We start from the raw sequence: 54,945 nt of genomic DNA on the forward strand, positions 1-54,945 counted from the left end.
AAACTAACACCGCTAGTTTGGGTGCGGACGACGGACCACCGAGCCACGCCCGAAGGAGAAGCGGATGAAGGCCCACGACGGGATGTACATCGGCGGCACGTGGCAACCCGCCGCCGGCGCCGACACCATCGCGGTGGTGAACCCCGCGGACGAGCAGGTCATCGCCCACGTCCCGGCCGGCACCGCGCAGGACGTGGACACGGCCGTACGCGCCGCCCGCGCCGCGTTCCCCGGCTGGTCCGCCACCCCGCCCGCCGAGCGCGCCGCGAAGCTCGCCGCCCTCCGCGACGTGCTGGCCGCCCGCAAGGACGAGATCGCCGAGACCGTGACCGCCGAGCTCGGCGCGCCGCCGCAGCTGGCCCGGTCCGTCCACGCGGGGCTGCCGGTCCTCGTCGCCGGCTCGTACGCCGAGCTGGCGGCCACGTACGCCTTCGAGGAGAAGGTGGGGAACTCCACCGTGCTGCACGAGCCGGTGGGTGTCGTCGGCGCGATCACCCCGTGGAACTACCCGCTCCACCAGATCGTCGCCAAGGTCGGCCCCGCTCTCGCCGCCGGCTGCACGGTCGTGCTCAAGCCCGCCGAGGACACCCCGCTGACCGCGCAGCTCTTCGCCGAAGCCGTTCATGAAGCCGGTCTGCCCGCAGGCGTGTTCAACCTGGTCACCGGTCTCGGACCGGTCGCGGGACAGGCGCTCGCCGAGCACCCGGGCGTGGATCTGGTCTCCTTCACCGGCTCCACCGCCGTCGGCCGGAAGATCGGCGCGACCGCGGGCGGGGCCGTCAAGCGCGTCGCCCTGGAGCTCGGCGGCAAGTCCGCCAACGTGATCCTGCCCGGCGCCGACCTCGCCCGCGCCGTCAACGTCGGCATCGCCAACGTCATGTCCAACTCCGGCCAGACGTGCAGCGCCTGGACCCGGATGCTGGTGCACAAGGACCAGTACGACGAAGCCGTGGCGCTCGCCGCCGAAGCCGTCGCCAAGTACACGCCGGGCGACCGGGTCGGCCCGCTCGTCAACGCCAAGCAGCAGCAGCGCGTCCGCGGCTACATCGAGCGGGGCGTCGCCGAGGGCGCCCGTCTCGTGGCGGGCGGCCCCCAAGCCCCGCACGAGCCCGGCTACTACGTCTCGCCGACCGTCTTCGCCGACGTCACGCCCGACATGACCATCGCGCAGGAGGAGATCTTCGGCCCAGTCGTGTCGATCCTGAAGTACGAGGACGAGGACGACGCCCTGAGGATCGCCAACGGTACGGTCTACGGGCTCGCGGGCGCCGTGTGGGGAGAGCAGGAGGAGGCCGTCGCCTTCGCGCGCCGTATGGACACCGGACAGGTCGACATCAACGGCGGCCGCTTCAACCCGCTGGCGCCGTTCGGCGGCTACAAGCAGTCGGGCGTAGGCCGCGAACTCGGCACGCACGGTCTCGCCGAGTACCTCCACACCAAGTCCCTGCAGTTCTGAGAGCTCTGAGGAGAGTTGTGAGCGTGGTCCGCGCCGCAGTCCTGCCCGCCATCGGCTCGGCCCTGGAGGTCACCGGCATCCTGCTCCCCGAGCCGGGTCCCGGCCGGGTGAGGGTCCGCCTCGCCGCCGCCGGGGTCTGCCACTCCGACCTTTCCCTGTCGAACGGCACCATGCGGGTGCCCGTCCCCGCCGTGCTCGGCCACGAGGGCGCGGGCACGGTCGTCTCCGTCGGTGAGGGCGTCACCCATGTCGCCCCCGGCGACGGCGTCGTCCTCAACTGGGCTCCGTCCTGCGGGAAGTGCCATCACTGCTCGATCGGCGAGGTCTGGCTCTGCGCCGACGCCCTGACGGGCGCCGCCAGCGTCTACGCCGCCACCGAGGACGGCACCGATCTCCACCCCGGCCTCAACGTCGCCGCGTTCGCCGAGGAGACCGTCGTCGCCGCCAACTGTGTGCTGCCGGTCCCGGACGGTGTCCCGCTCACCGATGCCGCGCTCCTCGGCTGCGCGGTCCTCACCGGCTACGGCGCCGTCCACCACTCCGCCCGGGTCCGCGAGGGCGAGTCGGTCGTCGTCTTCGGCGTCGGCGGAGTCGGGCTCGCGACGCTCCAGTCCGCCCGGATCGCGGGCGCTTCCACGGTCATCGCCGTCGATGTGTCGCCGGAGAAGGAGGCCCTCGCCCGCCGGGCCGGAGCCACCGAGTACGTCGTCTCCTCCGAGACCACCGCGAAGGAGATCCGCAAACTGACCGGCGGTCAGGGCGCGGACGTGGCCGTCGAATGCGTGGGCCGCGCCGCCACGATCCGTACCGCCTGGGACTCGACCAGGCGCGGCGGCCGTACGACGGTCGTCGGTATCGGCGGCAAGGACCAGCAGGTCAGCTTCAGCGCTCTGGAGATCTTCCACTGGGGCCGTACGCTCTCGGGCTGCGTGTACGGCAACTCCGACCCGGCGCGGGACCTGCCGGTGCTCGCGGAGCACATCCGCGCGGGACGCCTGGACCTGAGCGCCCTGGTGACGGAGCGGATCACTCTTGACGGCATCCCGGCCGCCTTCGACAACATGCTCGCGGGCAAGGGCGGACGGGCGCTGATCGTCTTCGAGTGAGCGTCCCCCCGGCCGGGCGCCCCTGGGCAGCCGGCCGGGGGATCCACGTCAGCCGACGCGAACGGCGATCCCCGGATACTCCAGCGGCAGTCCGGACTCGTCGTAGACCATGCGGCACTCGAAACCGAAGGCGGGAGCCGCGTAGTCGTAGCGCTCGTGCCTGGTCTCCTCGGTGGTGCGCGTGTACGTCTGCTCCAGCCGCTCGACCGTGAGGTCGAGCGCGCGGACGTACGCCGCCGGCGCCGCCGCCGCGGCCCCCAGCGGCAACTCCAGCCGGCGCACGGGCAGGGCGTTGGTCAGGGCCGAGGACTCCAGGTCCACGTCGAAGCAGCCGTCGAGGTGCGGGGCGGGGCCGCCGTCGACCAGCCAGTGCCCCGACCCGTCCGTCGTCAGTGCGGTCGTCCGGGCCCCCGACGGTGCCCGGCCGCGGACCCGTGCGGCGCGGGTCCTTCCGGCCGCGTCCAGCTCGATGGTGTACTCGACTGCGAAGGCATCGCCGTCCTCCAACGCGGTTGTGCACCCCTCGACGCGCCAGCCGTCGTCCAGGAGCTGGAAGAACGCGACCTCGAAGCCCGCCCGGGCGTCCTCGTGCCGCCAGGCCGCGGTCGCGGGCGGGAATGTGTAGCGCACGGCGACCACCCTTCCACGACCGTCACGCTACTGATGGGTAATGATCGAGCAAAAACTCCTGTTGCATGAACCGTTGACCGCCATACCACCCGGTCGGTACGGTCCCCGCACTCCTCGTCCCCGCACCCAATCGGAGTGTGCACGCATGGACACGGCACCCCCTTCCCCGCTCGCCGGTACGGCGCATCCGACCGCTCCCACCGACCGGCACCGCCGCCGGGTGGCCACCGCCGCCGCCCTCGCATCCGCCGTCGAGTGGTACGACTACTTCGTCTTCGGTATCGCCGCCGCCCTCGTCCTCGGGGACCTCTACTTCCCCGCTGGCAGCTCCTCGGCCGGTGTCCTCGCCGCCTTCGCCGCCTTCGCGGTCGGCTTCCTCGCCCGGCCCGTCGGCGGCATCATCGCCGGCCACCTCGGCGACAAGCGCGGCCGCAAGCCGATGCTCGTCCTCGCGCTCACCCTGATGGGCGTCGCCACCGCCGGCATCGGGCTGCTGCCCACGTACGAGACGATCGGCATCGCCGCCCCGCTCCTGCTGGTGCTGCTCCGCGTCATGCAGGGCATCGCGGTCGGGGCCCAGTGGGGCGGCGCGATGCTGATGGCCACCGAGTACGCCCCCGAGGGCAAGCGCGGCCTGTACGGCAGCCTCGTCCAGCTCGGCGTGCCCATCGGCGTGGTCACCGCGAACACCGTCTTCCTGGCGGCGGGCGCGCTCACCGACGACGCCGCCTTCGCGTCCTGGGGCTGGCGGGTGCCGTTCTTCGTCGGCTTCCTCGTCCTCGGCCTCGCCTGGTACATCCACACCCGGGTCGAGGAGACCCCCGAATTCCGCGAGGCCGAAAAGGCCCTGGCCGAGCAGGAGAAGAGCGAGACCCGGACCCGGTCCCCGCTGCGAACGATCCTGCGCCGGCACCTCGGCACGGTCTTCCTCGCCGGCGGCTCCTTCGCGGTCAACACCGCGACCTTCTACATCATCATCACCGGAGTGCTGGACTACTCGACCCGTGAACTCGGCATGGAGCGCGAAGCGGTGCTGACCGTCTCGCTCTGCGTCAGCCTCACCCAGCTCGCGCTGATACCCGCCTCCGCCGCGCTCTCCGACCGCATCGGACGCCTGCGGATCTATGCGGCCGGCGCGGTCGGCCTGCTGGTCTGGGCAGTCCCGCTGTTCCTGCTCATCGACACCAAGTCGCTGCTGTGGCTGGCCGTCGGCACCTTCGTCACCAGCTGCTTCCTCAGCATCATGTACGGGCCGCAGGCCGCGCTCTTCGCCGAGCTGTTCACGGCGGAGATGCGGTACACCGGCGCCTCGCTCGGCTACCAGATCGCGGCGGTCTTCGGCGGCGGCCTGGCGCCGTTCGTCATGGTGCTGCTGCTGGAGGCGACCGGCACCTCGATGGCCGTCTCCGGCTACATCATCGGCCTGGCCGTCATCGCGCTCGTATCCATCAGGATTCTCGCGAAGCGGGCGGCCGCCCGGGCGTGACCTCGTTTTCTCCGGTTCCCCCGGCCGCCACGACGGCCTCCGTGACGCCGGTCCGGTCCTTCCGGGCCGGCGTACGGGACCTGGAGCGGGACACCGCGACACCCGCCAGGCACACCGCACCGCCCAGCAGCGTCAGCGGCCTTGGCACCTCGTCGAGGAAGAGCCACGACATCAGCACCACCAGCGCGGGCACCGCATACGTGGTCGCGCCCATCTTCCCGGCGGTCGTACGGGCCAGGGCGTACGCCCACGTCGTGAAGGCCAGCGCGGTCGGGAACACGCCCAGGTACACCATGTTCAGCGTCGCCGGCAAGGAGGCGTCGGCGGCCTCACGGAGCAGCACCCCCGCGAACGGCAGACACGCCACCGCGCCGATCACACAGCCCCAGGTCGTCACCTGCAGCGCGGACGCGTGCCGCAGCGCCGGCTTCTGGCCGACCACACCGGCGGCGTACGACACCGCTGCCAACAGACAGAGCAGCGCACCCAGCACGGACGCCGAGCCCTCACCGGACATCGAAAGACCGACCACCGCCGCGCCCGCGAACGACACACCCATCCCGGCGAGCAGCCGCGCCGGCAGCCCCTCCTTGAGCAGCCAACCGGCGAGCAGTGCCATCACCAGCGGGCCGACATTGACGACCAGCGCCGCCGTGCCCGCGTCCACCTTCTGCTCGCCCCAGTTCAGCGCCACCATGTACAGCCCGAACCAGAGCAGCCCGGAGATCGCGATCCCGGGCCACGCGGCCCGGGGCGGCAGTCCCTCACGGCGTACGGCGCATATGGCGCCGAGAACCAGCGCGCCGGCGAGCAGCCGGCCGAGCGCGAGCGCGCCGGGGGAGTACTCCGCGCCGGCGCTGCGGATCGAGACGAAGGCCGAGGCCCAGAGGACGACGGTGGTCGCGGCCGCGGCGAAGGCGCGCCACTGGGTCTTGGTCATGCGGCGACCGTACGCCGCGGACTCTTCGGCGCGCACCGCAATATCCCTCACCGCAGTGCCTGTGCCGGTATGCCCAGCAGGTCGCGGAGGGCCTGCTCCCCGTCCGGGGTGACCGTCACCGCCCGTTCCGAGCCGATGCGTACGCACCAGCCGGAGTCCAGGGCATGCCGGCACAGCTCCGCGCCCGCGACTCCGGCCAGGTGCGGGGTGCGCTCCGTCCAGTCGAGACAGGCGCGGGCAAGCGGTCTGCGCCCGCCGGGCTCCAGGGCGATCCCCAGCTCCCGGAACCAGCCGAGCCCGTCATCGGTCGGTGCGAAACCCGTGTCCTGACGCAGCAGCCCGCGGACCGTCATCGCCTCGGTGATCGCGATGCCGAGCCTGCCGGCGAGGTGGTCGTAGCAGGTGCGCCCCGTGCCATGGCGCTGCGGGCACTCGCCGCCCGCAGGGTCCGGGCAGGCTCCGCGCCGGGCGCCGCGTGCGACGCGAGCACCTCGACCAGATGCGCGGCGGACGCCCCGGCGAGCCGCACGTACCGGTGCCGTCCCTGCCGTTCCTCGGCGGGCAGTCCGCCCGCGACGAGCTTGCCCAGATGCTCACTGGCGGTGGACGGAGCCACCCGCGCATGCCGGGCGAGCTCACCGGCGGTCCAGGCCCGCCCGTCCAGCAGGGCGAGACAGAAGGCGGCGCGGGTCTCGTCGGCGAGCAGCGCCGCGAGGGCGGCGACATCTTCGGAAGCCATGCCTCCAGGGTGGCGCACTCACTGTTCGGCGGCCGCCGAACCTTCTCTGCCAGGACGGGCCACACTGATGCGGCGTCCCCCCGTCCGTACCGCTGCTACGAGTCGCCCGTTGATTCCTTCTTCGCCCATGTCCCCGGTGCGCCCGCCGCGTACCGCACCGCCAGTCCGTCCAGCAGCGCCCTGAGCCCTGTCTCGAACGCCCCCTCGTCGACCTGCTCCTGCCGGTCGGCGAGCAGATGGGCCTGGCCGAGGTGTGGGTAGTCGGCCGGGTCGTACGCGGTCTCGTCGTTCACGAAGCCCCGGGCGAAGGAGCCGAGTGCCGAGCCGGTGATGAAGTACCGCATCAGGGCGCCGATGTGGGTGGCCTGGGCGGGTGGCCAGCCGGCCCGGACCATGGCGCCGAAGACGGCGTCGGCGACCTTCAGGCCGGCCGGGCGGCGGCCGGGGCCCCGGGCGAGGACCGGGACGATGTTGGGGTGGTCCGCGAGGGCGGCGCGGTAGGAGACGGCCCAGTCGTGCAGTGCGGTGCGCCAGTCGCGGGCGTCGGTCTCGTCGAACATCGACAGGTCGACCTTGGCGCTGACCGCGTCGGCGACCGCGTCCAGGATCTCGTCCTTGTTGCGGAAGTGGTTGTAGAGGGACGGTCCGCTCACCCCCAGCTCCGCGGCGAGCCGGCGGGTCGAGACCGCGTCGAGGCCCTCCGCGTCCACGAGCGCGCTCGCCGTCCCGACGATGCGGTCTCTGCTGAGGAGGGGCTTGCGCGGTCGGGCCATGCGGCACATAGTAGGCCCTGCCAACCAGAAACTAGCAGTGGTAGTTAAAGGCGGGATGTTCCGTGGTGAACCTGGAGTTGAGCGAGGAGCAGAAGGCCGTCCGGCGGCTCGCCCGCGACTTCGTCGACCGTGAGATCACCCCGCATGCCGTCGACTGGGACCGGGCCGAGAATGTCGACAGGTCGATCGTGAAGAAGCTGGGCTCGGTCGGCTTCCTCGGGCTCACCGTGGACGAGGAGTACGGCGGCTCGGGCGGCGACCATCTCGCGTACTGCCTGGTCACGGAGGAGCTCGGGCGCGGTGACTCGTCGGTCCGCGGCATCGTCTCGGTCTCCCTCGGGCTGGTCACCAAGACCGTCGCCGCCTGGGGCAGCGAGGAGCAGAAGCGGCACTGGCTGCCGAGGCTCACCGCCGGCGAGGCTCTCGGCTGCTTCGGGCTGACCGAGCCCGGGACCGGCTCCGACGCGGGCAACCTCGCCACCCGCGCCGTACGGGACGGCGACACGTACGTCATCAACGGCTCGAAGATGTTCATCACCAACGGCACCTGGGCCGATGTGGTGCTGCTCTTCGCCCGCACCGGAGACACCCCGGGCCACCGCGGTGTCTCCGCCTTCCTCGTACCCGCCGACGCCCCCGGGCTGACCCGCCGCACGATCCACGGCAAGCTGGGGCTGCGTGGCCAGGCCACTGCCGAACTGGTCCTGGAAGACGTACGGGTGCCGGCCGACGCCATGCTCGGGCCCGAGGGCAAGGGCTTCTCGATCGCCATGTCCGCGCTCGCCAAAGGGCGTATGTCGGTGGCCGCGGGCTGCGTCGGCATCGCCCAGGCCGCACTCGACGCCGCCGTCGGATACGCGGGGGAGCGCGAGCAGTTCGGCAAGCCGATCGCCTCGTACCAGCTGGTGCAGGAGCTGATCAGCGACATCGCCGTGGACGTGGCCGCGGCGCGGCTGCTGACCTGGCGGGTCGCCGATCTCGTCGACCGGGGCCAGGACTTCGCCACCGCCGCGTCCAAGGCCAAGCTCTTCGCGTCCGAGGCGGCCGTCCGCGCCGCGAACAACGCCCTGCAGGTCTTCGGCGGCTACGGCTACATCGACGAGTACCCGGTGGGCAAACTGCTCCGCGACGCACGGGTGATGACCCTGTACGAGGGCACCAGCCAGATCCAGAAGCTCATCATCGGACGGGCGCTGACGGGGGTCTCCGCCTTCTGAACCCGCCTGCCCGAGCGCGGGGTTGAGTGCGTGCCTGCGTACCTGCCTGAGTACCTGACCGGGTGTGTGCCTGAGTACGGACGCGGATGATGCACGGCCCGCGTCGACGCATCCTTTCGGGCATGAGTGAGACAGGGGTCAAGCAGCAGAACACGACGGCGTACTACGGCCAGGCCGTCGCCTCCTTCGCCATCGCGCTCGGCGCGGTCGCCATCGGGATCCTGAATCTGGACGCCGACGTGTGGGTGCGTGCCTTCCTCGGCATCACGGTCCTCTATCTGACGACCTCGGCGTTCACTCTGGCCAAGGTGATCAGGGACAAGCAGGAGGCCGGACAGATCGTGAACCGTGTCGACCAGGCCCGGCTGGAGAAACTGCTGGCCGAGCACGACCCGTTCCAGAAGCTCTAAGCGCTTGCTCAGGTTCGGGGTATGGTGGGCGTCCTGCTGAGTGGAGAAGGGGCGAGCGATGACTGCGGCGGAGGACACGACGGGCGAGGAAGTGCCGTGGGGCGAGGTCGCTCCCGAAGCCGCGAGGAAGCTCCTGGTCGCCGCCGTCGAGGCCTTCGCCGAACGGGGCTATCACGCGACGACTACGCGGGACATCGCCGGCCGTGCGGGGATGAGCCCCGCCGCACTCTACATCCACTACAAGACCAAGGAGGAGCTGCTCCACCGGATCAGCCGGATCGGGCACGACAAGGCGCTGGAGGTTCTGTCGACGGCCTCCGAGGGCGGGGGCACGCCCAGCGAGCGGCTTGCCGCTGCCGTGAGTTCCTTCGTCCGCTGGCACGCCGGGCGGCACGACACCGCCCGCGTGGTGCAGTACGAGCTCGACGCGCTCTCCGACGAGCACCGGACCGAGATCGTGGAGCTGCGCCGCCGCAGCGACGCCGTCGTGCGCCAGATTCTGCGCGACGGCGTGGAGGCGGGGGAATTCGACGTCCCTGACGTGCCGGGGACCACGCTGGCGGTGCTGTCGCTCTGCATCGACGTCGCGCGGTGGTTCAGCACCCAGGGCCGCAGGACGCCGGAGGAGGTCGGCGCACTCTACGCCGACCTCGTCCTGCGCATGGTCTCCGCCCGGAAGTGAGCGGAGCGCCGGGCAGCGGCCGCGGCTCCGGTGCCGGTCGGACGAAGTGATCCCGGTCCCGGTCAGAAGAAGTAGCGGGACACCGACTCGGCGACGCACACCGGCTTGTCCGAACCCTCGCGCTCCACGGTCACGACGGCCGTCACCTGCACGCCGCCGCCCGCCTCCTCGACGCTCTTGAGGACGGCGGTCGCGCGCAGTCGTGAGCCGACCGGCACGGGTGCGGGGAAGCGGACCTTGTTGGTCCCGTAGTTGATGCCCATCTTCATGCCCTCGACCCGCATGATCTGCGGCACGAGCGTCGGCAGCAGCGACAGCGTCAGATAGCCGTGCGCGATGGTCTTCCCGAACGGCCCGGCGGCGGCGCGCTCGGGGTCCACGTGGATCCACTGGTGATCGCCGGTGGCATCGGCGAAGAGGTCGATGCGCTTCTGGTCGATCTCCAGCCAGTCGCTGTGGCCCAGCTGCTCGCCGACCCCGGCGGTCAGCTCCTCGGCGGATGTGAAGATCCTCGGCTCGGCCATGTCCCTGTTCCCTGCCTCTCATCCGGTCCACGCTGATGTCTAAGCGACTGCTTAGCATGGTCGGGGTGGAGGCTTCTGTCAACGGATGCCCGCACCGCAGGTCACGTAGGCTTCCGAGGTGCCGCAGATTCCGGAGAAGATCCACGAACTCACCGTCGGCCAGCTGTCCGCGCGCAGCGGAGCCGCCGTTTCCGCCCTGCACTTCTACGAGTCGAAAGGGCTCATCAGCAGTCGCAGGACCGCGGGCAACCAGCGTCGGTACGCACGTGACGCGCTGCGCCGGGTCGCCTTCGTCCGTGCGGCGCAGCGGGTCGGCATCCCGCTCGCCACCATCCGGGACGCGCTCGCCGAACTGCCGGAGGAGCGCACGCCCAACCGCGCGGACTGGGCACGGCTCTCCGAGGCCTGGCGCTCCGAGCTCGACGAGCGCATCAAGCAGCTCGGACGGCTGCGCGACCATCTCACCGACTGCATCGGCTGCGGCTGTCTGTCCTTGGAGACCTGTGTCCTGTCCAACCCGGACGACGTCTTCGGTGACCGTATGACCGGCTCGCGGCTGCTGCCGGAACGACGGTGCGCTCCGCAGGACGGGGCCTGAAGGCGGACGGAGTCCACCCCGGCGGGCCCGGTCAGCGGGGCTCCGGGAAGGCGGCCTCGCGCGGCACGAAGGAGAAGCCGACCGCGACGACCAGCACAAAGGCAGCGATAACCAGCAGGACCACCGGCGGAGCGAGCCGTTCGTCGTGGATCATCCACGCGCCCAGCAGACCGCCCGCGAACATGGCCGTCACCGAGGCCGCGCGTCGGATCTCGTTCAGCGCCCCCGGTTCGATCCGGGCGTCGAGCGCGAGGCGGGAACCGCCGATGAGGGCGGTGAACGCCCGGGTGGTGACGGTGGTGGGCATGCCCGGCACCTTCGCCCGCAGAGTGGTGACATTGCGGACCCCCATGGCCAGCGCCACCAGTGCGGACACCGTGTAGTGCCTGCCGGTGACCGGTTCGCCGCCCCGCTCGAGCCCCCACGCCACCAGGGCGGCGACGGCCAGCAGTCCGGCCTCGGCGAACAGGGCGTCCGTGAACCACCGGTGGCCGCGCACCTGCGCGTGCGATTCGAACCGGGCGGACAGCACAGCCCCCACGGTGAATCCCGCCAGCGAAGCCGCACACGCGGCAACGGACAGACCACCGACGCCGGCGAGCGCGAAGGACATCAGCAGCATGTTGCCCGTCTGGACAGCCGTGAAGACCGGGCCCAGCGCGAGAAAGCTGACCGCCTCGACCAACCCCGTCGCCATGGTGAGCGCCATCATGGCCCAGGTCAGGGCGGGTTCGCGTTTCGGCTGCACGCGCCGAGTCTCGGCGCATCCGGTCGCCCGCACCGCCGATTGCGCCGACCGTGGGCGCGCGGTCCAGGGCGCCCGGCGGCCCGCACCCCCGTGACGGGCCACCCGGCACCCGGTCCCTGCCCCGCGGTCGCGGTGCGTGGCGGCCCGCACCCCCGTGACGGGCCACCACACACCAGGACGGTCACTCGTACTCGGTGCCGCCCTTGCGGGTCAGATAGGCGGGGCTGACCGACTTGGCTATCGCCCGGCCGCCCACCACCGGGCTGTACCGCTCGGTGGCCGGGCGGATCACGACACCCTCGCGCAGATGCAGATCCCGCCCCGAGACCGTCTCGCGGCCGCTCGCGAACTCGAGCACCGTCTCCAGCGCGTAAGGGCCCTCGTACAGCCGTGGCACCAGAGGCAGTTCACCGTCGAGCAGCTCCGTGGCGTCCAGCCAGCGGACCTGGCCGTCGATCTCCGCCGAGACGTCGAAGACCGCGAGGCCGAGCTCCGTCGAGCGGGCGTTCGCCCCGTACGACAGGTCCTGCACGCCCGCGCCGAACACCTCACCGAAGATGCCGACCCGGCTCGCCCCCAGCTTCTCGGCGAGCCGCGCCGCGGCCTCGGCGACGCCGTGGCCGTGCACCGCGCGCCAGTACAGGTTCCTCGGGTCCTCCTTCAGTGCGAGGCCCTTCGAGCCGAAGCCCTTCGACGACACCAGCACCCTCCCCCGTGGCGCTCCGGGCACGGGAGCGCCCCCCACGCCGTCGGCGACGTACGTCACCAGGCAGGCCGTGCCGTGCAGCTTCTCCGTCAGCACGACGGGCTCGCCCGGCTCGAAGATGTCCGGATACCGCTGAAGGTTCTCGATGTCGACCCACGGCAGCAGGTCGGGCGCGGACTCGACATCGCCGCTCATCGTGGGCGGGATCGGCGGCGACCACTTGGTGATGCCCAGCACCTCGGCGAAGTCCGTGCCGTCCGCGGCCGCGCGCTCGAGATCGGTGTCCGCGAGCGCCTTCGGCCGGCACACGAGCCCCTGCGACAGCTCACCACGCAGCCGCACCGCCTTGACCCGGTCGGACGCCTTCCCGGCCAGCCGCCCGGTCAGCCCGAGCTCCTCGATCAGCCCGGCCGGGAGCACGGCCTGCTCCGGGATGTAGACGGCGATGTCACCACTGCGGTAGGCACCCTTGGCGACGACGGCGCGATAGAGGCCCACCTGGGCCAGCTCAAGGGCGTCGGCGTTGGGATGCTCATGGATCGTCAGCAGTTCGGCGGTGACGCGCAGCGTCGACATGTCAGTGCTCCTCGGATGTGGTCTGCATCGCCCCAACTGTCGCCGCACGGAATACCGGTGGGCCAGTGGATTTCCGCTCTGGTACCTTCGCCGCCGCCGCGACCAGCTCGGCGTTGGACGCCGCCGGCCGCCCGTCGGGCAGGAACAGCACGTCCTCCAGGCCGATCCGCGTGTCCAGACCCAGCCGGCGCGCCAGCCGCAGCACCGGCCACGCACCGCCGTCCTCGCCGTGCAGCAGCAGCGGAAGCCGAGGGGGCGCACCTGCGTCGACACCGTCGGCGCACACCGGAGCGCCCCGGCGGCGAACGGAACCCGGGGGCAGGCCGTGGCCCGCGCCCAGCTCGTCGAGCAGGGCGAGCGCCGACGCTTCCGCGGTCGCGGGGTCCGGATCCGTCACCTCGGCCAGCACCCGCAGCACCCGGGGCGCGAGCGGCGACCGCAGGAACCGCCGCGGCCCGTCCGTCCCGGACCAGAGGCCCGCCTCCACGCCCACCCCACGCTCCAACAGCGCGGCCGCGACCTCCTCCGCCCCGTCCTCGTGCCAGTTGACCGACGCGTGGTCGGGCAGCACCGTCCAGGCGCGGACGCGCTCCACCCGTCGCTCCGGATCCGGCTCGGCCCACGCACCCGTCGTCACCCCGACCGGTACGCCCGCCACCACGGCCCGTATCGCCGTGAGCACAGGGGCGATCACGCACGGTGAGAGCGAGTCGCTCCCGCACGGCGTCTTCGGATGCACATGCACGCCGGACGCGCCCGCGGCGAGCGCGGCCGCCGCCGACTCGGCCAGCGCGTCCGGAGACATCGGCACCGCGGCCGAATCCCCCGCGCCACGGGCCCCGTTGAGACAGACCTGGATCATGCCTCCGATGGTGCCAGGCGCCACTGACAACGCGGGGGCCACCGTTCTGCCGGCGGCCCCGCCCCCGCGCGCCGCTCCCCAGGGCCTGTCTCTTCAGGCCCTACGCCACCGACGCGAGTTCCCTGCCCCGGATCCGCTTGGCGGTCCTCAGGACCTCGTCCGTGAGCACGGGTTGCGGCACCACCACTCCGCACCCGGCGCACACCGGACCGTACGACGGTTCGTGGGCCAGATCCTGACGCCAGACGATCCGGTTCCCCGTGCACACCGGGCAGACCGCTCCGGGCGCCGCCTCCAGCGCCGCGATCAGCCGGCGCAGCACCTCACCGAGCGCGTCCGAGGGGTGCACCGCCGGATCGTCGCAGCGGGCGACCCCGTTGCCGCCCCAGGTGCGCCGGTGCCAGTCGTCGAAACTGCCGGGCCGCCGCAGACCCTCGTGCTTCTCGCGCCTGCGGCGCTCCGCGAACTCCTCCTCGTACGCGAGCCACACGGCCCGCGCCTCCTCCAGTTCATCGAGCGCGGCCACCAGCCGCGCCGGATCGGGTTCCCGGTCCTCGGGCTCGATCCTGTGCCTCGCGCACAGGTGGTCCCAGGTCGCCCTGTGCCCGTACGGGGCGAACCTCTCAAGGCACTTGCGCAGTGAATACCGCCGCAGCGCCAGATCACATCGCGGGTCGCGCACCTGTCTCGCAAGACTCCGGAAACCGGCCATTGCACCGCCACCTCCGTCGCTCGTACTTCGTCGCTCGTACTTCCGCGTCGAGGAATGGACGTACGACTACCCGATCCGGCTCCATCGAAAATCCGTTGGAATAGCGAATGTGATGGTCGTCCGGAATGCGCCCATGGGCGGGGAGCGCACACTGTCCCAGGAAGAGCGTCATGCTCGGCCTCGGCCTCCCGCGCGGTGAACACCTGGCGTTCGCCCGCTGATGCATGCTGCTCGTGCACAACGAGCAGGCAGGTGAGGCAGGTCAGGCCCGGTCCGGGCGATCTTGATGACAACTGCGGCGCCGGACTCGAAATGAGCTCGTCCGGCGAGGGAATCGTGTGTCAGCGCCCCACCCTGCCCGCCGCCAGCACGACCCGGGCCAGCTCCGGATGCAGGATGTCGCTGTGCGCCCCGGACGGCGGCCCGCCGTGGCGCACCACCGACGCCGCGTCGACGTTCACGCACCCGGCGGCCGGGAGCCCGTCGCGCAGCACCTCGTCCAGGGTGAGCCGGCGCGTGCCGGCGACGGCCTGGATGCCGTCGTGGCCGACCGCCCACCAGCGCTTGTCGAGACCGACGAGCGTCGAGGAGTCCCCGGCCATCCGGGACGCCAGCGGATAGATCACGCCGAGCGCCGTGTCATGCCGCGAAAAGCAGGCGACCACCGGCCCGTCGACCCGGTGCTGCATGTCCCGCAGCACCCCGCTGCTTCCCTCGGCATGCGGGAGCGACGGCGCGAACGCGTAGTGCGAGAACGCGCCTTGCAGCAGGGTCACCGACTTCACCGGGCGGGCGCCCGCGGGCAGCCCCCGCAGCGCGAACGCGACGAGCCGCGCGCCCTGGCTGTGCCCCACGAGATGGACGCGTGTGGTGGGGGAGGAGCGGGCGAGCTGTCCGAGCAGCGGTCCGAGTCCGCGTTCCCCTACCGTCCCGGCTCGTCTCTTCATCGTGTAGTACGTGGCCTGGCGGAGCACTTCCCGTGCGCCCTTCCACAGTTTCTTGAGCCCGCCGCCGATCGCGAGTGAGGGTTCCGCGCCGTCGAGCGCCTCGGTGAAGATCCGGCAGACCTCGACGGGGTCCTCCCGGAGGAACAGCGGCTCGCCGTCGCCGGCCACGTCGCCGACGAGTCCGGCGGCCGGAGCCGCGGTCAACTCCCTCACCAGCAGCCCGAATTCATCGAAGGCCGGGCGCGATGCCGGTTCCTCCGCGAGCAGCACCGCCAGCCGGTCCAACGCCGCTTCCCGGCCCGGAAAGACTCCGGCAAGCGCCTCGAAGTCCGGTACCGGCTCGTCGGTGAACATCATCGAGGGCCACACGACCCCCGCGTACCCGACGCGTGCGCCGGGCGGAAGAGGGAGGCTCGGGAACGGCTCGAAGAAGCGCGAGCAGAAACGCGTCGCCGTGGACCGGGAGTTGTTCCAGCCATGCGCGAGCATCACCAGATCCGTGACCCCGAGTCCCGCGAGAGCGTCCCGCTGAGCGGGGTCCGCATCGCCGTCCGCGTCGAACGTGATCTCCCGGTACGGCCGCACACTCATCTCGTTCACGGGCGCGTCCCTCCTCCCCCAGGGCTTCGTCCTGGGGACTCCGCCGAAGACCGCTGCTCACACAGCATCCCGCGGCGGCGGAGGGACGGCCAGACCTGTGGCGAGTGCCGGTCAGAGCCGGTTCGACGCGGTCACCCGGTGGAGATGGATCAGTACGTCGTACGAGGTGCCCAGCCGCACCGGCTCCGGCTCGGCCGGCCAGGAGTTGCCGATGTTGCGGGTCGGACGGACCTCGCCCAGCCACGTGCGGGCCGCGTCGGGCGCGGTCCGCAGGTCGAGGTAGTAGTCGCGGCCCGAAACCCGCTCCAGGGTGTGCTCATTGCTCCCCGTCGGCATCGGCCCCACCGAGAACCTGCGGATCGGCTCGGCCGGGTCGGTCATGTCGAGCGCGTTGAACGACCCCTGCCCGAAGGTGAATCCGACGCTCACATACGCCCGGCCCATCATGTCCCGCAGGAACGCGCCCTGCAGCTTCGGGTACTGGGCGGGGTTGCTCGTCTCGTACCCCACATGCCCGTTGTGCGCCGAGAGCAGCATTCGGTGCCCGGTCTGCCGCTGCCACCACACGGTGTTCTCGGCCATGACCCGGTCCCGGTGGAGCATCGCCCGACCGAGCTGCTCCGGGTCGGAGAAGTCGTACCCGTACATCGCGCCGGTCGCGGCGATGACCCGGGCGTGCTGGAGGACCCAGGCGTGCCGCTCGCGGTCCGCCCCCGGCCGCTGCCGCTCCAGCAGCTCCAGAGCCTGCCGCACCTCACCGGCCAGGGCCTTGCGCTCGTCGAGGGGCTTCACCAGATACGCCTTCATCGTCTCGTCGACGGACCCGGCCGGCCGCGAAGCCCGGTAGAGCCGGCTGATTCGCGGAAGCAGTGCGGGATACCGCTCGCCGACGTAGTCCGTCACCGTGTCGAAGAGCTGTGGCCCGGCGTACCCGACGTCATTGCCCATGAACTGCACCTGGTGGCCGGGGTGCCGGAGGTTGTGCTCCCGCATCCAGCGGATCAGGTCCAGATATTCACGGGTGTGCCATATGAGATAGGAGTTCTGGAACTCCTCACGCATGATGCGCCGGGGATCCCCCTTCCCGTGCAGCACATAGTCGTTGAGCCGGAGCCCAGCGCTCCAGTTCGCTTCCAGGGCGTATGTCGTGAAGCCCTTCTGCTCGACGAGATGCCGGAAGAGCCGGTGCTTCGTCGTGAAGAACTCACGGGAGTTGTGGGTGGCCTCGCCGACCCCGACGACCTTCGCCTCGCCGGTCATCCGGTCGAACGGCCGAAGATCCGACAGGGGCTCCGCCGCCCGCGCCAGCGCGGGTAACGGATCGCCGCCGCGAGCGGCGGGGGAGGCGTCGGCGCGTGCGGCGGGCGCGGTCACGGCGAGCGTCGTGAGGCAGAGGACGGCCAGCAGGAGCCGGTGCAGGTGATGACGTGTGGAAAGGCGCATGCGTCAAGGGTGTCGGCGGGCCGCCAGGGCCGCCATCCGGCCATCACCCCTGTGCGGGCGGGGGAAAGCCCCCGCTCAGCGGTACCGCAGATACTCCCGGCGTACGGCACGGAACGCGGCCAGGTCCTGCTGCCAGGCGCCCACCACCTCGTCCGTGTCCGCCCCCGCGTCGATCATCGTGCGCACGCGCGTGGACCCGGTGAGTTTGTCGATCCAGTTGTCCGGCCGCCAGGCGAAGCCGCTCCAGCTCCGCTTCGCCGTCACCAGCAGGCCGATGCCGGTGCGGACCGGGTCGTACACCTCCCGGTCGTGGACGTGCAGCTGGACTCCGCCGACCGTTTTGCCCTGGAACTTGGAGAACGTCGGGGCGAAGTACGCCTCGCGGAAGCGCACTCCGGGCAGCTCCAGTGCGTTGGCCGCCTCCGCCCAGGCGCGGTCGATGCCCTCGGCGCCGAGCAGCTCGAACGGGCGGGTCGTCCCCCGTCCCTCGGAGAGGTTCGTGCCCTCGAAGAGGCAGGTGCCCGAGTAGACGAGGGCGGTGTCCGGCGTCGGCATGTTGGGGCTCGGCGGCACCCAGGGCAGGTCCGTCGCGTCGTAGAAGTCCTCGCGCCGCCAGCCCGACATGCGCACGGTCTCCAGCTCGACCGGCGTCGTCAGGAACTCGCCGTTGAAGAGCAGGGCCAGCTCGGTGACGGTCATGCCGTGCGCCTGGGCGATGGGCTCGCGGCCCACGAAGGTCGCGAACGCCTTGTCCAGGACCGGGCCGAGTGCCGCCCGCCCGGTGACCGGGTTGGGCCGGTCCAGCACGACGAACCGCTTCCCGGCGAGCGCCGCCGCCACCATGCAGTCGTACAGCGTCCAGATGTACGTGTAGAAGCGGGCGCCGGCGTCCTGGATGTCGAACACGATCGTGTCGACGCCGGAGGCGGTGAAGATGTCCGCGAGCGGCCGGCCGCTCTTCAGATAGGTGTCGTAGACGGGCAGGCCGGTGGCCGGGTCGTCGTAGCGGCCCTCGGAGCCGCCCGCCTGGGCGGTGCCGCGGAAGCCGTGCTCCGGTCCGAAGACGGCGACGAGATCCACCCGGTCGTCGGCGTGCATGACGTCCACGATGTGGCGGGCGTCGCGGGTGATGCCGGTCGGATTGGTGACGACACCGATCCTTTCGCCGGACACCAGCCGGTAGCCGTCGGCGGCGAACCGCTCGAAGCCGGTGCGGACCCGGCTCCGCCCGCCGGGCGCGGCGGCGGCCGGTGCGGCCGCCGCCAGGGCGCCGACCGTGCCTCCCGCCGCCAGCAGACCCCGTCTGGACAGGCTCATCGCGCCACCTCCGTGATCGCTACATCTGTCATGGACACGCACGCTAGCGTGCGCTCGGGCCACGCGGAACGAGCCGGACACGGTCGTTCCCGCCCGCCTCTTCCGTGGCCACATACCGACTGGTTAGTCTGCTGTCTGGAGTGAGCCGCGACGGAGAGGCAGGACCGATGAGCACGCTGCAGGGTGCGAACGTGGTGGTCACAGGAGCGGGCGGCGGGATCGGTGCAGCCCTCGCCCGCCGGTTCGTGGCGGAAGGCGCACGCGTCGCCGTCAACGACCTCGACCCCGGCAGGACCAAGGCCATCGCCGACGAGATCGGCGCCCTCGCCGTCCCCGGCGACGCCTCCGCCATCGTCGAGGAGGCCCGCGACGCGCTCGGCGGCACCGTCGACATCTACTGCGCCAACGCCGGACTGGCCTCACCGGGCGACGCCTTCGCCGACGAGGACGTCTGGGCATCCGCCTGGGACGTCAACGTCATGGCGCACGTCCGCGCCGTCCGCACCCTGCTGCCGGACTGGCTGGAGCGCGGCAGCGGCCGGTTCGTCTCCACGGTCTCCGCGGCCGGGCTGCTCACGATGATCGGAGCCGCCCCGTACAGCGTCACCAAGCACGGCGCGGTCGCCTTCGCCGAATGGCTCTCGCTGACGTACCGTCACCGCGGGCTCAAGGTCCACGCCATCTGCCCGCAGGGCGTCCGTACGGACATGCTCACGGCGGCGGGATCGGCCGGCGAACTGGTCCTCGCCCCCAGCGCCATCGAGCCCGAGGATGTCGCCGACGCGCTCTTCGAAGGCATCGAGGCAGACCGCTTCCTGATTCTTCCGCACCCCGAGGTCGCCGAGTACTACCAGGCCCGCGCCGCCGAACCCGGCCGCTGGCTGGCCGGCATGAACCACATCCAGCGGAAGTGGGAAGGGGCGGCGAAGTGACCGCGGACGGCTACGCCGCCAGGCCTTGGCTCTCCCAGCTCACCGACGCCCAGCGGGCGCCGGTGGCCCCGCCCGCGACCGTCGTGCACTCCTTCCGCGCCGCCGTCGACCGGGCCCCCGGGCACACCGCCCTCGCCTACTTCGACGGACGGCTCAGCTACCGCGAGACCGACGCGCTCTCCGACTCCGTCGCCGGCCATCTCGCCGCCCGCGGCATCGCGCGCGGCGACCGGGTGGCGATCATGCTGCAGAACAGCCCGCACTTCGTCCTGGCGCTGCTCGGCGCCTGGAAGTCCGGGGCGACCGTCGTTCCGCTCAACCCGATGTACAAGTCAGCCGAGGTCGCCCATGTCCTCGAGGACGCGGACGTGGCGGCGCTGATCTGCTCGGACCGCGCCTGGGAGACCTGTCTGCGGCAGACCGCGCAGACCTCGCCCGTACGCTTCGCCGTCACCGCCTGTGAGCTGGACCTGCAGACCCGCGACGACGCACGCGTCCTCGGCTTCGAACGGCTGCCACGGCCCGGCGACACCGACGACCTGCTGACCGTCGCCACGGCCGGTCTGGCGGCGCCCGTGGACCGGGAACTCGACGCCGCCGATGTGGCACTGATCAGCTACACCTCGGGCACCAGCGGCACCCCCAAGGGAGCCATGAACCTGCACGGCGGCATCACGTACAACGCCGAACGGCAGCGTACCGGCCACCCCGTCCCGGAGGGCGCCTGCTACTTCGCGCTCGCGCCGCTCTTCCACATCACCGGGATGGTCTGCCAGCTGGCCGCATGCATCGCCAACGCCGGCACGCTCGCCCTCGCCCACCGCTTCGACGCGGGCGTCGTCCTCGACGCGTTCGCCGAGCACCGCCCCGCCTACACCGTCGGCCCCTCCACCGCCTTCATGGCGCTGGCCGCCCACCCCGGGGCCTCCCGCGACCACTTCGCGTCCTTCCTGGTGATCTCCTCCGGCGGCGCGCCCGTCCCGCCCGCGCTGGTCGAGAAGTTCCGGGCCGGCTTCGGCCCGTACATCCGCAACGGCTACGGCCTCACCGAGTGCACCGCACCCTGCGCCTCGGTGCCGCCCGAGAAGGAAGCCCCCGTCGACCCGGCGTCCGGCACCCTGTCCGTGGGCATACCCGGCCCCGACACGCTCGTACGGATCATCGACGACCGGGGTGACGAGGTGCCGTTCGGCGCCCACGGCGAGATCGCCGTACGCGGACCGCAGGTCGTGCCCGGCTACTGGCGGCTGCCCGACGCCACCGCCACCGCCTTCCCGGACGGCGAGCTGCGCACCGGAGACATCGGCTTCATGGACCCCGATGGCTGGCTCTACGTCGTCGACCGCAAGAAGGACATGATCAACGCCTCGGGCTTCAAGGTCTGGCCGCGCGAGGTCGAGGACGTCCTCCACACCCACCCCGCGGTCCGCGAGGCCGCCGTCGTCGGCATCCCGCACGCCTACCGCGGCGAGACCGTGAAGGCCTACGTCAGCCTGCGTCCGGGCGCGTCCGTGGAACCCGACGAGCTCGCCGGATACTGCGCCGACCGCCTGGCCGCGTACAAGTACCCACGGCAGGTCGAGATCCTGGAGGAGCTCCCGAAGACCACAAGTGGGAAGATCCTCAGACGGGAACTGCGTTCCCGTGCGTAGACACGGTGTGCTCCGAGAAGATGAGCCGAGCGAAAGGCGGGTGGCGGCAATGGCCAGGACGACGGACGGGAACGGCACTCCCGTCCCCCAGAGGCTGCTGGCCGCCGCCACCCGGCTCTTCGCGGAGCAGGGCTACGACCGTACGTCCGTCCAGGAGATCGTCGAGGCGGCCGGCGTCACCAAAGGCGCGCTCTACCACTACTTCGGCTCCAAGGAGGACCTCCTCCAGGAGGTCTACTCGCGGGTGCTGCGGCTCCAGCAGGAGCGCCTCGACGCCTTCGCGGAGGCAGACGCACCGGTCGAGCAGCGGCTGCGGTCCGCCGCCGCCGACGTCGTCGTGACCACTATCGACAACCTCGACGACGCGGCCATCTTCTTCCGCTCCATGCACCACCTCAGCCCGGAGAAGAACAAGCAGGTCCGCGCCGAGCGCAGGCGCTACCACGAGCGCTTCCGGGCGCTCATCGAGGAGGGCCAGCGCAGCGGGGTGTTCTCCGACGCGACCCCCGCGGACCTGGTGGTGGACTACCACTTCGGCTCGGTCCACCACCTGTCCACGTGGTACCGCCCGGACGGGCCGCTCACCCCGCAGCAGGTCGCCGATCACCTCGCCGACCTGCTGCTCAGGGCCCTGCGCCCGTAAGGGCTGTCCGGGGTGCGAGGCCCCCCGGACACCTGGGCCGCCCTAGACGTACTTCTTGAGTTCGCGCCGCGCCAGCGACCGCTGGTGCACCTCGTCCGGCCCGTCCGCCAGCTTCAGCGTCCGCGCCGCCGCCCACAGCTCGGCCAGCGGGAAGTCCTGGCTGACCCCGCCGGCGCCGTGCACCTGGACCGCCTTGTCGAGAATGTCGACGACCGCACGCGGAGTGGCGATCTTGATGGCCTGGATCTCCGTGTGCGCACCGCGGTTGCCGACCGTGTCCATCAGCCACGCGGTCTTCAGCACCAGCAGCCGCAGCTGCTCGACCGTCACCCGGGCGTCCGCGATCCAGTTCTGCACCACACCCTGCTGGGCGATCGGCTTGCCGAAGGCGGTACGGGACACGGCCCGGCGGCACATCAGCTCGATCGCCCGCTCGGCCATGCCGATCAGCCGCATGCAGTGGTGGATACGGCCGGGACCGAGCCGCGCCTGGGCGATCGCGAAGCCACCGCCCTCCTCGCCGATGAGATTCGACGCCGGCACGCGGACATCGTCGAAGACGACCTCGGCGTGGCCGCCGTGGGAGTGGTCCTCGTAGCCGTACACCTGCATGGCGCGCCGGACCTCGACGCCGGGTGTGTCGCGCGGGACGAGGATCATCGACTGCTGGCGGCGGATGTCATTGCCCTCGGGGTCGGTCTTGCCCATCACGATGAAGATCTTGCAATCCGGGTTCATCGCGCCGGAGATGTACCACTTGCGGCCGTTGATGACGTACTCGGCCGTCCCGTCGGAGGCTCGCTCGATCCGAGTCTCGATGTTCGTCGCGTCGGACGAGGCCACCTCGGGCTCGGTCATCGCGAAGGCCGAGCGGATCTCGGCGGCCAGCAGCGGCTCCAGCCACTGCTTCTTCTGCTCGTCGGACCCGAACATGGCCAGCACCTCCATGTTCCCGGTGTCCGGGGCCGCGCAGTTCAGCGCGATGGGTGCCAAGTGGGGGCTGCGGCCCGTGATTTCGGCGAGCGGCGCATACTGGAGATTCGTCAGCCCGGCCCCGTACTCCTCGTCCGGGAGGAAGAGGTTCCACAGACCCTGCTTACGGGCCTCGGCCTTGAGCTCATCCATGATCGCCGGGGTGTCCCACGGCGAGGCCAGCTTCGCGCGCTGCTCGTGCTCGACCGCCTCGGCCGGATAGACGTGCTCGTCCATGAAGGCGAGCAGCTTGGCCCGCAGTTCCTCGGTGCGCGCGTCGAATGCGAAGTCCATGGGGGTGATCAGCCTTCCTGGAGGGTGGTGAGGCCGTGCTCGATGAAGACGGGGACGAGATCGCCGATGCGGTCGAAGCCGGCGCCGACGGTCTGGCCGAGGGTGTAGCGGTAGTGGATGCCCTCCAGGATCACGGCGAGCTTGAACCAGGCGAACGCCGTGTACCAGGAGATGGCGGAGGTGTCGCGGCCGGAGCGGGCGGCGTAGCGCTCGATCAGCTCGGCGGGATCGGGATGGCCGGCAGCTCCGGCCGTGGTGCTGACGGGGGAGTCGGGGACCTCCAGCTTCTGGCTGTACATCACCAGCAGCCCGAGGTCGGTGAGCGGATCGCCGAGCGTGGACATCTCCCAGTCGAGGATCGCCTTGATCCGGTCGTCGTCGCCGATCAGGACGTTGTCGAGGCGGTAGTCGCCGTGGATGACGGCGGGCGCGGGAGAGGTGGGCAGGGCGCGGCCGAGGGCGGCGTGCAGCTCGTCGATGCCCGCGAGCTCGCGATTGCGGGAGGCGTCGAGCTGCTTGCCCCAGCGGCGCAGCTGCCGGTCCAGGAAGCCCTCCGGGCGGCCGAAGTCGCCCAGGCCCACCGACTCGGGGTCCACAGCATGCAGCTCGACGAGCGTGTCGACAAGGCCGAGGAGGGCGTTGCGGGTGCGCTCCGGGCCGAGCGGCGCGAGCTGCTCGGCCGTGCGGTACGGCGTGCCCTCGACGAACTCCATGACGTAGAAGGGCGCGCCGAGTACGGACTCGTCCTCGCACAGCAGCACCGGCTCGGGCACCGGCACGGCCGTCGGGTGCAGGGCGCTGATCACCCGGTGCTCACGCTTCATGTCGTGGGCGGTGGCCAGCACATGGCCGAGCGGGGGCCGGCGGACCACCCACCGGCCGGCGCCGTCGGTGACGGTGTACGTGAGGTTGGACCTGCCGCCCTGGATCAGCCGGGCGCTGAGCGGTCCGCTCACCAGGCCCGGTCGCTCGCGGTCGAGGAAGCCGCGCAGCTGCTCGGGGTCGAGGCCTGGCGGGTGGACTGAGCTCATCGGGGGCACCTCCGGTGGGGCGGCGATTCGGTTCCCACTCATGATGACCGACCAGTCGGTATGTCGTCCAGGGTCCGGCCGGAAAGACCGGATCGACCCCTGGCCTCCTGATCGTGTTTCTGAATAGGGTTCATGTATGGATACCGCGCTGCTCATCGACACGGTCCGCCTCACCCCGATCCTCATGGCCGATCCACCGCTGCTCAACACCCAGGGCGTCCACCAGCCGTACACCCCACGCCTCATCGTGGAGGTCGTCACGCGAGGTGGAGTGACGGGTGTGGGCGAGACGTACGGCGACGGCAAATACCTCGAACTCGCCAGGCCTCTCGCCGAGGCACTCCCCGGCCGTCCGGTCACGGATCTGAACGGCCTCTTCGACCTCGCCGACCAGGTGTGCGGCGATTCGCGGGCCGTCGACGAGCGAGTCGACGCCGGCGGACTGCGGGGCGTCCAGACCGCGGACAAGCTCCGGCTCTCGGTCGTCTCCGGCTTCGAGGTCGCCTGCCTGGACGCTCTGGGCAAGACGCTCGGACTGCCCGTGCACGCCCTGCTCGGCGGCAAGGTCCGCGACACCGTCGAATACAGCGCGTATCTCTTCTACCGCTGGGACGCCCACCCGGACGGAGGCGAGAAGGACGACTGGAGCGCCGCCCTCGACCCCGCCGGCATCGTCGCCCAGGCGCTGCGCCTCGAGCGCGACCACGGCTTCACCTCGTTCAAGCTCAAGGGCGGCGTCTTCGAGCCGGACCAGGAGATCGCCGCGATCCGGGCACTCGCCGAAGCGTTCCCCGGCCGGCCGCTGCGCCTCGACCCCAACGGCGCCTGGTCCGTGGAGACTGCGCTGTACGTCGCCGAACGGCTGAAGGACGTCCTCGAATACCTGGAGGACCCGGCGAGCGGCACCGACCGGATGGCCGAGATCGCCGCGGGTACCGACGTACCGCTGGCGACCAACATGTGCGTGACGACCTTCCCCGAGATCGCCGACGCCTTCGCACGTGACGCCGTACAGATCGTGCTCAGCGACCACCACTACTGGGGCGGCCTGCACAAGACCCGCGAACTGGCCGCCATCTGCCGGACGTTCGGCGTCGGACTCTCGATGCACTCCAACATGCATCTGGGGGTCAGTCTCGCGGCCATGACCCATGTCGCCGCGACCGTCCCGAACCTCGACCATGCCTGCGACAGCCACTACCTCTGGCAGACCGAGGACGTCATCACCACCCGCCACGTCTTCCGCGGCGGGCGGCTGACCGTCTCCGACGCGCCGGGCCTCGGCATCGAACTCGACCGCGAGAAGCTGGCGGTGCTGCAGCGGCGCTGGCTGGAGGACGACGGCACGATGCGCGAGCGTGACGACGCGGCGGCGATGCGCAAGGCGGACCCCCAGTGGCGCACCCCGGTGATGCCGCGCTGGTGACCGGGGGCCATGACCGCCGGTGCGGAGTCCCCGGAAGAGGTCAGGCGTGGCACGCCACCGGCGCGCCCCCGTTCATCACCACCATGTCCCCGAAGACGGCGACGGGGTCGAGCGGTGAGCCGGCGGGCTGCCCCTCCAGTTCGGCGTACGCCCGGTGCAGATTGGCCACCAGCCGCTCGCTCTCCCGCAGCCCGGCGAACTCCCCGAGGTCGGCGGTGCGTGCCGTCTCCAAGGGGGTGAGGCCCTTGGCGTGCCCGGTCTCGGCGAGTGCGGCGACATATCGCAGGTACCGTTCCGTGGCGTCGTACGCCGACGGGTCGGTGACCGGGCCGTGCCCCGGAACGACGGTCCCGGCGTCCAGCGAGCGCAGCAGCTCCAGCGCCTGCAGTGAGCCGCTGAGCGAGCCCATGGGGATGAACGGCGTACCGCCCTGGAAGACCAGGTCGCCCGTGAAGACGATGCCGTGCTCGGGGAGGTGGACGACCGTGTCGCCCACGGTGTGCGCCACCCCCGGGTGGATCAGCCGCACCTCGGTCCCGCCGGCCCGGAGCGTCAGCCGCTCGCTGTACGTCACGTCCGGCGCGGTGATCGTGATGTCGCCGAAGTCGGTCTGCGGCCAGATGAGGTGGAGCTGGTGCCCGGCGGCGAGGACCTCCGAGCGGCAGGACTCATGGCCCACGACGGTGGCGTCCGGCGTGAACACGCAGTTGCCGTACGTGTGGTCGCCGTGGTGGTGCGTGTTGACGACCGTGCGCGGGAGTGGGGCTCCGGTCGCCAGGAGCGCCTCGCGCAACTGCAGCGCGCGCCGCTCGGTGGCGGCGGTGTCGACGAGGAGCGTGGACTCACCGTCGCTGATGATTCCCGCGTTGTTCAGACACCAGCCGCCATCGGGCTGGACGTACGCCTGCACGGACGACGTGAGCTGGACGGTGTACGGATCGGTGGCAGGCACCGCGGCTCCCGGAGATCGTGGCCAACTGACAGGGGCAGCCTGCCAGTTGGCCGCGGCCGGGCGGAAACGGGGTGGGTCAGTGGTCGTCCCAGTGCCCGTCGTGGGCGGCATGGCGGTGGCCGTCGTGGATGTAGTCGACATGGTCGCCGTGGGCGACGGCGGTGTGCCCGCAGCCGTCTCCGTGCTGGTGAGCGTGGTCGCTGTGCGTGACATGGCCGCCCGGCTCGCATTCGTCCCAGTGGCCCTGGTGCGAGCGGTGCAGATGTCCGTCGTGCGCGTAGTCGATGTGGTCGCCGTGCACGATCTCGGTGTGCCCGCAGCCCGGCCCGTGGGCGTGCTCGTGGGTGGGGTGCTCCTGGTGGAGAACGGTCATGTGGTTCACCTTCGGGATGCATCGCGGAATCTCGTGGTTTCGCCCAGGTTAGTCCGTAATATCCGTTTATTCGGTGTTCCGGCGGTGTGCCGCGGCGCGATCCGGACGACAGGCCCCAGGCATCCCCCCGGGACGGCCTTCAGCTTGCGCAAGCCCCGGGCGGGTCGGAGGGTCGGAGCATGAAGGCGATCAGCTACCGCCGCTACGGCGGTCCCGAGGTCCTGGAGTACGGCGAGCTCCCGGAGCCGAAGGTCGGGCCCGACTCCGTCCTGGTCAAGGTGCGGGCGGCGGCCGTCAACCCGGTCGACTGGAAACTCCGCGAGGGCTACCTGGACGCGGTGGTCGACGCCGTCTTTCCGGTGATCCCGGGCTGGGACGTCTCCGGGGTCGTCGTCCAGCCGGGTGCCTCCGTGCCCGAGTTCGCCGTCGGTGACGAGGTGATGGGCTACGTCCGTGAGGACTTCCTGTCCCGGGGGACCTTTGCCGAGTACGTCGCCGCCCCCGTCCGCACCCTCGCCCGCAAACCCCGCAATCTGAGCTTCGAGGAAGCGGCGGGGATGCCGCTGGCCGGGCTCACCGCCTACCAGGTGCTCACGCAGGCCCTGGGGGTGCGACAGGGCGACACGCTCCTCGTGCACGCCGCGGCCGGCGGGGTCGGGTCGATGGCCGTGCAGCTCGCCCGCCACTTCGGCGCCCGGGTGATCGGCACCGCGAGCGAGCCGTCCCACGAGCATGTGCGCGATCTGGGCGCGGAGCCGGTGACGTACGGCGAAGGGCTCACCGAGCGGGTACGGGCCCTCGCGCCCGACGGGGTCGACGCGGTCTTCGACACCATCGGCGGCGAGACCCTGACCCTCTCCGCGGAGCTGCTCGCCAAGGGCGGCCGGCTCGCCTCCATCAGCGACCCGGCGGTGACCACGCTCGGCGGACGCTATGTCTTCGTACGGCCCAACACCGCGGACCTGTACCGGCTGAGCGAGCTCGCCGAGGAGGAGGTCATCTCGGTCCATGTGGCCCGCAGCTTCCCGCTGGAGAAGACCGCCGACGCCCACCGGCTCAGCCAGGAGGGCCACGCCCGCGGAAAGATCGTCGTAACCGTCGACTGGGAGGGCTGAGCGTCCTCGCCCGTCCGGTGACCTCGCCCGTCCCGTCACCTCGCTCGGCCGGTGACCTCGCCCGTCCGGGTCACCGTGCGATGCGGTCATCGCACGGTCACCACACAATCGTGACGGCGAACGCGGCGAGTGCCAGCGTGCACAGGGTGGCTGCGAGAGCCTGACCGAGGGGCATCGCGCCCGGCGGCTGCCCGGCGGCCATCGCCCCGATGCGCCGGTGCGCCACGGACAGGAACGCCAGCCACACCAGCGCGCTCAGCGCGAAGGCGACGACATCGCCTCCCGCGATCTCCTCGTGCCGGACGACCTGCCGCGCCGCGAGCACCGCGACGACCGTGAAGGACAGCGTCGTACGCCGCCACGCCAGCCGGGTCCGCTCCGGCTGCAGCCCCGGATCGCGGGCACCGCCGCTCATCCACGGCCCCAGGAGACGACCACCACCATCGCGACCGATACGGCGCCCACGACCAGCGCCAGCAGCGTCGGGAAGCGCGAAACCGGCAGATCCTCGCCGCGCCGCATCGCCCGCTCGCAGCGCACCCAGTGATTGACGGACCGCAGCGCACACAGCACGCCCGTACCGATCAGCGCGAGCGAAAGACCCACCCGGACACCCCAGCGCAGATCGGGCAGGAACTGGTCGACGGCGAAGCCCCCGGCGATCAGCGCGAGCGCGGTTCGCAGCCAGGCGAGGAAAGTGCGCTCGTTGGCGAGCGAGAAGCGGTAGTCGGGGGTCTCGCCCTCGTCCCGGATCCGCTGGGGCGCGAACCACAGCCGCAGACTCTGTACGAATTCGCTCACGCGTCGCACCCTACCTGCGGCAGTGTCGGTGCCCCGGACCGGCGCTTTCCGGCACGGGCCACCCGAGGCGCTCGCCGCGCCGTCAACCGGCCGGGCTCAGCCCGCCGAGGCCCGATGGTCACGCAGACGTTCGTACGCGGCGAGGCCGTCCGGGACCCACTCCCACTCGCCCAGTCGTCCCTCCAGCTCCGCCTCCGGCAGGAAGGCGTGCCAGGCGACCTCCTCGGCCTGCGGGTTCACCGGCAGCTCGCATCGGACCTCGTACACGGCCGACCACCAGGTCTGCCAGATCTGTCCCGGATCAGTCGCCGGGGCGTCGTAGAGGAACTTGAAGAGCGGTACGGGCCGGGGGAGCCCGGAGACGCCGAGCTCCTCCTCGGCCTCGCGCAGCGCCGCCTCGTCGTACGTCTCGCCCGCGCCGACGACACCACCGACGAACATGTCGTACAGGGAGGGGAAGACGAGCTTCGTCGGGGTGCGGCGATGGACGAAGATCCGGCCCTCCGCGTCCCGGGCCTGGATGAACACGCAGCGGTGGCGCAGGCCCCGCGCGTACGCCTCGCCGCGCGGGGCCTGCCCGATGACCTCGTCGTTCTCGTCGACGATGTCGAGGATCTCGTCGGAGGGACTGGAAGCGGCACTCATGCCCTCATCCAACCAGGCCGACCGATCGACCGATCGGACCGGACTCACTGACCCAGGACGTACTTCCCCGTCGGGCCCGTGGTCCAGCCGCCGTCCACCGCCAGCTCGGCGCCCGTCACGTACGAGGCCGCGTCGGAGAGCAGGAAGACCACCGCGCCCGCGATCTCGTGCGGCTCGCCGACCCGCCCCATCGGCCGCCGAACTCCGCCACCGTGTACTGCGCGACCCGCTGCCAGTCCTCCTCCGAGGTCACGTCGTGGCGCAGGAACCGGGCACGCCCGCCCAGCTCCGCGGCCATGTCCTCGCCGTCGCCTTCCAGGACGTCGGTGAGGACGACCGACGCGCCGGCCGCGACCGCCTGCCGGGCGGCCTCGGCACCCAGTCCGCGTGCGCCGCCCGTGATGACGATGGCCTTTCCGCCGAGATCGGTCATGTGATGTCCCCTCATGTGGTGGTGCACCGGGCGGCGGGCAAGGGCGCCCGCAGCAGTGCGGTGGTGGTCTCGACGAGGTCGGCGAGGAACAACTCCTCGCCGGTGAGCGGGGCGATGCCGTCGAGATGCTGGCGGGCCCGGTCGGCGAGCGCCGCGCCGATCAGGGTGAGCGCGAGGTCCAGGCGTTCCAGCAGGACCGGGTCGGGAAGCCCGGCCGGGGTCAGACAGGCCTCGACGCGTTCGATGAGCCGCCAGTAGGCGGTGCCGTCGAGCGTGGGGTGCGGAGTGCGGGTGCGTACGCCGCTCTCATGGCTCAGCTGGGCCGAGATCCGCAGGCAGCGCAGCCCCCGCTCGGAGTGCAGCTCGGTCGCCTCCGTCATGACCAGCACCGCCACCAGCTCGCGGAGATCGTCCGGGGCCCCGTCGAGCAGCGGCGCCAGCACCAGTTCCGTACGGGCCTGGCGGCCGGCCATCACCGCCTCCACGAGTCCGGTGCGCGAGCCGAAGTGGTACTGCACGGCCGACGGATTGCTCTGGCCCGCGAGCCGCACGATGTCGCGGATCTGCGCTCCGTCGACGCCCTGCGCCGCGAAGATCTCCTCGGCCGCGCGGATGAGCTTCTCCCGGGTCTCGGGTCCTGACGTCCTCGCCATGCCGCGACTCTAATGCTGGACATTATTAAAAGCGACGGCCGTCTCGCGCGGGTTGAACTGTTGACGAGTTACTGCCGCGTACAGAAGATCGGAGCCACTGAGACCCAGCCACGGAACCCAGTCGCTGAACCGAGCCACTGAACCCGGACGCTGAGCCCAGTCGCTGACCGATGAACCGATCCACTGGACCGATCCACTGAACCGAGCCACTAACCGGGCCGCGCCACCGGGCGCCCGCTCCGAGAGGGACACCACCCATGGCGTACGACGCTGATGTCATCGTGATCGGGGCAGGACTCGCGGGCCTCGTGGCCACCGCAGAGCTCGTCGACGCCGGACGGAAGGTCATCCTGCTCGACCAGGAGCCCGAGCAGTCGATCGGCGGACAGGCTCACTGGTCGTTCGGGGGACTCTTCTTCGTCGACTCGCCCGAACAGCGCCGGATGCGCATCAAGGACAGCCACGACCTGGCGCTCCAGGACTGGCTCGGTACGGCCGGCTTCGACCGCGAGGAGGACCACTGGCCGCGCCGCTGGGCCGAGGCGTACGTCGACTTCGCCGCCGGTGAGAAGCGGTCCTGGCTGCACGCGCAGGGAGTCAGGTTCTTCCCGGTCGTCGGCTGGGCCGAGCGCGGCGGCTACGACGCGAACGGCCACGGCAACTCCGTGCCGCGCTTCCACATCACCTGGGGGACCGGCCCCGGCATCGTCGAGCCGTTCGAGCGGCGGGTCAGGGAGGGCGTCGCCCGCGGGCTCGTCGAGCTGCGCTTCCGACACCGGGTGACCGGACTCGGCCGGACCGACGGGACCGTGGACACCGTGACGGGGGAGATCCTGGAGCCGTCCGGCGTCGAGCGCGGAAAGGCGAGCAGCCGCGAAGTCACCGGGTCCTTCGAACTGCGCGCCCAGGCCGTGATCGTCACCTCCGGCGGCATCGGCGGCAACCACGACCTCGTACGCGCCCAGTGGCCCGAACGCCTCGGCACCCCGCCCGAGAAGATGCTCTCCGGCGTCCCGGCCCATGTCGACGGGCTGATGCTCGGCATCGCGGAGGCGGCCGGCGCGCATCACATCAACCGCGACCGTATGTGGCACTACACCGAGGGCATCGAGAACTGGAACCCGATCTGGGCCCGGCACGGCATCCGGATCCTGCCCGGGCCCTCCTCGCTCTGGCTGGACGCCCGCGGACGACGGCTGCCCGTACCGCTCTTCCCCGGCTTCGACACGCTCGGGACGCTGGAGCACATCATGCGGTCCGGTTACGACTACACGTGGTTCGTTCTCGACCAGCGCATCATCGGCAAGGAATTCGCGCTCTCCGGTTCCGAACAGAACCCCGACCTGACGGGCAAGTCGGTCCGCGACGTCATCGCGCGGGCCCGCCTGGACGTGCCGGGCCCGGTGAAGGCGTTCATGGACAACGGTGTGGACTTCGTCGTCGAGAAGGACCTGGGCGCGCTGGTGCGCGGCATGAACTCCCTCACCAAGGAGCCGCTCATCGACGAGGACGGGCTGCGCCGCGAAATCACGGCGCGCGACCGGGAGATCGCCAACCCCTTCACCAAGGACCTCCAGGTGACGGCGATCCGGGGAGCCCGCAAGTACCTCGGCGACAAACTCATCCGCACGGTCTCCCCGCACCGCATCCTCGACCCCGGGGCGGGGCCGCTCATCGCCGTACGGCTCAACATCCTGACCCGGAAGTCGTTGGGCGGCCTGCAGACGGACCTCTCCTCGCGGGTGCTCACGGCGGGCGGCGAGCCGTTGCCCGGGATGTACGCAGCGGGCGAGGCGGCCGGTTTCGGCGGCGGCGGGGTCCACGGCTACCGCTCCCTCGAAGGCACCTTCCTCGGCGGCTGCATCTTCTCGGGCCGCGCGGCGGGGAGGGCGGCGGCGAAGGCGGTGTCCTGACGCAGGACACCGCCTGCGTGGCCGGGCGCGCACCGTGCCGCCGCGACGGGCGAACAGCCCTACGCGTCGTCCGGGCAGCGCCTACGCGTCGTCAGAGCGCCGCACCACCCGGAAGCGTTCTGCCACCAGCATCGTCGAGTCGTCCACCGTGAACCCGGGGTCGCCCAGTGCCTCGCGCATCTCCTCGCCGTGCCAGTAGCGTTCGTGCGCCGCGCGCCATTCGGCCACCGTCCGGTGGCCCTCGCCCTCGTCGAGCGCGTGACGGAGGTCCACCTCGCCCAGCGGCAGGACCCGGACCTCGGTCAGCTCGATCACCGCGACCTCGCGGCCCGCGGAGTCGATGAGGGCCGACCGCTCGCCGGGCTCCGGCAACTCCTCCTGCTCCGCCTCGTACTCGGCCAGCAGCCCGGTCGTCGAGACCTTCTCGCCGGAGAGGACCGCAGCGACCAGCTTGTCCCGTAGCGGCCCGGGGAAGGCCAGCAGATACGGCTTGAGGGGTTCGTCGTCGATCATGGCAACAGGATAGGAGCCAGCGCCGTAGCCGAGGCCGTAGCCGAGGCCGGAGCCGGAGCCGGAGCCGGAGCCGGAGCTGGAGCCGGAGCCAGCGCCGGAGCTGGAGCCGTAGCCGGAGCCAGCGCCGGAGCCGTAGCCGGAATCCCGGGCCGGCGCGGGGATGCCGTGCCGGGACCAACCGCACCGCCCGCTCCGGGAGTTGATTCAGCCACCGTCCACCCCTCGCACCTCAGCCACCCCACAGAACCGCCCTTGACGCGGAGCCTTCCCTACCGCTTTGCTGTGCGCGATCGTTCGCTCACATCCTGCTGTGAAGGAAGCCGCGGATGCCCCCACCTCCGCCGCTCGGTCGCTCCCGGCGTCGGGCAGCACGCACCGGGCACGCCTTCGACCCCGCACTCGACGACACCGAACTGGTCGCCGTGCGCGGCCAGTTGGCGCAGGGACGGTGGACCGCCGTGCGCTCCCTGCTCGCCGGGACCGGCGACGACTGGGACCGCAGGGGCCACCGCCTCGTCGTGCTCGGCACACCGCCGTCGAGCGCCGCCTGGGCGCGAGACTGGCTGCTCGCCGAGCCCGCCAGCGCCGACGCCACCGCACTCCTCGCCTGCGCCGCCGTCTTCGGTGCGCTGCGCGGCAAGGAGCCGGCGGAGCGGGCCCGTACCGCCTGCCGCGCCGCCGCCGAGCTCGCCCCGCACGACCCCACCCCCTGGCTCGCCCTGCTGCTCCTCGCCCGCACCCTCGGCACCGAGGAAGAGGTCGCCCGCCTCTTCGACGAAGTGCGAGCCCGGCACCCCGAGCACCACCACGCCCACCATCTGATGACCGCCACACTCGCCGAACGGCACCCCGGCGCCGGCCAGGACCCGCTGCACGAGGTCTACGACTTCGCGGCCTGGGCCGCGGAACAGGCCCCCGCCGACTCCCCGCTCGCCGTCCTGCCCGTCGTCGCGCACGCCGAGCGCTACCGGGTGCTGGCCTCGGCCGGCAGCGAACCGGCCGACCCCCTTCGCTCCGGCCACTGGACCGGCCGCCGCGCCCGCCAGGTGATGAAGGCCGCTTTCGACTGGTGGCTGGAATGGGAGCGCGAGGACCACCCCCGCAACCGCCTCGACCTCAACTTCCTCGCCCACGCCAAGGTCTGCGAGGGCCGCTCCGGCGAGGCCGCCGCGCTCTTCCACCGCATCGGCCCGCACGCCACCCCTGCCCCCTGGTCGTATCCGGACCAGGACCCGCACCGCGCCTTCCAGGCCGCGCGCAACGCCGCGCTCGGCACCGTATGAACGACCACCATCCCCGAAGGGACCACCCCGCCATGCCGCCGGCTGCCAGATCGAGCGACGCGACCAGCACCCGCACGAGCGCCACCAGCACCAGCGAGATCCACACCTACAAAGGACAGGAACGCGCCCTTCGGGCCGACCGCCTCGGCACCGCGGGCCTGCTGCTCTCCGTGCTCGCAGCCAGCGCCCCGCTGATGGTCGTCGCCGGGGTCATGCCCACCGTGTTCGGTGTGATGGGCATCGTCGGCCAGCCCCTCCTGTACGTCATCCTCGGAGTCGTCCTGATGCTGTTCAGCGTCGGCTACGCCGAGATGAGCCGGCACGTCCACAACGCCGGCGCCTTCTACGCGTACATAGCCCGCGGCCTCGGCCCCACCGCGGGCGCCGGCGCCTCGCTCGTCGCCCTCGTCGCCTACAGCGCCATGCAGGTCGGCATCTACGGCATCCTCGGCTTCGAGGTCTCCGGGCTCCTCGCCACCCATCTCGACGTGACCGTCGCCTGGTGGGTCCCCGCCCTCGTCGCCGCCGCGGTCGTCGCCGTACTGGGCTGGCTGAAGATCGACCTCAACGCCAAGGTGCTCGGCGTGCTCCTCGTCATCGAGTGCTCGCTCGTCGTCATCTTCGACATCGCAGCCGTCGCCGAACCGGGCAGCGAAGGCCTGTCGCTGAGCGCCTTCAACCCGGACACCCTCACCGGCGCCGGCCTCGGGACCGCCCTCTGCTTCTGCATCGCCGCGTTCGTCGGCTTCGAGCAGTCCCCCGTGTACGCGGAGGAGACCAGCCGCCCGCAGGTGGTCGTCTCCCGCGTGATGTTCCTCGCCGTCGGGTACGCCGCGCTGTTCCTCGCGCTCAGCGCCTGGGCCCTCACCGTGGCCACCGGGCCCGGAGCCATCACCGGCGAGGCCGGCAAGCAGGGCCCCGGGCTGCTCTTCTCGCTCACCGAGACCCGGCTCGGCGGCACCTTCACCGACGTCCTGCACGTCCTCTTCGTCACCGGCATGTTCGCGGCGCTGCTCAGCTTCCACAACGTCGTCGCGCGCTACGCCTTCGCCATGGGCCGTGAGGGGCTGCTCCCGGCCGCCTTCGGCCGTACGAACCAGGCCAGCGGTGCCCCCGCCACCGGTTCCGTGCTCCAGTCCGCCGTCTCCGTCCTGGTCATCGCGGCCTTCGCGGTCACCGACGACCTGCCCGCGGGCGACCCCACCACGCCCGTGCTGCGCCTGTTCACCTGGATGGGCAACGTCGGAGCGCTCGGCGTCATCCTGCTGATGGCCGCCGCCTCGTTCGCGGTGATCGCCTTCTTCGTACGGCGCGGCGCGGCCGGGCCGCAGGCCTGGCGGCTCATCGCCGCCGGGCTCGCCGGCCTCGCCCTCGTCGTGATCGCCGTCTACACGGTCAAGGACTTCGAGGCCCTGATCGGCGCCGGACCCGGTTCCTCCCTCAACTGGATCCTGCCGGGCGTCATCGGCGTCGCGCTGTTCGGCGGGCTGCTCTACGGCGCGGTCCTGCGGTCCGCGAAGCCCGATGTGCACGCCCGGATCGGCCTGGGCAACGAGGCCTTCCGGCTGGAGCAAGCGGCCGATCCGGCCGGCACGGCGGACGCCCGAGGGTGACGCCGGGTATGACGGAAGTCTGACGAACACCCGCGGTCTCTGGATTCGGGCGGCCGCGGGTGCTCGAATCGGAATGTGAAGGACCCAAACTCAGGCCCCGGCCCCGATGCCGAAGGCACGCCCGTCGGGCGGCGTCTGGTGCTCTCGGTCCTCGGCCTCGGCGCCGCAGGCGTCGCCACCGCCCCGTATCTGCAGCGCGGCCTCGAAGCCTTCCTCGGCTCGGTCGCCGACAAGGACCCCACCAAGCTCACCGGGCTGCTCCCTAACGGCGGCGGCTTCCGCTACTACTCGGTCGCGGCGTCCGTACCGCACAAGAACGAGAAGAACTACCGCCTCACCGTCGACGGACTGGTCGAGCGGCCCACGACGTACACACTGGACGCCCTGCGGGCGCTGCCGCAGACCCGCGTCGTGCGCGACGTGCAGTGCGTCACCGGCTGGCGGGTCCCCGACACCGCGTTCGAGGGCGTGAGACTGTCGGACCTGCTGGACGCGGCCGGGGTGCGGCCCGAGGCCCGGGCCATCCGGTTCACCTGCTTCGACGGCACGTACAGCGAGAGCCTCACGCTCGACCAGGCGCGCCGCTCCGACGTCCTGGTCTGCCTGCGTATGCAGGACAAGCCGCTCAGCCACTCGCACGGCGGCCCGGTGCGTCTCTACATCGCGCCCATGTACTTCTACAAGTCGGCGAAATGGCTCTCCGGAATCTCCCTGACCTCCGAAGTGGAGCCCGGATACTGGGAGGAGAGAGGCTATGACGTCGACGCCTGGGTCGGCCGGTCCAACGGCCGCGACGACGCCCCCACCGTCTGAACGCCCGGTTCCTGTACGGCGGTTCAGCCGTGCCGAGCGCTGGGTGCACCGCGCCACCGCGGCCCTGATGCTGCTGTGCGTCGCGACCGCGGCCGCACTGTACGTCCCCGGGATCGCCGAACTCGTCGGCCGCCGCCATCTCGTGGTGACCCTGCACGAGTGGTCGGGACTGCTGCTGCCCGCACCGTTCCTGCTGGGGCTGGCCTCGCGCGCGTTCCGGGCGGATCTGGGGCGGCTCAACCGCTTCGGTCCGCACGACCGGAAGTGGCTGCGGGCCGTACGGCGCCGGGACCACCGGCCGTCCTCGCGTCCGGCGGGCAAGTTCAACGCCGGACAGAAGATCTACGCGGCCTGGATCGCGGGCGCTGTGCTGGTGATGCTCGGCACGGGACTGCTCATGTGGTTCACACATCTCGCCCCGCTGGTGTGGCGTACGAGCGCGACCTTTGTGCACGACTGGCTGGCGCTCACCATCGGCCTCGTACTCATCGGCCACATCGGAATGGCGCTCGCCGACCCGGAGGCACGCCGTGGCATGCGCACCGGGTCGGTCGAGCGCCCGTGGGCCCGTCGGGAACACCCGCTGTGGGATCCGGACAAGGACTGACGGCTGACGGCCGGAGGGGCTGCAGCACCTGGGAGAGGAGGGGCTGCAGCGCCAGGGAGAAAGGGCTACAGCACCAAGGAGAGCAGCAGGACGAAGACGATGCCGACCACCGAGATGATGGTCTCCATCACCGACCAGGTCTTGATCGTCTGGCCGACGCTCATCCCGAAGTACTCCTTCACCAGCCAGAATCCGGCGTCGTTGACGTGGCTGAAGAAGAGCGAACCGGCACCGATCGCCAGCACCAGCAGCGCCGCCTCGGCGGTGCCCATGTCGGCGGCGAGCGGGGCGACCAGACCGGCGGCGGAGATCGTCGCCACGGTCGCCGAGCCGGTCGCCAGCCGGATCGCCACGGCGATCAGCCAGGCCAGCAGCAGCGTCGGGATCGCCCAGTTCTTGGAGAAGTCCAGGATCATCTGGCCGACACCGATGTCGATCAGCGTCGTCTTGAAGCCGCCGCCGGCGCCGACGATCAGCAGCACGCCCGCGATCGGGGCGAGGGACTTCTCGACGGTGGAGGCGATCCGGCCCTTGCTGAAGCCGGCGGCCCGGCCCAGCGTGAACATGCCCACGATCACGGCCGCGAGCAGGGCGATCAGCGGCGAGCCGATGACGTCGGTGACGCGCTGAACCGGGTTCTCGGCGTCGTCGACGACGATCTCGACGAGGGCGTTGGCCATCATGAGGACGACCGGCAGCAGCACTGTGGAGACGGTGGCGGCGAAGCTGGGCCGCTTCGCCAGGTCCTCGGAGGAGCCGGCGGGGGTCCGGGGGGCACTCCCGGAGGAGAACGTCATCCCGTCCGGAGCCTGGATGTCGACCCAACGTGCGGCGTACTTGGAGAACACGGGACCGGCGATGATCACCGTGGGTACGGCGACGACCAGGCCGAGCGCCAGGGTGACACCCAGGTTGGCGCCGATGGCGTCGATCGCGACCAGCGGTCCGGGGTGCGGCGGGATGAGGCCGTGCATCACCGACAGGCCGGCGAGGGCCGGGATGCCGATCCGCATCAGCGAGTAGTTGCCCCGCTTGGCGACCATCAGCACCACGGGGATCAGCAGGACGATGCCGACCTCGAAGAAGAGCGGCAGCCCGATGATCGACGCGATCAGCACCATCGCCCAGGGCATGGACCGGCCGCTCGCCTTCGCGAGGATCGTGTCGACGATCTGGTCCGCGCCGCCCGAGTCGGCGAGCAGCTTGCCGAGTATCGCGCCGAGCGCGATGAGCACGCCGACGCCCGCGACGGTGGTGCCGAGGCCCTTGGTGAAGGACTCGATGGTCTTTTCCAGCGGAGCCCCGGCGAGGGCGCCCAGCGCCAGCGAGCCGATCGTCAGTGCCAGAAAGGCATGCAGTTTGAACTTGGTGATGAGCACGACGATGACGGCGATGCCCGCGAGAACGGCGATGCCCAGCTGTGCGTTGGCCGCCGAGGTGATCGGTTCGGTGGCGTCCGCTGCCAGCATCTCGACACTGAGACTGGTCACGGTGATTCCTTAGCTTTCGAGCCGGCGCAGCGCGGCGACGGCTCGCTCGGTGATTTCTTCGGGGGAGCCGGTGACGTCGACACAGACGCCGGCCTCGTCCTCCTGCAGCGGCTGCAGGGTGGCGAACTGTGATGCGAGCAGCGCGGTGGGCATGAAGTGCCCCTTGCGCTCGGCCATCCGCCGCTCGATCAGCGCACGGTCGCCGGTCAGGTGGAGGAAGACGGCATCGGGCGCGGCGGCGCGCAGGCGGTCCCGGTAGATCCGCTTGAGCGCGGAGCTGGCGACCACGCCGCCCAGTCCCGCCCTGCCGTGCGCCCACTGCCCGATCGCGTCGAGCCAGGGCGCCCGGTCCGCGTCGTCCAGTGGGACGCCGGCCGACATCTTGGCGATGTTGGCCGCGGGATGGAAGTCGTCGCCTTCGGCGTACGGAACGCCCAGGCGTTCGGCGAGCAGGGGGCCGATCGTGGTCTTGCCGGTCCCTGCCACGCCCATCACTACGACGACGTGGGGGGTGCTCATGGGTGCCTCGCTGTCTTCTTCGACATCGGTCCGACTTCATCGACATGGGTCCGACATGGGTCCGGCATCGGTCCGACGTCGAGCCGTCGCGCTACTGAAACGCATTAGGTACGACTTATTCAAGAGGTTGAGATGTAAACGTCATACTTATTGTGGGGCGGGGCGCCCCGTAGGCTTGGGCCATGACCACAGAGGGCCACGGGCTGCACACACACGTCCTCGACAGCCTCGGCCTGGCGATCACCGCGGGCGAGTACCCGCCGGGCAATGTGCTCCGCACCGACGAGCTGGCCGAGCGCTTCAACGTCTCGCGCACCGTCGTCCGCGAAGTGGTCCGTGTCCTGGAGACGATGCACCTGGTGGAATCCCGGCGCCGCGTCGGCGTGACCGTACGCCCCGCGGCGGAGTGGAACGTCTACGACCCACGCGTCATCCGCTGGCGGCTGGCCGGTGCCGACCGCCCCCGCCAGCTGCGTTCACTGACCGTGCTGCGTTCCGCGATCGAGCCGGTCGCCGCCGGGCTCGCCGCCCGCAACGCCACCCCCGAGCAGTGCGCGGCGCTCACCGAGTGCGCGCTCGGCATGGTCGCCACCTCCCGCGGCCACCAGCTGGAGGGGTATCTCGAGCACGACATCGCCTTCCACCGGATCGTGCTCAATGCCTCCGGCAACGAGATGTTCGCCCGGCTCGGCGATGTCGTCGCCGAGGTCCTCGCCGGCCGCACCCACCACCAAGTGATGTTCGAGGACCCGGACCCGGCCGCCGTGACCCTCCACGTTCAGGTCGCCGAAGCCGTTCGCGAAGGCGACGCGGCCCGGGCCGAGACCCTTACGCGTGAGATCGCCGTCGGGGCGCTCCAGGAGCTGGACGTACTCGCCCCCTGAGGATCATGGCATCCTTGCTTCACCTTGTCGCAACCTCTGAAATACCTCAGATCTGTATCTGAGTGAGGTGCGCCACTGCCAAAATCCCAGGGTTGCCGTGACTATGAGCTTTCGGGCCTTCTGCGCCCCGAGGCCGAGCCGTGGTGACTGTCTTCCTCACCCCGGAAGGCCGCCGGCATCTGACCGGGTACCGCACACCCCCTCACGAAGGCGAACACCTACATGAGTGACCGCATCATGACTGCGGCCGAAACGCCCGTCGCCGGGCCTCCGGCAACCGGCACCCCCCACGTAGACGCCGGTGACGCCGGGTACCGCAAGGACCTCAAGTCGCGGCACATCAACATGATCGCCATCGGCGGCGCCATCGGTACGGGCCTCTTCCTCGGCGCCGGCGGACGCATGGCCAACGCCGGCCCCTCGCTCTTCATCGCCTACGCGCTCTGTGGCGTCTTCGCCTTCTTCGTCGTGCGCGCGCTCGGCGAGCTCGTGCTCTACCGGCCCTCCTCCGGTGCCTTCGTCTCGTACGCCCGTGAGTTCATGGGCGAGAAGGGCGCCTACACCGCCGGCTGGCTGTACTTCCTGAACTGGTCGACCACCGCCATCGCGGACATCACCGCGGCCGCGACCTACGCGCACTTCTGGGCGATGTTCAGCGACATCCCGCAGTGGGTGCTCGCCCTGATCGCCCTCGCCGTGGTCCTCACCGCCAACCTCATCTCGGTGAAGTACTTCGGCGAGATGGAGTTCTGGTTCGCGATCATCAAGGTCGCCGCGCTGGTGGTCTTCATGCTCATCGGCATCTTCCTCGTCGTCACCCAGCACGAGGTCGGCGGCCACACCCCGGGCCTGGCCACCATCACCGACAACGGCGGCGTCTTCCCGACCGGTGTCATGCCGATGCTGCTGCTGATCCAGGGTGTCGTCTTCGCCTACGCCTCCGTCGAGCTGTGCGGCGTCGCCGCCGGTGAGACCGAGAACCCCGAGAAGATCATGCCGAGGGCGATCAACTCGATCATGTGGCGCGTCGGCCTCTTCTATGTCGGCTCGGTCGTCCTGCTCGCCCTGCTGCTGCCGTACACCGCCTACACCGGCGACCAGAGCCCGTTCGTCACCGTCTTCGACAAGCTCGGCATCCCGGGCGCGGCCGGTGTGATGAACCTCGTCGTGCTCACCGCCGCCCTGTCCAGCCTGAACTCCGGCCTGTACTCGACCGGCCGCATCCTGCGCTCGATGTCGATGTCCGGCTCGGCGCCCAGGTTCACCGGTGTGATGAACAAGGGCGGCGTGCCCTACGGCGGCATCCTGCTGACCGCGGGCTTCGGTGTCCTCGGCGTTGTCCTGAACTACCTCATGCCGGGCGACGCCTTCGAGCTGGTGCTGAACTTCGCCTCCATCGGCATCATCGGCACCTGGGGCATGATCATGGTCTGCTCGCTGCTGTTCTGGAACCGCTCCAAGGACGGCCGGGTCACCCGCCCCGGCTACCAGCTGCCCTGGGCTCCGTTCACGCAGATCATCACCCTGGTCTTCCTCGCCTCCGTGCTGGTCCTGATGTGGATGGACGGCGGCATCAGCCGCACCACGGTGAACTGCCTCCCGCTGATCGCGCTCGCGCTCGTCGGCGGCTGGTTCGTCGTCCGCAAGAAGGTCAAGCGGATCGCCGCCGGACACCAGCAGCTCTGACGCCACCGCGTCCCGGTACGCGCTGCACGGAAGGCCCCCGCGGGACATCCCGCGGGGGCCTCGCCGTTTCGTGAGCGGCTTCGTGAGTCGAACTCCCGCTCCTCGACGTCTTCGGCCGCGGCGGCGCACTCAAGTCCTCCTGGTACGGCGACTGTCTGCCGTCCCGCGACTTCCCCATGGTCATCGATCTCCACCAGCAGGGCCGCATCGACCTCGCGGCCTTTGTCACCGAGACCATCGGCCTCGGCGACATCGAGAAGGCCTTCGCCCGGATGCACGAGGGGATGTCCTGCGCTCGGTGGTGGTGCTGTGACCGGCACGGTCACCACGCCGAAAGTCGCAGCCCGCTCTCGAACCGGCGCTCCCGCCCGTTGAGCGGGTCGGTGAACTCCAGGGCCCACGCGAGCAGTTGCAACGGCCGCCGGTAGTCCTCCGGCCCGTCCGCACGGACCACGGGATACACCGGATCATCGAGGATGGGCAGGCCCAGGGCGTTCATGTGCACCCGCAGCTGATGGGTACGGCCGGTGGCCGGCAGCAGCCGGTACCGGCCGAGGGCCTGTCCTGCGGATCTTGCCGGGCTCGCGTGCCCTGGCACGCCGCGGTGCTCCAGCAGCTCGATCCGGCTCTCGCTGTTCGGCTCGCCCGCCACCTCCCGGGCGGCCTGCACCCCGCGCTCCTTCTCGATCCGGCTGCGCACCGTGACGGGCAGCGCCACGCCGGGGTCGTACGGCGCCACCGCCTCGTACTCCTTGCGCACCCGCCGGTCCCTGAACAGCGTCTGGTACGCGCCGCGGTCCTCGGGCCGTACGACGAACAGCACGAGCCCCGCAGTCAGCCGGTCCAGCCGGTGCGCGGGCTGCAGCTCCGGCAGCTCGAGATCACGGCGCAGCCGGGCCAGCGCGGTCTCGGTGATGTGCCGGCCGCGCGGAGTCGTCGCGAGGAAGTGCGGCTTGTCGGCGATCACCACATGAGCGTCCCGGTACACGATCCCGATCTCGAACGGGACGCGCTGCTCGGCGGCGAAATCCCGGTGGAACCAGAGATACCGCCCGGCCCTGTACGGCTCTTCGGCGGCCACCGGACCGTCCGCCGAGACGAACCGCTCCTCCCGCAGCATGGCATCCACCCGCTCGGCCCCGACCGCCCCCGCGAACCGCCCGACCAGATGATCCCGTACGGTCCGCCAGGTCCCGTCCGGATCGGCGGGCAGCCGGATCCGCACCGGGTCGATCCCGTCGCGCTGCGCCAGCGGTGCCACCGGGGCAGCCCGTCTTCTGCGTCCCACGGCTCGAGCACCCGCCTCCGTACGGCCCCGTAAAAACAAAAAACCCCAGCTGAGCTGGGGTTCGATGCTGGTGTCCGAGGGGGGACTTGAACCCCCACGCCCGATAAAGGGCACTAGCACCTCAAGCTAGCGCGTCTGCCATTCCGCCACCCGGACCAGGTGTCTGTCTTCCGGCCCTGGGCCGTTCCGACGTGGAAAACCATAGCAAACATTCGGAGTGCCCGATCACGCCCCCTGTCCGGCCGCTGTCCGCCCCCTCGCCACCCACTCTCCACCCCCCGTCCGCCTTCTGCCCACTCCCGTGCCCCCGCCCCGCACCTCGTCCCGTTTCGGGCGTGTGTCATCACCCGGGCACCCTTTGGCGCGAGCCGGGGTCGCGGGAGGATGAGGACGGACCACCCGAGCGACAGTGGGAGGAAACAGCGTGAGCGAGTCGCATACCGCCCGGAGCATCTCCGGCGAGGACGAGGTCGTCGACCTCTGTCGCGATCTGATCCGGATCGACACCAGCAACTACGGCGACCACTCCGGCCCGGGGGAGCGGGCGGCCGCCGAGTACGTGGCGGAGAAGCTCGCCGAGGTCGGCCTGGAGCCGAAGATCATCGAGTCCCACCGGGGCCGGGCCTCCACCGTGGCGAGGATCGAGGGCGAGGACCCGAACCGGCCGGCGCTGCTCATCCACGGCCACACCGATGTCGTACCGGCCAACGCCGACGACTGGACCCACCACCCCTTCTCCGGGGAGATCGCCGACAGCTGCGTCTGGGGCCGTGGCGCGGTGGACATGAAGGACATGGACGCGATGACCCTCGCGGTCGTACGGGACCGGCTGCGCAGCGGCCGCAAGCCGCCGCGCGACGTGGTGCTGGCGTTCCTCGCGGACGAGGAGGCCGGCGGCACGTACGGGGCCAGGTATCTGGTCGACAAGCACCCGGGGCTCTTCGAGGGCGTGACCGAGGCGATCAGCGAGGTCGGCGGCTTCTCCTTCACCGTCAACGAGCAGCTGCGGCTCTACCTCGTCGAGACGGCCCAGAAGGGCATGCACTGGATGAAGCTGACCGTGGACGGCAGCGCCGGGCACGGCTCGATGATCCACAAGGACAACGCGATCACCGAGCTTTCCGAGGCCGTGGGACGGCTCGGGCGGCACAAGTTCCCGGTGCGGGTCACCAAGACCCTCCGGCACTTCCTCGACGAACTCGGCGACGCTCTCGGCACCGAGCTCGACCCGGAGAACATGGACGACACGCTCGCCAAGCTCGGTGGCATCGCCAAGCTGATCGGCGCCTCACTGCAGAACACCGCCAACCCGACCCAGCTGGGTGCGGGCTACAAGGTGAACGTCATCCCCGGGCAGGCGACCGCGCACGTCGACGGCCGGTTCCTGCCGGGATACGAGGAGGAGTTCCTCGCCGATCTCGACCGGATCCTGGGGTCCCGGGTCAAGCGCGAGGACGTCCACGCCGACAAGGCGCTGGAGACTTCCTTCGACGGGGCGCTGGTGGATGCGATGCAGACGGCGCTGGTCGCCGAGGACCCGATCGCGCGGGCCGTGCCGTACATGCTGTCCGCCGGCACCGACGCCAAGTCCTTCGACGACCTGGGTATCCGTTGCTTCGGCTTCGCGCCGCTCAAGCTGCCCCCGGAGCTGGACTTCGCGGGCATGTTCCACGGCGTGGACGAGCGGGTTCCGGTGGACGGTCTGAAGTTCGGGGTGCGGGTACTGGACCGTTTCCTCGACGCGAGCTGACGGAGCGGCGGCTGAACCGCTCGATCTGCTGAAACGAAACGCCAGCATTCGTCCACGCGTGCGTATTTGACTGAAAAGAGTGAATGGGACCATAAGCTAGTAGCTCCATTAACCCCTCCTCGTTACAGGTGTGCGGCCCGCGGCAGGGACCGCATTGCCAACAAGGAGGAATAATGATCAAGAAGGTCGTCGCTGCTGCGGCTGCCACTGGTGGTCTGGTTCTCGCGGGTGCGGGCATGGCCGTCGCCGACTCGGGCGCGCAGGGTGCCGCCGTGCACTCCCCGGGTGTGCTGTCGGGCAATGTCGTCCAGGCGCCCATCCACATCCCGGTGAACGTCTGCGGCAACACGGTCTCCGTGATCGGGCTGCTGAACCCCGCCTTCGGCAACGTCTGTGTCAACGACTGACGTTGAGTCTTGCCCCGTGAGGGAGTGACCCCGGCGGCCTCGGAGTGCGCGCCATGCACTCCGGGGCCGCCCGTGTTCCACCCCCGGGCGCGGCGCCCGGGGTATTCCGGAAGTCAGAAGGCAGGAAACCAGCTATGCGACAGGTCGCGCGAAAAGGCCTGATCACCGCGGCGGCCGCGGGCAGCGTGCTCGCCGCCCTCAGTGGTGGCTACGCGCACGCGGACTCGGGCGCCGAGGGGGGCGCGTCGAATTCCCCGGGAGTGCTTTCCGGGAATTCGGTCCAGGCTCCGGTGCATGTGCCGGTCAACATCTGCGGCAACACCGTGAATGTCATCGGTGTACTCAACCCCGCGTTCGGGAACAGCTGCGGCAATACGTCGGACCACGGCGGAGGCGCCCGTGCCGAGGGCGGCACGGCGAACTCTCCCGGAGTCGCCTCCGGCAACAGCGTCCAGGTGCCCGTCGACGTGCCCGTGAACGCGTGCGGGAACAGCGTGACGATCGGCGGTCTCGGCAACGGCGCATTCGGCAACGACTGCGCCAACGGTTCGGACGGGAACCACCCCGGTGAGCCGGGAGAGCCGGGAGAGCCGGGAGAGCCGGGGGAACCTGGTGAGCCCGGTGAGCCGGGGGAACCTGGTGAGCCCGGTGAGCCGGGAGAGCCGGGGGAACCTGGTGAGCCCGGTGAGCCGGGAGAGCCCGGAGAGCCCGGTCAGCCCGGTCAGCCCGGCGAACCTGGCCGGCCCGGCGAACCCGGAGAGCCGACAACGCCGATCGAGCCCTCGGGCCCGAACACGCCGGGTACCAACACCGTCACGCCGCCCAAGGGCAGCGACGAGCTCGCGCAGACCGGTGCCGGTTCGCTCGGACTCGTGATCCCGGCGGGCGCCGGCCTGCTGCTCGGCGGTGTGGTCCTCTACCGAAGGGCCCGCGCCTCCGCGTGATTGAGCCGTGACACAACGGAGCGGGCCCGCAACCGCGGGCCCGCTCCGTCTCTTCGTCACCTCTCGTCCTGCAGGAACTCACCACGTGGCGCGTACCTGACGGATGATGCGACGGCGCAGCCGCACTCTGCGGCTGCCGTCCCGTCGCAGAGTCAGTCGGTCCAACTCCCAGTGTCCGTATTCGGCATGGTCGGTCAGCAGACGGGTGGCCTCCTTGCGGGAGACCCCGCGAGGCACGTACACGTCGACAAATTCGTATTCCGGCATCGCATCTATTGTGCGGGCAGAGGCCCAGTACGGATAGCGTCTGCACTATGTCTGATGCTTCCGCTCCTGCGCAGCCCACGGCTGCCGAGGTTCGCGCCGCCGCCGAGGCGGTCAAAGCCGCGCTGGACCGTCACCTCGAAGCGGTCGAAAGCCGCACGGGAGAGGACGACCCGGCAGTGTTCGCGGCGTTCAATGCGCTTGCCGCCGCGGCCGAGGCGTACGACGAGCGGCTCTACGACCGCTACGACGAAGTAACCCCGTTCGAGATTCCCGGAGCGGACGACTCCCTGCCCCCCTACGCGGGCCCCGACGAGCCGAACGCGCTGAGTGTCCTCATCCGCCGCGACTACGCGGTGGTGGAGCCGCAGCGACTGCTCGCCCAGGCGCAGCGCATCGCCGATCTCGACCGCGACGAGACCGCGGACGAGGCGCATGCGGCGGTGGTCGGCACGAGCGTGCACGCCGCGCTCGGTGTGCTCTTCGGTGAGTTCGAACCGGACGAAATCGCCTCCCGGCACAAGGAGTTCGGTCTGGAGGAGGGCGACTCGACGCTGTGGGTGTCCGCGGCGGAGGAGCTTCCCGAGCCGGGCGAGTGGCTGAGCACCCCGTTCGACCAGGCCGATCCGGAGCACGTCGTCTGCCGCTTCGACGTCAGCTCGGTCTTCGACGAGGAGGATGTGGACGAGGACCGGGACGACCTGGACACCGCGGACAGGTGAAACTTCGGGGCTTACGCCCCGGCCCCCGTGGGCCGGGGGCTGCCCCTCACCGCCCGCAGCCCGTCCCGGCTCGACGGTGGGCGGCGCGCGTACCGAGCCTGAGCCCGTCCGGCGATTGCGGACGGACCCCCGGGCGCCTGCCCGGGCCGGGGAACGGCACGCTTTCGCGGCCGAGAACCCCGGCCAAGGGCTCACCCGTTCCGGGGCGTGAGGAGCCCTTCGAGCAGGACCCGCAGCCGGGTCGTACGTGCCGGGGCCGGGACCTCCGCGACCGCGCGCGCAAGTGCCTGGTCCACGCCGTGGACCACGGACAGATGGCGCTCGCCGCGGCTGAACGCGGTGTACACCCAGGGGCGGCTCAGGCCCTGCGCAGCGTCACCGGGCAGGACCACGACCGCGGCGGCCCAGCGCATCCCCGCCGCCTGGTGCGCCGTGAGCGCCCAGCCGTGCCGTACCGCCGACTCGACCCGCTCCTTCGGTACGACGACGGGCGTGCCCTCGCAGTCGAGCCGCAGGCCCTCCGCGTCGGCCGAGACCACCGTGCCGTGCAGAGTGCGGCCCGGCGCCGGGACGTAGGCGACCCGGTCGCCCGGATCGAAGCCGCCGAAGCGGCCGGGACCGGGGTTGAGCCGCTGCTTCAGCGCGGCGTTGAGCGCGCGGGTGCCCGCGCCGCCGCCATGGCCGACCGTGATCACCTGGGTCTCCGAGGTCGGCACCCCGATCGCCCGGGGCACCGAGTCCGCGACCAGCTGGACCGTCCGGTGCACCGCCTCGCCCGCGTCCCGCACGGGAACGATGACGACCTCCTTGCCCGGCGCGTCCACCTGCGTCAGCTCACCGATGCCGATGCCGGAGACCAGCTCGCCCAGCGGGCCCAGGTCCGGTGTGCGGGACGCGATCTGCGGGCACACACGGGCGGCCACCACATCGGCGAACACCCGGCCCGCACCCGCCGACCACAGCACACCGGGGTCACCGCTCAGCACCAGGCGACAGCCGTCCGGGAGCGACTCCACGAGCATCGCCGCGGTCTCGACGTCCAGCTGCGGTGCGTCGAGGACGGCGAGCAGATCGAGGGCGAGCGTGCCGTCCTCGTCCCGGCCCGGGCCCTGCACACCCGAGAGGAGCCCCTGCACGGTGACCGCGTCGGTGCCCAGCCTGCGCCGGCCGTTCTCGCTGTGGGCCGCGGCCACCGCGCGCAGCCCGAGGGCGCGGGCCGCCTCGACCAGGGCCGTTGGTTCGGCGCGCGCCGCGTCCCCGCCCGTGTGCAGCACGAGCCCGTGCGCGGCCGCGGCACGGATCAGCTCCGCTGCCGACGGGGAGCCGGCCTTGTCCGCCGCGTCCTCGAAAGACGTCTCCTGGACCGTCTTGACCAGCCGGGCCAGTCCGTCCGCGAGGCTCTCCTCGGCGAGTGCATACCGGTCGAGGCCCAGCAGCACGGGCACGGACCGCTGCTCCTCGGCGGCCTCCTCGCCCTCCTCTGCCTCCTCACCCTGCTCGCGGTCCTCCACACCGTCCTGGAAGACCAGCACGGCCCCCTCACCGATGGCGTGCTCCAGCGCCTCGTCCGGGTCGGGCACGGAACGCTCGGCGAGCGCAGCGCGCACGGAAGAGGACTCCAGCGCCGTGTGCCCCTGGAGCGCGGCGCGCTCCAGCAGCCAGGTCACCAGCGCCGCCGCCCGCCGCGCGTCACCCGGCCCGCACTCCGCGCCGAGCAGTGCCCGGGCGAATCCGTCGGCCTGCTCCGGCCGCACCCCGGGCACGGCCAGCAGGCGCCACGGATCCTCGCGCAGCGCCTCCGCGGCCTGCTCACCGAGCACCCCGGCGACCCGTGTCGCGAGCCCCTCGGGCGCCCCGCCCGTCACCAGCACCTCCAGCACGGCCGCCACGGCCTGCGGGTCGGTCTGCTGCGGGCCGCGCTCCGCCTCCGGCACCCTCGGCCGGGGCGGCGCGGGCACGGAGGACGGCGCCGGCCGCCGAGGCGCGGTCGGCGCGTCGAAGAACGCGGCGCCCGGCTTCTCCCCGCTCTCCACGGCCCGTACCGCGGCCAGCAGATCGGCCGCCGTCCCGCTCAGCTTCCCGCCGGCCGCGATCGGCCCGCCCTTCTCGGCCTTCCGCTGCTCGATGCGCGCCCTCAGCTCCCGCTGCGCGGCAAGCTCGGCCTCCGCCTCGGACACCTCGGCGTCCGCCTGGGATGCCTCGGCTTCCGCCCGGGGCACCTCGGCGCCCTCGCCCGCCTGGCCTGCCGCGTCCGTCGTACCGTCCTCGCCGGTCCCCCCGGCCCCCCGGTCCGACTCCGCCGGCTCGCCCGATGCGCCGTCCGCGCCGCCGGTCTCCCCGTCCGTACGCGTCTCCCGCGCACCGTCGGCCGGACCGGGACCGCCCGTCGCGGTGCCCGGGTCCGCCTGGGCGGGTGCGTCGGAGGCGACGCCCTCGGGGGCCTCGGCGGCGGAGTCGTCGGCCGGGGATCCGGGGGTCGCCCCGGGAAGCGCAGTCACAGCGTGCTCCAGTCCTGATCGGGATAGCGGTGCACGGGCGCCGACACATCGTCGAGCGCCTGGCAGATCTCGTCAGGAAGACTAAGGCTCTCCACTGACAATGCTGCCGTGAGCTGCTGCGCGTTGCGCGCGCCGACGATCGGGGCCACCACTCCGGGACGGTCCCGGACCCATGCGAGCGCCACCTCCAGCGGCGTGGTCGCGAGCCCGTCCGCGGCCGTCGCCACCGCGTCCACGATCCGGCTCGCCGCCTCGTCCAGATACGGCTCCACGAAGGGCGCCAGCTGCTCCGAAGCCCCGCGCGAGTCCGCCGGCGTCCCGTGCCGGTACTTGCCGGTGAGCACGCCACGGCCCAGCGGAGACGAAGGCAGCAGGCCCACGCCGAGGTCCAGCGCCGCGGGCAGCACCTCGCGCTCGACACCGCGCTGCAGCAGTGAGTACTCCATCTGCGTGCTGGCCAGGCGGGTCCGTATGCCCGGGGCCGCGAGCTGCCAGGTCGCCGCCTTCGCGAGCTGCCAGCCGCAGAAGTCCGCCACACCGGCATAGCGCGCCCGGCCACTGCTCACCGCGACGTCCAGCGCCTGGAGGGTTTCCTCCAGCGGGGTGTGCGGATCGAAGCCGTGGACCTGCCACAGGTCCACATGGTCCGTGCCGAGCCGCTCGAGCGACGCGTCCAGCGCCGCCAGCAGATGGCCTCGCGAGCCGTCGAACCGGCGGTCCGGGTCGAGCACGCTGCCCGACTTCGTGGCGATGACCAGATCGCGCCGCGGCACCAGTCGCTCCACCAGCTGCCCCAGCAGATACTCGGCATCCCCGCCGCCGTACACATCCGCCGTGTCGACCAGCGTGCCGCCCGCCTCCCAGAAGGCCTTCAACTGGTCGGCGGCGTCGTGCTCGTCGGTGTCGCGCCCCCACGTCAGGGTGCCGAGCCCGATCCGGGACACACGCAGGCCGGTACGGCCGAGATGCCTCTGCTCCATGGCCGCGAGATTACTGGCCACAGCCCCACCCGGAGCGACCCTGTGGACAACTCGCCCCCGAACCGGCACTGACGGATCCCGGCCGCCCGCGCTAGAGTCCCCGCGAAGGGACGTTACTCATCGGTAAGGGGAGCGGTATGCGGCTCGGCATCAACCTCGGCTACTGGGGCGCGGGGATGGACGGCGACAACCTCGCCGTCGCGCAGGAGGCGGACCGCCTCGGCTACGACGTCTGCTGGGCCGCCGAGGCGTACGGCTCCGACGCCCCGACCGTGCTCGCCTGGGTCGCCGCGCAGACCGAGAGCATCGACGTCGGCTCGGCCATCCTCCAGATCCCCGCCCGCCAGCCCGCGATGACGGCGATGACCGCCGCCACCCTCGACTCGCTCTCCGGCGGCCGCTTCCGCCTCGGCCTCGGCGTCTCGGGCCCGCAGGTCTCCGAGGGCTGGTACGGCGTCAAGTTCGACAAGCCCCTCTCCCGCACCCGCGAGTACGTCGAGATCGTCCGCAAGGCGATGACCCGCGAGCGCCTCTCGTACGAGGGTGAGCACTGGACCCTTCCGCTGCCCGGCGGCCCGGGCAAGCCGATCAAGCTCACCGTCCACCCGCAGCGCGAGCACATCCCGCTGTACATCGCCGCCATCGGTCCCAAGAACCTGGAGCAGACCGGCGAGATCGCCGACGGCGCCCTGCTGATCTTCCCCTCCGCCGACCACCTGGAGGACACCGCGATCCGCCACATCCGCGCGGGCCGCGAGAAGGCCGGGAAGACCATGGACGGATTCGACGTCTGCCCCACCGTGCCGCTCGCCGTCGGCGACGACGTCAAGGCCCTGGCCGACATGTTCCGGCCGTACACCGCGCTGTACGTCGGCGGCATGGGCAGCCGCAAGCAGAACTTCTACAACCAGCTCGCCCAGCGCATGGGCTACGAGAAGGAAGCCGCGGAGATCCAGGACAAGTACCTCTCCGGCGACAAGGACGGCGCCGCCGCCGCCGTACCGCACGAGCTGATCGACTCGACCACCCTGCTCGGCTCCGTCGACCGGATCGCCGAGCGGATGCAGGCGTACGCCGCGGCCGGTGTGACCACCCTGACCCTGGCCCCCGCAGGCTTCACCCTCGACGAGCGGCTCGCCGCCCTGCGGGCCGGCACGGACGCCCTGGAGCGCTCCGGCCTCGCCTGAGAGACATCTGCGGCCGTGGTGGGGGCTCGGGGTCATCCCCGCCACGGCCGTCACGCTGATAACGCGCCACCGCCCCCTCGGTAACGCTCCCCGCGCGCCCTGCCGCACCCTCCCGCCGCCCGCCCCCGGCGCTCTCATTCGGCCGAGTCGTCCGGCGCTGCTGTTGCCGGTCCGTCCGGTCCGCATTTGACTCGTTCTTTGCGGACACCTGACGGAGGTGGCAGTGATGCTCTCGGCCCGGAGCCTTTTCCAGGAAATCCTCGACAACGACGATTCCTACCAGCTCTTCTGTTCGATCGCGGCCAGCGGCGAGACCCAGGGCGGCTGGGAGAACGGCCGGATCGCCGCGCTCGTCCCCGGCACCATGCGGGCCCTCGCCCCGAAGATCACCCGGCACGGTGCCGACGAGGACAAGCACGGCCGCATCTTCAACGGGCTGCTGAAGAAGCGGGGCCTCGACCCGGTCGAGGTCCCGCCCGAGACCGACTACACGATGCTGCTGGAGCGCCGGGGCATCGGCCTCGCCCACGACAAGCTGCGCCGCGACGAGCCGCTCACCGAGCACGACATCCTCGTCTACCTCTCGCACAGCCGGGTCACCGAGCAGCGCGCCGCCGACCAGATGGACATGCTGGTGAAGCACTTCGGCGAGCACCCCGAGGTCGGCAAGGCCATCACACAGATCTGTCACGACGAGGGCAACCACCTGGCGTACTGCCACGAGGAGTTGCTCCGCCTCGCCTACGCCGGCAACGGCCGCGCCGTCCAGAGCACCCTGCGCGAGTGCGCCCTCACCGAGATCGCGATCTACCGGGACGTCAGCCTCGCCGTCATGTCCCACATGGCCAGGCTGCTCAACTGGCCCAGGCCCAAGTCCGCCGTGCTGGCCGCCGGTATCCACGCCATGTACGCGTACGAGCGCGCAGGCGGCTGGCGGCGCATGGTCACTCTGACGATGCCCGAGCGGCGCGACGCTCTGGGAGCCCCTCCGCCGGAGGCAGGGGGAGGTCCGGCGACCACGGCCACCGCCGTCTGAGGCACCGCAGCATCGTTTCAGACACCGGCCCGGATCACAGCCAGCCGCGGCGCTTGAACTGCCGGTGCAGCCCGAGCACCACCGCGGCCATCGCCAGGATCAGCGCCGGGTACGTCCACGCCCAGTGCAGCTCGGGCATGTGGTCGAAGTTCATGCCGTAGATCCCGGCGACCATGGTGGGGACGGCGATCATGGCCGCCCATGCGGAGATCTTCCGCACGTCGTCGTTCTGCTGCACGCCCATCTGCGCGAGATGCGCGGACAGGATGTCCGAGAGCAGCCTGTCGAGGCCCTCCACCTGTTCGTTGACGCGTGTCAGATGGTCGTTGACATCCCGGAAGAACGGCTGCGAGTGCTCATGCACGAAGGGCACGGCCGCCCCCGCGAGCCGGGCCATCGGCGACGCCAGAGGCACGGTGGCCCGGCGGAACTCCAGCACCTGCCGCTTGAAGTTGTAGATCTTGGCGGCAGTGTTCCGGGTGTCCCCTCTCATGGGCGCGAAGACCTCCGCCTCCATCCCCTCCAGATCCAGCTGGAGCTCGCCGGCGACCTCGATGTAGTGGTCGACGATGGCGTCGCTGACGGCGTACAGGACCGCCGTCGGGCCGTGCTTGAGCACGTTCGGATCGGCCTCCAGCCGCACCCGTACCGCATGCAGTGGCGCGCTCTCCCCGTGCCGGACCGTCACCACGAACGAGTCACCGATGAAGACCATCACCTCGTCGGCGGAGACCGTGTCGCTCTCCGCGTCGTACGCCACCGGCTTGAGGACCATGAACAGGGAGTCGTCGTACACCTCGAGCTTGGGCCGCTGATGGGCCGTGAGCGCGTCCTCGACCGCCAGCGGGTGCAGCCCGAACTCGCTGCTGACGCGGTCGAACTCGTCCTGGGTCGGTTCGTACAGCCCGATCCACAGAAAGGCGTCCCCGGTCGCGCGGGCCTCGTCGAGCGCGTCGGAGAAGTCGTCGGGACCCTTTGTACGGCGGCCCTCCCGGTAGATGGCGTAGTCGACGATCACGGGCGCATTCTTCCGCGCCCGTGGTCCGGCCGCATCCCCACGGCGGGGAGCTGCCTCGGCGTATGCGGCCGGCAGGACACCGCCTAGGCTGGCCGCCATGGCCACGTTGATCCTCGTACGCCACGGACGGTCCACCGCCAACACCGCGGGGGTGCTCGCGGGCTGGACGCCCGGCGTCGTCCTCGACGACCGCGGCGCGGCGCAGGCCGCCGCGCTGCCCGGACGGCTGGCGGACGTGCAGCTCGCCGCCGCCGTCACCAGCCCCCTGGAGCGCTGCCGGGAGACCCTGCGGCCGCTGCTCGACGCACGGCCGGAACTGCCGCTGCACACCGACGAACGGATCGGCGAGTGCCACTACGGCGACTGGTCCGGCCGCAAGCTCGCCGAACTTGCCGACGAACCGCTGATGAAGATCGTGCAGCAGCACCCCTCCGCCGCGGCGTTCCCCGGCGGCGAGTCGATGCGCGCCATGCAGACGCGGGCCGTCGAGGCCGTACGGGACTGGAACGCGCGCATCGAGGAGGAGCACGGCGAGGACGCCGTGTATCTGATGTGCTCGCACGGCGACATCATCAAGTCGGTGGTGGCCGACGCCCTGGGCATGCACCTCGACCTCTTCCAGCGGCTCCACGTCGAGCCGTGTTCCGTGACGGCGATCCGCTACACCCCGCTCCGCCCCTTCCTGCTGCGGCTGGGGGACACCGGCGACCTCGGCGCGTTCAAGTCGCGGGAGAACGGCAAGGACGGGTCCGCGGTGGTCGGCGGCGGCGCGGGCGCACCGTGATCGATCCGCGCAGTAGGGTGGACGGGCCGAAACGACCCCACCACTGATCCAAGGGAGACAGGACGTGTCCCGTCAGGTGTACCTCTACGACCCACCGGAGCGGTTCGTCGCCGGTACGGTCGGGCTGCCTGGACGCCGTACGTTCTTCCTGCAGGCTTCCGCAGGGGGGCGGGTGACCAGTGTGGCCCTGGAGAAGACCCAGGTGGCCGCGCTCGCCGAGCGGATCGACGAACTGCTCGACGAGGTCGTGCGGCGCACCGGGGGCAACGCCCCGGTGCCTGCCATGGCGCCCGCGGACATCGCCGACACCGCGCCGCTCGACGTGCCGGTGGAGGAGGAGTTCCGGGTCGGC

Annotated in this window: 54 protein-coding genes, 1 tRNA gene and 3 pseudogenes (1 of these 58 cut by a window edge); 28 read left to right on the forward strand and 30 right to left on the reverse strand. The window is 71.2% G+C overall.

Annotated features, from left to right (window positions below; all coding sequences use genetic code 11):
* The first annotated feature begins 64 nt into the window (after positions 1-64).
* Positions 65-1,456: an aldehyde dehydrogenase family protein gene (locus ACZ6ZQ_RS08050; RefSeq protein ID WP_469767727.1), complete on the forward strand. Its 1,392-nt coding sequence runs from the start codon at positions 65-67 to the stop codon at positions 1,454-1,456.
* Positions 1,457-1,479: 23 nt separating this feature from the next.
* Positions 1,480-2,562, forward strand: a complete 1,083-nt coding sequence (locus ACZ6ZQ_RS08055; protein WP_469767728.1) for a Zn-dependent alcohol dehydrogenase — start codon at positions 1,480-1,482, stop codon at positions 2,560-2,562.
* Between the two features lie 48 nt (positions 2,563-2,610).
* Here ACZ6ZQ_RS08055 and ACZ6ZQ_RS08060 read toward each other — a convergent pair whose 3' ends face one another.
* Positions 2,611-3,192 carry a putative glycolipid-binding domain-containing protein gene (locus ACZ6ZQ_RS08060; protein ID WP_469767729.1) on the reverse strand — a complete coding sequence of 194 codons (582 nt, stop codon included), beginning with the start codon at positions 3,190-3,192 and terminating at the stop codon, positions 2,611-2,613.
* 145 nt (positions 3,193-3,337) lie between these two features.
* Here ACZ6ZQ_RS08060 and ACZ6ZQ_RS08065 point away from each other — a divergent pair, with 145 nt between their 5' ends.
* Entirely contained in the window at positions 3,338-4,678 is a 1,341-nt protein-coding gene (locus tag ACZ6ZQ_RS08065; protein WP_469767730.1) for an MFS transporter, read from the forward strand.
* Here ACZ6ZQ_RS08065 and ACZ6ZQ_RS08070 read toward each other — a convergent pair.
* The 3 genes and pseudogenes from ACZ6ZQ_RS08070 to ACZ6ZQ_RS08080 form a co-directional block, all read right to left on the reverse strand.
* Positions 4,641-5,618: a DMT family transporter gene (locus ACZ6ZQ_RS08070; RefSeq protein ID WP_469767731.1), complete on the reverse strand. Its 978-nt coding sequence runs from the start codon at positions 5,616-5,618 to the stop codon at positions 4,641-4,643. The two genes, ACZ6ZQ_RS08065 and ACZ6ZQ_RS08070, sit on opposite strands and share 38 nt — an antisense overlap.
* 47 nt (positions 5,619-5,665) lie before the next feature.
* A pseudogene (locus tag ACZ6ZQ_RS08075) lies at positions 5,666-6,357 on the reverse strand (ArsR/SmtB family transcription factor).
* A gap of 95 nt (positions 6,358-6,452) precedes the next feature.
* On the reverse strand, positions 6,453-7,130 hold the full coding sequence (locus ACZ6ZQ_RS08080; protein ID WP_469767732.1) for a TetR/AcrR family transcriptional regulator: 678 nt from the start codon (positions 7,128-7,130) through the stop codon (positions 6,453-6,455).
* Between the two features lie 62 nt (positions 7,131-7,192).
* Here ACZ6ZQ_RS08080 and ACZ6ZQ_RS08085 point away from each other — a divergent pair, with 62 nt between their 5' ends.
* The 3 genes from ACZ6ZQ_RS08085 (at position 7,193) to ACZ6ZQ_RS08095 (ending at position 9,439) form a co-directional block, all read left to right on the forward strand.
* Entirely contained in the window at positions 7,193-8,347 is a 1,155-nt protein-coding gene (locus ACZ6ZQ_RS08085; RefSeq protein ID WP_469767733.1) for an acyl-CoA dehydrogenase family protein, read from the forward strand.
* Positions 8,348-8,469: 122 nt separating this feature from the next.
* Entirely contained in the window at positions 8,470-8,757 is a 288-nt protein-coding gene (locus ACZ6ZQ_RS08090; RefSeq protein WP_469767734.1) for a YiaA/YiaB family inner membrane protein, read from the forward strand.
* 58 nt (positions 8,758-8,815) lie between these two features.
* Positions 8,816-9,439, forward strand: a complete 624-nt coding sequence (locus ACZ6ZQ_RS08095; RefSeq protein ID WP_469767735.1) for a TetR/AcrR family transcriptional regulator — start codon at positions 8,816-8,818, stop codon at positions 9,437-9,439.
* A gap of 62 nt (positions 9,440-9,501) precedes the next feature.
* Here the strand turns inward: ACZ6ZQ_RS08095 and ACZ6ZQ_RS08100 are convergent, their stop codons facing one another.
* Positions 9,502-9,963, reverse strand: a complete 462-nt coding sequence (locus ACZ6ZQ_RS08100) for a MaoC family dehydratase (protein WP_469767736.1) — start codon at positions 9,961-9,963, stop codon at positions 9,502-9,504.
* Positions 9,964-10,081: 118 nt separating this feature from the next.
* Between ACZ6ZQ_RS08100 and soxR the strand changes: the two genes are divergently transcribed.
* On the forward strand, positions 10,082-10,561 hold the full coding sequence (gene soxR / locus ACZ6ZQ_RS08105; protein ID WP_469767737.1) for a redox-sensitive transcriptional activator SoxR: 480 nt from the start codon (positions 10,082-10,084) through the stop codon (positions 10,559-10,561).
* Positions 10,562-10,592: 31 nt separating this feature from the next.
* Here the strand turns inward: soxR and ACZ6ZQ_RS08110 are convergent, their stop codons facing one another.
* The 7 genes from ACZ6ZQ_RS08110 to ACZ6ZQ_RS08140 form a co-directional block, all read right to left on the reverse strand.
* The gene (locus ACZ6ZQ_RS08110) at positions 10,593-11,309 is read right to left on the reverse strand and encodes a YoaK family protein (protein WP_469767738.1); all 717 of its coding nucleotides are present in this window, start codon (positions 11,307-11,309) and stop codon (positions 10,593-10,595) included.
* Positions 11,310-11,490: 181 nt separating this feature from the next.
* On the reverse strand, positions 11,491-12,591 hold the full coding sequence (locus ACZ6ZQ_RS08115; RefSeq protein WP_469767739.1) for an RNA ligase (ATP): 1,101 nt from the start codon (positions 12,589-12,591) through the stop codon (positions 11,491-11,493).
* A gap of 1 nt (position 12,592) precedes the next feature.
* Complete coding sequence (locus tag ACZ6ZQ_RS08120; protein WP_469767740.1) at positions 12,593-13,453, reverse strand: 3-keto-5-aminohexanoate cleavage protein; 861 nt, start codon at positions 13,451-13,453, stop codon at positions 12,593-12,595.
* Between the two features lie 100 nt (positions 13,454-13,553).
* Positions 13,554-14,165, reverse strand: a complete 612-nt coding sequence (locus ACZ6ZQ_RS08125; protein WP_469767741.1) for a hypothetical protein — start codon at positions 14,163-14,165, stop codon at positions 13,554-13,556.
* Between the two features lie 341 nt (positions 14,166-14,506).
* On the reverse strand, positions 14,507-15,703 hold the full coding sequence (locus ACZ6ZQ_RS08130; protein WP_469767962.1) for a serine-threonine protein kinase: 1,197 nt from the start codon (positions 15,701-15,703) through the stop codon (positions 14,507-14,509).
* A 120-nt stretch (positions 15,704-15,823) separates the two neighbouring features.
* Positions 15,824-17,155, reverse strand: coding sequence for an erythromycin esterase family protein (locus tag ACZ6ZQ_RS08135; RefSeq protein ID WP_469767742.1), 1,332 nt, complete (start codon positions 17,153-17,155; stop codon positions 15,824-15,826).
* Positions 17,156-17,230: 75 nt separating this feature from the next.
* A complete protein-coding gene (locus tag ACZ6ZQ_RS08140; protein WP_469767743.1) occupies positions 17,231-18,472 on the reverse strand; it encodes an exo-beta-N-acetylmuramidase NamZ family protein in 1,242 nt (413 codons plus the stop codon).
* A 167-nt stretch (positions 18,473-18,639) separates the two neighbouring features.
* Between ACZ6ZQ_RS08140 and ACZ6ZQ_RS08145 the strand changes: the two genes are divergently transcribed.
* From ACZ6ZQ_RS08145 to ACZ6ZQ_RS08155, 3 genes are read left to right on the forward strand one after another with little or no spacing between them, the layout of a single operon-like run.
* Complete coding sequence (locus tag ACZ6ZQ_RS08145) at positions 18,640-19,404, forward strand: SDR family oxidoreductase (RefSeq protein ID WP_469767744.1); 765 nt, start codon at positions 18,640-18,642, stop codon at positions 19,402-19,404.
* The gene (locus tag ACZ6ZQ_RS08150) at positions 19,401-21,056 is read left to right on the forward strand and encodes an AMP-binding protein (protein WP_469767745.1); all 1,656 of its coding nucleotides are present in this window, start codon (positions 19,401-19,403) and stop codon (positions 21,054-21,056) included. Before ACZ6ZQ_RS08145 ends, ACZ6ZQ_RS08150 begins: the two co-directional genes overlap by 4 nt.
* 49 nt (positions 21,057-21,105) lie before the next feature.
* A complete protein-coding gene (locus tag ACZ6ZQ_RS08155) occupies positions 21,106-21,699 on the forward strand; it encodes a TetR/AcrR family transcriptional regulator (RefSeq protein WP_469767746.1) in 594 nt (197 codons plus the stop codon).
* A 42-nt stretch (positions 21,700-21,741) separates the two neighbouring features.
* Here ACZ6ZQ_RS08155 and ACZ6ZQ_RS08160 read toward each other — a convergent pair whose 3' ends face one another.
* Together ACZ6ZQ_RS08160 and ACZ6ZQ_RS08165 are read right to left on the reverse strand one after the other, a co-directional pair.
* Positions 21,742-22,965 (reverse strand): acyl-CoA dehydrogenase family protein, encoded by a 1,224-nt coding sequence (locus tag ACZ6ZQ_RS08160; protein WP_469767747.1) that lies wholly within the window; start codon positions 22,963-22,965, stop codon positions 21,742-21,744.
* A gap of 8 nt (positions 22,966-22,973) precedes the next feature.
* Complete coding sequence (locus ACZ6ZQ_RS08165) at positions 22,974-23,996, reverse strand: phosphotransferase family protein (protein ID WP_469767748.1); 1,023 nt, start codon at positions 23,994-23,996, stop codon at positions 22,974-22,976.
* A gap of 136 nt (positions 23,997-24,132) precedes the next feature.
* On the opposite strand from ACZ6ZQ_RS08165, the gene ACZ6ZQ_RS08170 reads away from it, so the two are divergent.
* Entirely contained in the window at positions 24,133-25,422 is a 1,290-nt protein-coding gene (locus ACZ6ZQ_RS08170; protein ID WP_469767749.1) for a glucarate dehydratase family protein, read from the forward strand.
* A 40-nt stretch (positions 25,423-25,462) separates the two neighbouring features.
* On the opposite strand, the gene ACZ6ZQ_RS08175 is transcribed toward ACZ6ZQ_RS08170, so the two are convergent.
* Entirely contained in the window at positions 25,463-26,374 is a 912-nt protein-coding gene (locus ACZ6ZQ_RS08175; protein WP_469767750.1) for an MBL fold metallo-hydrolase, read from the reverse strand.
* Positions 26,375-26,450: 76 nt separating this feature from the next.
* On the reverse strand, positions 26,451-26,747 hold the full coding sequence (locus ACZ6ZQ_RS08180; protein WP_469767751.1) for a hypothetical protein: 297 nt from the start codon (positions 26,745-26,747) through the stop codon (positions 26,451-26,453).
* A gap of 179 nt (positions 26,748-26,926) precedes the next feature.
* Here ACZ6ZQ_RS08180 and ACZ6ZQ_RS08185 point away from each other — a divergent pair, with 179 nt between their 5' ends.
* Complete coding sequence (locus ACZ6ZQ_RS08185; RefSeq protein ID WP_469767752.1) at positions 26,927-27,862, forward strand: NADP-dependent oxidoreductase; 936 nt, start codon at positions 26,927-26,929, stop codon at positions 27,860-27,862.
* A gap of 97 nt (positions 27,863-27,959) precedes the next feature.
* On the opposite strand, the gene ACZ6ZQ_RS08190 is transcribed toward ACZ6ZQ_RS08185, so the two are convergent.
* The 5 genes and pseudogenes from ACZ6ZQ_RS08190 to ACZ6ZQ_RS08210 form a co-directional block, all read right to left on the reverse strand.
* Complete coding sequence (locus ACZ6ZQ_RS08190) at positions 27,960-28,277, reverse strand: DUF202 domain-containing protein (RefSeq protein ID WP_469767753.1); 318 nt, start codon at positions 28,275-28,277, stop codon at positions 27,960-27,962.
* Positions 28,274-28,663, reverse strand: coding sequence for a YidH family protein (locus ACZ6ZQ_RS08195; protein ID WP_469767754.1), 390 nt, complete (start codon positions 28,661-28,663; stop codon positions 28,274-28,276). Before ACZ6ZQ_RS08195 ends, ACZ6ZQ_RS08190 begins: the two co-directional genes overlap by 4 nt.
* Positions 28,664-28,759: 96 nt before the next feature.
* A complete protein-coding gene (locus ACZ6ZQ_RS08200; RefSeq protein ID WP_469767755.1) occupies positions 28,760-29,308 on the reverse strand; it encodes an NUDIX domain-containing protein in 549 nt (182 codons plus the stop codon).
* Positions 29,309-29,352: 44 nt separating this feature from the next.
* A pseudogene (locus ACZ6ZQ_RS08205) lies at positions 29,353-29,741 on the reverse strand (SDR family oxidoreductase).
* An 11-nt stretch (positions 29,742-29,752) separates the two neighbouring features.
* Positions 29,753-30,394 (reverse strand): TetR/AcrR family transcriptional regulator, encoded by a 642-nt coding sequence (locus ACZ6ZQ_RS08210; RefSeq protein ID WP_469767756.1) that lies wholly within the window; start codon positions 30,392-30,394, stop codon positions 29,753-29,755.
* Positions 30,395-30,651: 257 nt separating this feature from the next.
* On the opposite strand from ACZ6ZQ_RS08210, the gene ACZ6ZQ_RS08215 reads away from it, so the two are divergent.
* Positions 30,652-32,307 carry an FAD-binding dehydrogenase gene (locus ACZ6ZQ_RS08215; protein ID WP_469767757.1) on the forward strand — a complete coding sequence of 552 codons (1,656 nt, stop codon included), beginning with the start codon at positions 30,652-30,654 and terminating at the stop codon, positions 32,305-32,307.
* A gap of 81 nt (positions 32,308-32,388) precedes the next feature.
* Here ACZ6ZQ_RS08215 and ACZ6ZQ_RS08220 read toward each other — a convergent pair whose 3' ends face one another.
* Positions 32,389-32,820 (reverse strand): ASCH domain-containing protein, encoded by a 432-nt coding sequence (locus ACZ6ZQ_RS08220; RefSeq protein ID WP_469767758.1) that lies wholly within the window; start codon positions 32,818-32,820, stop codon positions 32,389-32,391.
* Between the two features lie 326 nt (positions 32,821-33,146).
* On the opposite strand from ACZ6ZQ_RS08220, the gene ACZ6ZQ_RS08225 reads away from it, so the two are divergent.
* From ACZ6ZQ_RS08225 to ACZ6ZQ_RS08240, 4 genes are all read left to right on the forward strand, one after another.
* Positions 33,147-34,103, forward strand: coding sequence for a hypothetical protein (locus ACZ6ZQ_RS08225; protein WP_469767759.1), 957 nt, complete (start codon positions 33,147-33,149; stop codon positions 34,101-34,103).
* 32 nt (positions 34,104-34,135) lie between these two features.
* Positions 34,136-35,716: an APC family permease gene (locus ACZ6ZQ_RS08230; RefSeq protein ID WP_469767760.1), complete on the forward strand. Its 1,581-nt coding sequence runs from the start codon at positions 34,136-34,138 to the stop codon at positions 35,714-35,716.
* 75 nt (positions 35,717-35,791) lie between these two features.
* Positions 35,792-36,529 (forward strand): molybdopterin-dependent oxidoreductase, encoded by a 738-nt coding sequence (locus ACZ6ZQ_RS08235; RefSeq protein ID WP_469767761.1) that lies wholly within the window; start codon positions 35,792-35,794, stop codon positions 36,527-36,529.
* Positions 36,471-37,136: a cytochrome b/b6 domain-containing protein gene (locus tag ACZ6ZQ_RS08240; protein ID WP_469767762.1), complete on the forward strand. Its 666-nt coding sequence runs from the start codon at positions 36,471-36,473 to the stop codon at positions 37,134-37,136. Before ACZ6ZQ_RS08235 ends, ACZ6ZQ_RS08240 begins: the two co-directional genes overlap by 59 nt.
* A gap of 65 nt (positions 37,137-37,201) precedes the next feature.
* Here the strand turns inward: ACZ6ZQ_RS08240 and ACZ6ZQ_RS08245 are convergent, their stop codons facing one another.
* Together ACZ6ZQ_RS08245 and ACZ6ZQ_RS08250 are read right to left on the reverse strand one after the other, a co-directional pair.
* On the reverse strand, positions 37,202-38,626 hold the full coding sequence (locus tag ACZ6ZQ_RS08245) for a GntP family permease (protein WP_469767763.1): 1,425 nt from the start codon (positions 38,624-38,626) through the stop codon (positions 37,202-37,204).
* Between the two features lie 9 nt (positions 38,627-38,635).
* Positions 38,636-39,145, reverse strand: coding sequence for a gluconokinase (locus ACZ6ZQ_RS08250; RefSeq protein ID WP_469767764.1), 510 nt, complete (start codon positions 39,143-39,145; stop codon positions 38,636-38,638).
* A gap of 182 nt (positions 39,146-39,327) precedes the next feature.
* Here ACZ6ZQ_RS08250 and ACZ6ZQ_RS08255 point away from each other — a divergent pair, with 182 nt between their 5' ends.
* The 3 genes and pseudogenes from ACZ6ZQ_RS08255 to ACZ6ZQ_RS08265 all read left to right on the forward strand — a co-directional run.
* Positions 39,328-40,029 (forward strand): FadR/GntR family transcriptional regulator, encoded by a 702-nt coding sequence (locus tag ACZ6ZQ_RS08255; protein WP_469767765.1) that lies wholly within the window; start codon positions 39,328-39,330, stop codon positions 40,027-40,029.
* A gap of 222 nt (positions 40,030-40,251) precedes the next feature.
* Positions 40,252-41,715, forward strand: a complete 1,464-nt coding sequence (locus tag ACZ6ZQ_RS08260) for an amino acid permease (RefSeq protein ID WP_469767766.1) — start codon at positions 40,252-40,254, stop codon at positions 41,713-41,715.
* Between the two features lie 86 nt (positions 41,716-41,801).
* Positions 41,802-42,028: pseudogene (locus ACZ6ZQ_RS08265) on the forward strand (S-(hydroxymethyl)mycothiol dehydrogenase); the annotation flags it as partial.
* 9 nt (positions 42,029-42,037) lie between these two features.
* Here the strand turns inward: ACZ6ZQ_RS08265 and ACZ6ZQ_RS08270 are convergent.
* Both ACZ6ZQ_RS08270 and ACZ6ZQ_RS08275 read right to left on the reverse strand, forming a co-directional pair.
* Positions 42,038-43,003, reverse strand: a complete 966-nt coding sequence (locus ACZ6ZQ_RS08270; protein WP_469767767.1) for a pseudouridine synthase — start codon at positions 43,001-43,003, stop codon at positions 42,038-42,040.
* Positions 43,004-43,071: 68 nt separating this feature from the next.
* Positions 43,072-43,159 (reverse strand) — tRNA-Leu (locus ACZ6ZQ_RS08275).
* Between the two features lie 268 nt (positions 43,160-43,427).
* Between ACZ6ZQ_RS08275 and ACZ6ZQ_RS08280 the strand changes: the two genes are divergently transcribed.
* The 3 genes from ACZ6ZQ_RS08280 (at position 43,428) to ACZ6ZQ_RS08290 (ending at position 46,104) form a co-directional block, all read left to right on the forward strand.
* Complete coding sequence (locus ACZ6ZQ_RS08280; protein ID WP_469767768.1) at positions 43,428-44,753, forward strand: M20/M25/M40 family metallo-hydrolase; 1,326 nt, start codon at positions 43,428-43,430, stop codon at positions 44,751-44,753.
* A gap of 173 nt (positions 44,754-44,926) precedes the next feature.
* Positions 44,927-45,160 carry a chaplin ChpH gene (gene chpH / locus ACZ6ZQ_RS08285; protein ID WP_469767769.1) on the forward strand — a complete coding sequence of 78 codons (234 nt, stop codon included), beginning with the start codon at positions 44,927-44,929 and terminating at the stop codon, positions 45,158-45,160.
* Between the two features lie 134 nt (positions 45,161-45,294).
* Positions 45,295-46,104, forward strand: a complete 810-nt coding sequence (locus tag ACZ6ZQ_RS08290) for a chaplin (RefSeq protein WP_469767770.1) — start codon at positions 45,295-45,297, stop codon at positions 46,102-46,104.
* Between the two features lie 78 nt (positions 46,105-46,182).
* Here the strand turns inward: ACZ6ZQ_RS08290 and ACZ6ZQ_RS08295 are convergent, their stop codons facing one another.
* On the reverse strand, positions 46,183-46,371 hold the full coding sequence (locus tag ACZ6ZQ_RS08295; RefSeq protein ID WP_137990344.1) for a DUF5703 family protein: 189 nt from the start codon (positions 46,369-46,371) through the stop codon (positions 46,183-46,185).
* Between the two features lie 47 nt (positions 46,372-46,418).
* Between ACZ6ZQ_RS08295 and ACZ6ZQ_RS08300 the strand changes: the two genes are divergently transcribed.
* Positions 46,419-47,090, forward strand: a complete 672-nt coding sequence (locus tag ACZ6ZQ_RS08300; protein WP_469767771.1) for a hypothetical protein — start codon at positions 46,419-46,421, stop codon at positions 47,088-47,090.
* A 191-nt stretch (positions 47,091-47,281) separates the two neighbouring features.
* On the opposite strand, the gene ACZ6ZQ_RS08305 is transcribed toward ACZ6ZQ_RS08300, so the two are convergent.
* Positions 47,282-49,588 carry a helix-hairpin-helix domain-containing protein gene (locus ACZ6ZQ_RS08305; RefSeq protein ID WP_469767772.1) on the reverse strand — a complete coding sequence of 769 codons (2,307 nt, stop codon included), beginning with the start codon at positions 49,586-49,588 and terminating at the stop codon, positions 47,282-47,284.
* Positions 49,585-50,568, reverse strand: a complete 984-nt coding sequence (locus ACZ6ZQ_RS08310) for an aldo/keto reductase (protein WP_469767773.1) — start codon at positions 50,566-50,568, stop codon at positions 49,585-49,587. The genes ACZ6ZQ_RS08305 and ACZ6ZQ_RS08310 overlap by 4 nt, the downstream gene beginning before the upstream one ends.
* A gap of 137 nt (positions 50,569-50,705) precedes the next feature.
* Between ACZ6ZQ_RS08310 and ACZ6ZQ_RS08315 the strand changes: the two genes are divergently transcribed.
* Complete coding sequence (locus tag ACZ6ZQ_RS08315; protein ID WP_453662447.1) at positions 50,706-51,755, forward strand: LLM class F420-dependent oxidoreductase; 1,050 nt, start codon at positions 50,706-50,708, stop codon at positions 51,753-51,755.
* 226 nt (positions 51,756-51,981) lie between these two features.
* Positions 51,982-52,791, forward strand: a complete 810-nt coding sequence (locus ACZ6ZQ_RS08320; protein ID WP_469767774.1) for a ferritin-like domain-containing protein — start codon at positions 51,982-51,984, stop codon at positions 52,789-52,791.
* 34 nt (positions 52,792-52,825) lie between these two features.
* Here the strand turns inward: ACZ6ZQ_RS08320 and corA are convergent, their stop codons facing one another.
* Positions 52,826-53,809, reverse strand: a complete 984-nt coding sequence (corA, locus tag ACZ6ZQ_RS08325; protein WP_469767775.1) for a magnesium/cobalt transporter CorA — start codon at positions 53,807-53,809, stop codon at positions 52,826-52,828.
* A 97-nt stretch (positions 53,810-53,906) separates the two neighbouring features.
* On the opposite strand from corA, the gene ACZ6ZQ_RS08330 reads away from it, so the two are divergent.
* Positions 53,907-54,593, forward strand: a complete 687-nt coding sequence (locus tag ACZ6ZQ_RS08330; RefSeq protein WP_469767776.1) for a histidine phosphatase family protein — start codon at positions 53,907-53,909, stop codon at positions 54,591-54,593.
* Positions 54,594-54,657: 64 nt separating this feature from the next.
* Positions 54,658-54,945: the 5' portion of a DUF3090 domain-containing protein gene (locus ACZ6ZQ_RS08335; RefSeq protein WP_453662440.1), read on the forward strand. It continues 303 nt past the right edge of the window; only the first 288 of its 591 coding nucleotides appear in the window; the start codon lies at positions 54,658-54,660; the stop codon falls past the right edge of the window.

This window comes from Streptomyces sp. NPDC053673, assembly GCF_055585225.1.

Bases quoted from the DNA above. Each gene is read 5' to 3' on its own strand.
- chpH (WP_469767769.1), top strand. From the start codon at position 44,927: ATGATCAAGAAGGTCGTCGCTGCTGCGGCTGCCACTGGTGGTCTGGTT.
- ACZ6ZQ_RS08250 (WP_469767764.1), bottom strand. From the start codon at position 39,145: ATGAGCACCCCCCACGTCGTCGTAGTGATGGGCGTGGCAGGGACCGGC.
- ACZ6ZQ_RS08170 (WP_469767749.1), top strand. From the start codon at position 24,133: ATGGATACCGCGCTGCTCATCGACACGGTCCGCCTCACCCCGATCCTC.
- ACZ6ZQ_RS08140 (WP_469767743.1), bottom strand. From the start codon at position 18,472: ATGAGCCTGTCCAGACGGGGTCTGCTGGCGGCGGGAGGCACGGTCGGC.
- ACZ6ZQ_RS08260 (WP_469767766.1), top strand. From the start codon at position 40,252: ATGAGTGACCGCATCATGACTGCGGCCGAAACGCCCGTCGCCGGGCCT.
- ACZ6ZQ_RS08160 (WP_469767747.1), bottom strand. From the start codon at position 22,965: ATGGACTTCGCATTCGACGCGCGCACCGAGGAACTGCGGGCCAAGCTG.
- ACZ6ZQ_RS08315 (WP_453662447.1), top strand. From the start codon at position 50,706: ATGCGGCTCGGCATCAACCTCGGCTACTGGGGCGCGGGGATGGACGGC.
- ACZ6ZQ_RS08050 (WP_469767727.1), top strand. From the start codon at position 65: ATGAAGGCCCACGACGGGATGTACATCGGCGGCACGTGGCAACCCGCC.
- ACZ6ZQ_RS08155 (WP_469767746.1), top strand. From the start codon at position 21,106: ATGGCCAGGACGACGGACGGGAACGGCACTCCCGTCCCCCAGAGGCTG.
- ACZ6ZQ_RS08090 (WP_469767734.1), top strand. From the start codon at position 8,470: ATGAGTGAGACAGGGGTCAAGCAGCAGAACACGACGGCGTACTACGGC.
- ACZ6ZQ_RS08290 (WP_469767770.1), top strand. From the start codon at position 45,295: ATGCGACAGGTCGCGCGAAAAGGCCTGATCACCGCGGCGGCCGCGGGC.
- ACZ6ZQ_RS08220 (WP_469767758.1), bottom strand. From the start codon at position 32,820: ATGATCGACGACGAACCCCTCAAGCCGTATCTGCTGGCCTTCCCCGGG.
- ACZ6ZQ_RS08180 (WP_469767751.1), bottom strand. From the start codon at position 26,747: ATGACCGTTCTCCACCAGGAGCACCCCACCCACGAGCACGCCCACGGG.
- ACZ6ZQ_RS08240 (WP_469767762.1), top strand. From the start codon at position 36,471: ATGACGTCGACGCCTGGGTCGGCCGGTCCAACGGCCGCGACGACGCCC.
- ACZ6ZQ_RS08165 (WP_469767748.1), bottom strand. From the start codon at position 23,996: ATGAGCTCAGTCCACCCGCCAGGCCTCGACCCCGAGCAGCTGCGCGGC.
- ACZ6ZQ_RS08145 (WP_469767744.1), top strand. From the start codon at position 18,640: ATGAGCACGCTGCAGGGTGCGAACGTGGTGGTCACAGGAGCGGGCGGC.
- ACZ6ZQ_RS08080 (WP_469767732.1), bottom strand. From the start codon at position 7,130: ATGGCCCGACCGCGCAAGCCCCTCCTCAGCAGAGACCGCATCGTCGGG.
- ACZ6ZQ_RS08115 (WP_469767739.1), bottom strand. From the start codon at position 12,591: ATGTCGACGCTGCGCGTCACCGCCGAACTGCTGACGATCCATGAGCAT.
- ACZ6ZQ_RS08225 (WP_469767759.1), top strand. From the start codon at position 33,147: ATGCCCCCACCTCCGCCGCTCGGTCGCTCCCGGCGTCGGGCAGCACGC.
- ACZ6ZQ_RS08065 (WP_469767730.1), top strand. From the start codon at position 3,338: ATGGACACGGCACCCCCTTCCCCGCTCGCCGGTACGGCGCATCCGACC.
- ACZ6ZQ_RS08130 (WP_469767962.1), bottom strand. From the start codon at position 15,703: ATGAGTGTGCGGCCGTACCGGGAGATCACGTTCGACGCGGACGGCGAT.
- ACZ6ZQ_RS08300 (WP_469767771.1), top strand. From the start codon at position 46,419: ATGTCTGATGCTTCCGCTCCTGCGCAGCCCACGGCTGCCGAGGTTCGC.
- ACZ6ZQ_RS08095 (WP_469767735.1), top strand. From the start codon at position 8,816: ATGACTGCGGCGGAGGACACGACGGGCGAGGAAGTGCCGTGGGGCGAG.
- ACZ6ZQ_RS08210 (WP_469767756.1), bottom strand. From the start codon at position 30,394: ATGGCGAGGACGTCAGGACCCGAGACCCGGGAGAAGCTCATCCGCGCG.
- ACZ6ZQ_RS08320 (WP_469767774.1), top strand. From the start codon at position 51,982: ATGCTCTCGGCCCGGAGCCTTTTCCAGGAAATCCTCGACAACGACGAT.
- ACZ6ZQ_RS08100 (WP_469767736.1), bottom strand. From the start codon at position 9,963: ATGGCCGAGCCGAGGATCTTCACATCCGCCGAGGAGCTGACCGCCGGG.
- ACZ6ZQ_RS08120 (WP_469767740.1), bottom strand. From the start codon at position 13,453: ATGATCCAGGTCTGTCTCAACGGGGCCCGTGGCGCGGGGGATTCGGCC.
- ACZ6ZQ_RS08125 (WP_469767741.1), bottom strand. From the start codon at position 14,165: ATGGCCGGTTTCCGGAGTCTTGCGAGACAGGTGCGCGACCCGCGATGT.
- ACZ6ZQ_RS08190 (WP_469767753.1), bottom strand. From the start codon at position 28,277: ATGAGCGGCGGTGCCCGCGATCCGGGGCTGCAGCCGGAGCGGACCCGG.
- ACZ6ZQ_RS08200 (WP_469767755.1), bottom strand. From the start codon at position 29,308: ATGAGTGCCGCTTCCAGTCCCTCCGACGAGATCCTCGACATCGTCGAC.
- ACZ6ZQ_RS08070 (WP_469767731.1), bottom strand. From the start codon at position 5,618: ATGACCAAGACCCAGTGGCGCGCCTTCGCCGCGGCCGCGACCACCGTC.
- ACZ6ZQ_RS08230 (WP_469767760.1), top strand. From the start codon at position 34,136: ATGCCGCCGGCTGCCAGATCGAGCGACGCGACCAGCACCCGCACGAGC.
- ACZ6ZQ_RS08330 (WP_469767776.1), top strand. From the start codon at position 53,907: ATGGCCACGTTGATCCTCGTACGCCACGGACGGTCCACCGCCAACACC.
- ACZ6ZQ_RS08255 (WP_469767765.1), top strand. From the start codon at position 39,328: ATGACCACAGAGGGCCACGGGCTGCACACACACGTCCTCGACAGCCTC.
- ACZ6ZQ_RS08215 (WP_469767757.1), top strand. From the start codon at position 30,652: ATGGCGTACGACGCTGATGTCATCGTGATCGGGGCAGGACTCGCGGGC.
- ACZ6ZQ_RS08135 (WP_469767742.1), bottom strand. From the start codon at position 17,155: ATGCGCCTTTCCACACGTCATCACCTGCACCGGCTCCTGCTGGCCGTC.
- ACZ6ZQ_RS08185 (WP_469767752.1), top strand. From the start codon at position 26,927: ATGAAGGCGATCAGCTACCGCCGCTACGGCGGTCCCGAGGTCCTGGAG.
- ACZ6ZQ_RS08310 (WP_469767773.1), bottom strand. From the start codon at position 50,568: ATGGAGCAGAGGCATCTCGGCCGTACCGGCCTGCGTGTGTCCCGGATC.
- ACZ6ZQ_RS08295 (WP_137990344.1), bottom strand. From the start codon at position 46,371: ATGCCGGAATACGAATTTGTCGACGTGTACGTGCCTCGCGGGGTCTCC.